This window comes from Streptomyces sp. NPDC111744, assembly GCF_055634995.1.
In genome coordinates, this window is the sequence record NZ_JBVKCG010000024.1 from 1 (window position 1) to 57,671 (window position 57,671).

Here is a 57,671-nt window from a genome sequence, read left to right on the forward strand (position 1 = left end):
GCGGGCACCGGCCGCGTGCTGGTGGGCGCGGGCGATGGCCGAGTTAACGGAGACGTCCCAGGTGATCAGTCCATCGGCGTCGGCCTGGGCCTGCAGCTGCTCGAAGACGCGGTGCCAGGTGCCGTCCCGCTGCCAGCGCCGGAACAGGCCGTAGACCGTCTCCCACGGACCGTACCGCTCGGGTACATCCCGCCACGGAGCACCGGCGCGGGTGCGCCAGCGTATGCCGTCTATCAACTGCCGCTTGGTGTGTACCGGTGGCCGTCCAGGCTTCTTGCCGACCGGGAGCAAGGGCTCCAGCTTCGCCCACTGTGCGTTCGTCAGATCGTGCCGTCCCACGAAGTGGATCTTGACACATCAAGATCCACTTCTGAAACACACCCTAGCGTGCCGGGTTCTCGTCCTGTCGCCCGCTCGCGGCGGCAGGTGAAGGAAGGCCCGCTCCCCGGTCGGTGCTCCCACCGGCGGAGCGGGCCTCCGTTCGTTTCGGTCATCGGCGAACCCGTACGACGATGCCGACCAGCTGCCGGAACAACCACAGGGTCCCTCCGGCAGCGACAGGCGTGGCACTCAGGCCGGAACCGTCAACTGCAGGTCCAACACCGGGATGTCCACGTGGCCGTCACCGTCGGTGTACCAGCGCCAGTGAGCGTCCTGAGTCTCGCCACAGACCAGTCCCGTCCAGCCCACGCTGCACAGAGCGGCCAGTTCGGCGGCCTCCTGCGGGCCGGGCGTGCCCGACACCACGACCAGCCCCCTGACCGGTCGTCGTGACGCGGCCACGCGCACCGTGCCGTGCGCCGGGAACGGCCTCGCCACCGAAGACGTGGTGGCCTGCGGCATCTGCGTGAGGTTCGGCGGTACGGCGAGCGGCGGGGCGTCGGCCGCGCCCCGCAGCACGGTCACCGGCGTGTTCGGCCGGGTGCGGGCGATCTCCGCCAGCAGGTTTTGCACGACGTCGCGGGCCACCGCCCTGTCGCCGCTGACACTCAGGACGCCGTCCAGGCGGCTGAGGTCCACGAACACGGGCCGGTCCTCCGCGTCCGTACCCGCCCGGACCAGACAGGCGGTGGTGAGGACCGACCGTGAGGTCACGCCGGCGTCGCCGCCCTGGCCCTGGAGACCGGACGCGGTGGCGGGACGGCGCCAGCGCGTGCCGTCGATGCTCGCCCAGGGGGCGTCAGCGGAATCGGAAGCGGACAGCCACACCGTCACGTCGGCGTCGTCGATGCTGAGCGCGTGCACCGGCCTCTCCGGCTCCCGGTCCGTCGCCGCGAACTCGCCGAGGGCGCCGTAGGCCCGCTGCACCGAGTCGCCGTCCGCGTCGAAGCGGCGGCTCGTCGCGTGCCGCTGCGCCAGCCGGCGGCGCCGACGAGCGGGCGCGCCCAGCGCGCGGAAACCCCGCCCCACAGCGCCGGCCGCGGCACGCACCTTGCGACGGCCCACGATGCCCGCGGTGATCAGGGCGAGCAGGATCGCGCCGAGCAGTGCGGCCGTCGCGGCCAGGGGGATGGTGAGCATCGTGGACTGCGCGTCGCCTGTTGCCGCGGCCGGAGGAGCGGAGGCGCCGTTTCCGCCTCCGGTGTCCCTGGCCAGTTGAACGCCTGGGCCGGACGCGTCCTGCGGCAGGCGCAGGATCCAGCCCGGATGCAGCTGGTCGCCGGGGCTGTTGAGAGCGGCCCCGTCCTGCTGCGTCTGACCGCGGTTGAGTTCGAAGATCTCGCCGGCCCGTGCCGCGTCGCCCAGCGTCGCCGTGGCGATCGACTGCAGGGTGGCGAGCTGCCCGCCCGTCTGCGCGGGGTCCTGGACCACGAACACCTTGATCAGATCGTCGCCGGGCGGAGCCGCCTCGGCAGAGCGGGCGGTGCCGAGCGCGACAAGGCACGCCGCCAGCAGAGCTGTCAGGGCGTACAACAGCGTCCGCGGGATGCGGTGCGCCGCGGCAGTTCTCGGCCGGTGCTCGGGCACTCGGCCCGCGCCGTTGCTCATCGTGTCCACCCATGTCGTCCGGTGTTGCTTGCACCGACTACACGGGGCCGCCGGGCAAAAACGTTCGACGTGGACGCAAAGTTCATTGAACCCTCCATGAGCCCGGTGCCGTGTACCTCGGGATCGCACGTCATACGCACGCACAGGACCGGGGGGATCGCCATGGCACGTCGGCACTCGAGTCCCGAGGACTTTCAGCTCTTGGGCATGGACTCGGACCCGACGCCCGGCGACCCCGAGCTCATCCAGGGAATCGTGCGGCGCTACCGGGACATCGGTGACGCCGCCGAGAGGGCGCTGAACGTCGTCCAGAAGGACGGGGCGATATCCAAGGGCACCGGTGCGGCGATGGACCAGCTCAATAAGCAGATCGGTGACGATCTGCCGGACAAGCTGACCAAGACGAAGACGTCGTACCACGACGCGGCCCAGGCCTACAGCGAGTACATACCGCGGCTGCAGGAGGCGCAGAGCGCCTTCGACCAGGCCGTGGACCGGGCGCGGGCCGCCGCACCGCAGGCGAACCAGCCCTCGAAGCAGCTGAGCGCGACCTCGACCGACGAGGAGCGGACGCAAGCGCGTGCGACCCAGGACGCCATCGACGCGGGTCAGGCCGAGTTGGGTGCGGCCAGGAGTCTGGCCGAGCAGGCGAGGACGCTGCGGGAGAGTGCGCAACGGCGGTGCGCCGAGGTGCTGGACCGGGCGGCGGAGGAGGCGATCCCGGAGCGGAACGTCTTCCAGAAGATCGCCGACTTCTTCAAGGACTTCCCGTTCGTGCAGATCCTGCTGGCCGCGCTGACCGCGGTGGTGGCGGTGTTCTTCCCGGTGGTCGGCGCCCTGCTGGGCGGATTGTTGTTCGTCTTCAACCAAGTCGTGGCCAGCCAAACGGGCGGGATCAAGGCCGGCGACTTCATCACCGGCCTGCTGGGCATCATCCCCGGCGGCTCGCTGCTCAAGTTCGGCGGCCGGGCCGTCGAGGCGATCAGTCCCGCTCTCGCGGCCGCGGTGAAGAATTCCGGCCTGATCAAGCAGGCCACGGGCAACATCGCGAAGATCGGCGAGTCTCTCACCAACGCCAAGGTCGTCGGAGGCTTCCTCAGCCATCCCGTGGGCAAGGCCGCCACGGACGTCGTCGGCAGTTTCCTCAGCAACTCCGCCCAGGAAGTAGCCTCCAAGATCGCCAACCACGACAAGATCACGGCCGCAGGCGTGTTCGCCGGCGCCGCGGCCGGCGCCCTGGCCGGGGCGGCGTTCAAGGGCGGGGTCGGCGCCATCGGCAAGGCGCGGGGCAACGCGCCGGTGGAGGAAGGCCAGGGCGGACGGTTCGGGGACATCACCGAGCCGGCGATCGGCGATTCCCTCGGCAAGAAGGCATCGGACCAGCTGGGAAGCTTCGTCGAAGAAGGCGCGACGCTCGGGACGAAGATCGGAGTCGGCGTCGCCCAAGGCGACGACCCCCGCGACGTCGCCGCCGGCGAGATCGCCAACTCGGCACCGAAGCTCGGCGTCGGCGCGGTCGGCAAAGCCGGCCTCGGTCACGCCGTCGACAGCCTCACCGACAAGATCCCCTTCAAGGGCCGCCTCCGCCCCGACGCCGCGCCCCCGGCGGACGTGTCGCCACCGCCGTCCCCGGTGGCCGCGCGGCCACCGACACCCGTCGACCCGCGTCCGGCGCCCCCGGTCGACTCGGGCCTGCCGGCTCCGGCTCCGGCACCTGCGCCGGCTCCGGCGTCGGCACCGGCACCCGCGACAGGGCCGGCAACAGCCCCGGCTCCGGCCCCGGCGTCGGCACCGGTACCGGCGACAGGGCCGCCGCCGGCACCTGCACCAGCGACCGACGGCACAGGCGGCTAGAGCCCTCGTACACCCAGTTCTCCATCCCTGAACGGATGGACGGCATCAACCACCAGCAAGGAGTACTTCCGTGCCCAACTACAGCGTCAACTCCGACACCACGTCGTCGACCTCGCAGGCCCTGCTCAACGACTTCTCCCAGCTTCAGGACAAGCTCAACGAGGTCCGCGGCAAGATCTCCACCCTGCTCGCCGACGGCTACAGCACGCCTGCCGCACAGCAGAAGTTCTCGCCGTTCTTCGACGAGTTCGCCAAGGGCTTCGAGCAGGTCAACCAGGGGCTGCAGGGCATCGGTCAGTACGTGAAGACCGTCGGCGAGGCCTTCGACCAGACCGACAACCAGCTCGGCTCCGCCCTGTCCTGACCCACCGGCCCGGCTCGCCGAACGGCGATCGGTGCCGTACCCACCGCTACTTGAGAAGGACGATGAGCAGTGCGATTGACCGTCAGCGTTCGTGATCCGCGTGCCGAGGGGGTGTCCACCACGGTCGCCGTACAGACCGAACCGACCGCCACCGCGGACAGGTTCGCGGCCGAGTTGGCACGCGCCGTCGGGTACGCGGGGGACGACGGCACCGCGGCGCCGGAGCCGGCCCTGTACGTCGGCTCGAAGCTCGTCGACCCCCGGAGCACGCTCCAGGCGGCGGGTGTACGAGACGGCATGGACCTGGGGCTCGGCGCTCCCGCGCCAGGGGAGCCCGAGCCCGAGGGCAGCACCGAGATCCGCGTCGTCTCCGGCCCGGGTGCGGGCACCACCTACCGCCTGGTCCCCGGCGACTACGACATCGGCGCCGCCCCCGGCTGCCGCGTCCGCCTGGCCGAAGGCACGCCGGCCCGCGCAGCACAGGTGCGGGTGCACGTCGACGGCAGCGCCGAACTCCGTGCGGCGGAAGCGGCGTTGCTCGACGGTAAGCCCGCGAGCGAGCCGTCCCCGTGGCGCGAGGGAAGCCAGCTCGCGGTCGGGACCATCCTGCTGGAGCTGACGTCGAGGCGTACGGCCCGCGCCCCGCTGGTCGCGGCGGAGGACGGACTCGGCCTGGAGTTCAACCGGCCGCCGCGATTCCTGCCGCCCGCGGCAGGGGCGAAGTTCCGGCTGCCGACCCCGCCCATCAAGCCCGACAAGCGACCCATCCCACTCCTGCCGATCCTGCTGTTGCCTGCCGGCAGCGCCGCGATCGCCATCCTCGTCACCCACCGGTGGTCCTTCGTCTTCATCGCCCTGCTCTCCCCGATCGCCGCCCTGGTCACCCAGTTCGGCGGCCGCAAGCAGGCCATGCTCAAGTACCTGGAGACGAAGGGGGAGTACGACCGGGCGGTGGCCGGGGTGCGCGCGGACATCGACACCGCCGTCCTGGAGGAGCAGCACAACCTCCGTCTGTCCCTGCCCGATCCCGCGGCGCTGCTGCAGATGGCGGTCAGGCCGTCGGAACGGCTGTGGGAACGCCGGTGGCGGGACCCTGACTTCCTGACCGTGCGTGCCGGCACCACCGATCTCCCGTCGTCGGTCAGTGTCGACGACCCTGAGCAGAACGAGCACCGGCGCAACACCGTGCCGTGGCTGAACCAGGTCCCCGTCGCCCTTCCGCTGCGCCGGGTGGGCGTAGCGGGCATCGCCGGGCGCGGCGCGGCCCGCCTGGCGGGATGGCTGACCGCTCAGGCCGCCGCCCTGCACAGTCCCGCGGACCTGCGCATCGTCGTCCTCGCCGGGCCGTCCGGCGAAGGCGACTGGTCCTGGACCCGCTGGCTGCCGCACGCCCAGGCGCAGGGCGAGGACGCCTTCGCCCTGATCGGCAGCACCGCGGAGTCGCTGGCCCGCCGTATCGGTGAACTCGGTCAGATCGTCGCCACCCGCGGCGCCGCCGGGCCGGAGATCACGCGGGGCGGCTCCAACGGTTACCCCGACATCCTCGTCGTCCTGGAGGAGGCGCGCCGGGCCCGCTCGCTGCCGGGCGTGATCGCGCTGCTGCGCGACGGCCCGGCCGTGGGTGTGCACACCATCTGCATCGACCGGGAGGAGCGGCTGCTGCCCGAGGAGTGCGGTGCAGTCGTCGTCACCGACGCCGACGCCACCACGGCCAAGGTCCGCACCGGCTCCGCCGCCGCCCTGGAGAACGTGCGCAGCGACTTCCCGGAGGCGGACTGGTACGAGCACTTCGCGCGTGCGCTTGCCCCGTTGCGGGGCGTGGGCGACAACGACGAGAGCGCGCTGCCCGGCTCCGTACGCCTACTGGACCTGCTGCACATCGAACCACCCACCGCGCAGGCGGTTGCGGCGGGCTGGTCCTTGGGCGGCCGCTCGACGCGGGCCGTGCTCGGCGTCGGCTACGACGGTGAGTTCGCCGTCGACCTGGTACGCGACGGTCCGCACGCGCTGATCGCCGGAACCACCGGGTCGGGCAAGTCCGAGCTGCTGCAGACCCTCGTCGCCACGCTCGCGGTGGTCAACCGGCCCGACGAGATGACGTTCGTGCTCGTCGACTACAAGGGCGGCAGCGCCTTCGCCGAGTGCGCCGATCTGCCGCACACCGTCGGCCTGGTCACCGACCTTGACACCCGCCTCGTGGAGCGGGCGCTGGTCTCCCTCGGTGCCGAACTTCGCCGTCGCGAGACACAGTTGGCCCAGGCGGGCGCCAAGGACATCGAGGACTACCTCGACAAGCGCCGGCGCGGCGGCAACGTCCTTGCCCCGCTGCCTCGACTGCTGCTCGTCATCGACGAGTTCGCCTCGATGGTGCGCGAACTGCCGGACTTCATCTCCGGGTTGGTCAACATCGCCCAACGTGGCCGGTCCCTCGGCATCCATCTGGTGCTGGCCACTCAGCGGCCGGGCGGGGCGGTCACCCCGGACATCCGGGCCAACACCAACCTGCGGATCGCCCTGCGTACCACCGACACCAGCGAGAGCCGCGACATCATCGACGCTCCCGACTCCGGTGAAATCTCCCCGGCGAACCCGGGCCGTGCCTACGCCCGGCTGGGTCCGTCGGCGCTGCTGCCCTTCCAGTCCGGACGCGTCGGCGGCCGGCGTCCCGGTGGTCTGCCCGCCACCGGGACGCCGGTGGCCGTGGACGCCGTACCCGTGCCGTGGCAGGACCTCGGCGGTCCGCTGCCGAGGACGCGCTCGCGCGGCGGTTCCGCGGCTGCCCAGATCGAGGCGGTCACCGACCTCGCGGTGCTCGCGGGCGCGGTCGCCGAGGCGGCCACCCTCACCGGTGTGCCACGTCAGCCCAGCCCGTGGCTGCCGGCGCTGCCCAGCGTGCTGCCGTGGACGATGCCGCCCGCGCCCAAGCCCGCCGCCGAACGCGAGGCGGCCCTGGCCCCCGTCGCGTACGGCATGGTCGACCTGCCCGCCCAGCAGAGCCGCGCACCGCTCACGTTCGACCTCGACCGGGCGGGCCATCTGCACATCATCGGCTCGCCCCGCAGCGGCCGCTCCCAGACCCTGCGCACCTTGGCCGCGGCGCTCGGCCAGGCCCACGGAGCGGACGACGTGCATCTGTACGGCGTCGACTGCGGCAACGGCGCCCTCAACGTGCTGACCTCGCTGCCGCACTGCGGCGCGGTCGTCGACCGCGGCCAGATCGAGCGCCTGGGCCGCCTCCTGGACCGCCTTGGCGCGGAACTCACCGTCCGCCAGAGCATCCTCGGCGCCCGCGGCACGGCGGACCTGACCGAACTGCGTCGCGGCCAGCCCGAGCACGAGCGGCTTCCCCACATCGTGCTGATGGTCGACCGTTTCGAGGTCTTCGAGCGCGAGTTCACCTCGTATGACAACGGCAGCTACCTGGAGCGCCTGCTGCGGCTGCTGCGTGACGGTGCGGGCGTGGGCATCCACGTCGTCCTGGCGGGGGATCGAGTGCTCGGCAGCAGCCGCTTTTCCGGCACCACCGAGGACAAGATCGTCCTCAGGCTCAACGACCGGCAGGACTACTCCAGCGTCGGCATTCCCTCCAAGTCCGCGCCGACGGACCCGGAGCCCGGCCGTGGCATCCGCACCCAGGATCTGAGCGAGGCGCAGATCGCCGTGCTCGGCGAGGACCTATCGGGCTCCGCCCAGGCCGAGATCCTCGCGGCCCTCGGCCGGGAGCTGGCCGAGCGCGAACGCGCGGTGCCGGCCGCCCGCCGTCCGATCAGGCTCGACGTGCTGCCCGACCGGATCTCGTACGCCGACGCCTTCACCCTGCACACGCAGGCCGGACCGATGCGGCCTCTGGTCGCCGTCGGCGGAGACACCCTCACCTCGCTCGGCCCCGACCTCACCGACGTCCCCACCTTCGTGATCGCCGGACCACCGCGCACCGGCCGCAGCACCACACTGCTCGCCGCGTCCGAGTCGCTGCTGGCTGCCGGCACCGGACTCATCGTGCTGGCCCCGCGGCGTTCGCCCCTACGCACCCTCCAGGGACGGCCCGGCGTGGTGGCACTGCTCACCGACGCCGACGTGCCGGTGGGCGATTTCCGGCAGGCGCTGAACAACGTCTCGCAGGAGTACGGCGTCATCGTCGTGGACGACGCCGAACTGTTCATGGGAGCCGAGATCGACCCCGATCTCGCGCTGCTCGCTCGTGGCGGCGCCGGCACCGGTTGGGGTGTGCTCGTGGCGGGCAACGCCGAGTCGCTGTCGCTGAGTCTGGCTGGCTGGATGGGACAGGTAAAGCGCAACCGCAGCGGCATGCTGCTCTCTCCGCAGGGGCTGAGCGACGGGGAGGTCATCGGCGTGAAGCTGACCCGGGGACTGGTCGGCCAGGCCCCGCAGCCGGGTCGCGGACTGATCCACCTCGGCGACGGGACCCTGCGGAGCGTTCAGGTGCCGTACCTGGAGGCGGGCCCCTGAGAGCCGGAGGGGCTTCCTCATGTCCCCCCCGTGAGGGAGCTCCTCCTTGCGTCCCCCCTACCTCCTCGGGGGGACGGGGCTGCGGCCCCTGCTGCGGGGCCGTCGATCGAAGGCGGCGGCCCCGCGGTGGCGTCCGGACGCGGGCTCGGCGGGGCGTAGTACCGCCGCGGTCGGCTTCCCCGTGGAGCTGGGCCCGCAGAGCCTGGGCTGTCCGGTCTGCCTGGGCAGCTGTCACTCGCTCCTGCGCGGGGTCGCTGGAACAGCTCGAAGGTGCCCGGTCCACGATGTTCCGGTCGCATATCCGTCGTGCGCGCAACGATGTGGAGACGCACGTGAGCGAAGCCTTCGGACTCGGCGAACCGGATGACGTAGCTCTTGGCGCAGCCGGTCACACTCCGCAGCGCCTGGGAGAGCGACGGCTGCCGCATTCCCGGGGCAGGTGCCTCGGCGTCACCGGGGATCGTGAACCGCGGTCACGTGGCGCCACGTCAACAGCACCAGCCCGGCGGGGCACCGCGGTGCCGAGTGCGCGCGTCACCCGTGATGGGGTCGCGGTCCCCGTCCGAAGGCCGGCACGACGGGCGACTCTCATGCACCGGAACCCACTGGTACGGGGACTTGGTCCCCGTCGGCGGTGAGGAAGCGGAACGTGCTGGTGATCGCGTCGAAGAGGTCGTACACCTCGTTCTTCAGCGGCAGGTTGGGGCTGGCGAGGGTGACCACGAGGAAGTCCTGCGTGGTGCCGGGCACCGGCATCATCGTGTGCATCGTCAGCAGCTTGACGTCGATGTCCCCGGTCAGCCGGGTCACCTCGGTGCCGGTGACCCGTGCCGCGGTGCCGACGTGGGGCACCTTCGCTGAGGTGATGACACGGTCCTTGGGCACCGCACCGGTGGCCGAGGAGACACCCAGCTGTGCGGACAGGACGGGCAGGGTGAGTTCCTGGCCTGCGGGCGTGGTGACGGCGAAGACCATGCCGTACGCCATGAACAGGCCCTCGGGATACATGGTCGCCGTGCCCGACGCCAGCAGCGCCCCGTAGCGGCGGGCCGCCCGGCTGACCTCCCGGCCCTGCCGGAACATGTCGTTGATCTCGGCCTTCGCCCGAGGATCGTCGGTCGAGGCCAGCGCCTGCGCGCGGACCCGGGCCATCTCCTCGCCGGTCAGATCGATCTGCTGCCACTGGTCGGGGATGTCCAGCAGAAAGCGCTGTGCCGTGCTCATCGTCCGTCCTTCGCTGTGTCCGTCGGGAGTCTCACTTGCCGGTCCCGTTGTCGAGATGCGAGGCCGCATCCCGGTCGGTCTTGTCGAAGGCGTCCAGGATCTGGCCGATGGCGTCCCGGATGCCCTCCACCTGCTTCTGCAGCTGGTGCTTGCCGTCCTCCCACCGGTCCTCGAAGTTCTGGGCGGAACCTCGGGACAGCTCAGGGCCGAACGCCGCGTCGAAGTCGAACGTGTGGTGTCCGATGTCGATGAAGTCGTGCACGAAACCCAGCATGTTCTGGGCCTCCCTGAGTTCGCTCACGGGGACGTTCACATCCGACGCCACTGCGCTCCCGTTCCTTCGTGTGAGGGCTGGTCTATACGAGAAGCACGACGCAGGTGCGGTGGAACGTTCACCGCGGACCACTCTCGCGGCGATCGGGGTACCGCGTTGAACCCTTTCTGGGGCCTGTCTCGTGTTGACGGTATGACCTCGTTCTTCAGCGGCCTGCTGTCCCACAACACCGCAGCACGCCGTGCTTCCGTCGCCACCGTTGTCGCCGTATGTGGGGTGGTGAGCCTGACCGCGTGCGGCAAGGTGATCCAGATCGGTGACAGCTCGGATCCGTCCACTTCCGCCCCGGCTCCGGTCACGTCGTCCGCGGTTCCTTCGACCGCGGCGCCGGCTCAGGGTGGTGCGGGCAATTCGGCGCTCCAGGTGGTCGACTCCACCGCCCAGGACGCCGGCCTCAACGGCACCGGCGGCACGGTGGTCGGCGCGGCGGTCCAGGAGACGCCGCCCAAGTGGGTGCAGCTGTCCGCAGTGACCTCGCCTGACCTGTCCGCACCACACCTGATCAACATCAACCAGGCGGCGCTCTACCGCTTCGACGGCGACAGCGCCGGCTCGGGCGAGTCGAACTGCAATGATGCCTGCGCCACGAAGTGGCCCCCGGTGATCATCAAGGACGGTGGCAACGTCTATCTGGCGGGTGTGAACCCGAAGGAGGTCGCGGCCATCCGCCGGGCGGACGGCAAGATCCAGGTCACGGTGGGCGGCTGGCCCGTCTACCGCTTCTCCGGCGACTCCGGGGCCGGTGACCTGAACGGCCAGGGCGTTGACGGCAAGTGGTTCGCGGTCGGCCCTGCGGGGCAGAAGGCGGTGCGCTGACACCGACGCCCCAGGAGGACTGCGGTTCCCGTCCGTCGCACCGCTGCGGGTTGCGGTGCGGCGGTGAGCCATGTCCGCTCCACGCCGTCCGAGCGAGTCCCCCGCACACCTTGTGTTCCGTCAACGGCCCCTGCGACGCTCGACCATGCGTTCGGTAGGCACGATCGGCGCCTGCCGTACATCATTACGGCGGCGGATTCCTAGCCCCGGAAAAATTCCAACGCATCGCTCTCCAGGCGCCGTTGAAACGCAGGCCTATCATGACGGTGTCGTCGCCGTAACCGTTCGGTCCGGAGGCTGCCTGTGCGTCACCATTTGCTGCCCAAACGATCCTGATCAGCCTTGTGGCTTCATTTTTCCGCACCCGCAGCTGATATAAAGCCGGTGCTATCTGTGGCTGCGTCAAAGCCACCGGGCCTCGTATTCGGCTTCATGCCGCTCCCCGGCAAGCAGCAAATGGAACATGAACAGAAGAAGGCATCTCAAGTGAGGAAGCGCAGCAGGTGGATGGTCTTGTCTGCCCTTATGGGACTGACATCCTCCATGTTGACCGGTTGTGGCTCAGGGATTGGTTCTGCTGACGGATCCCGCATGGTCGCCGGTATGTCAGACGACATTCTGGCGACCGACCCGGCCGCGGGTTACGACCCAGGTTCCTGGGTGCTTTTCAACAACGTATTCCAATCGCTGCTCAGCTTCCCCGACGGGGGAACGGAGCCGGAGCCAGATGCGGCCGATGAGTGTTCCTTCACGGACAGCCGCAGCCAGGTCTATCGCTGCACGCTCAAGGACGGCCTACATTTCAGTAACGGTGATTCGCTCACCGCGCAGGACGTGAAATTCTCGTTCGACCGCCTCCGTAGGATCGACGATCCGGCGGGTCCGGCTGTGATGTTCCAGTCGCTCCAGAGGGTGGAGGTGCCGGACGACAAGACCGTGGTGTTCCGGCTCAACACGCCCGACGCCACTTTCCCCAGCAAGATTGCTTCAGGCGCCGGATCCATCGTCGACCGGCACGAGTACCCGTCGGACGCGCTGCGGCAGGACCACTCGGTGAGCGGTTCGGGTCCATACACCCTGGACTCGTTCGACAAGGACCAGGCGACTTTCTCGGTCAACGACGAGTACAAGGGAACCGCGAGCCTGAAGAACTCCGGCATCACCCTGAAGTTCTTCCACGGCAAGCGCACCGCCCTGAAGGACGCTTTGGTCGACGGCGATGTCGACATCGCCTACCGCGGCCTCAGCGCGCAGGACATCGCCGATCTCTCGCGGGCCAAACGGAATGACATCGACGTCGTCGAGGGCGACAGCGCCGAGCTCCAGGACCTCGTCTTCAACATGGACGACCCCGTGGTGGGCCAACTCGGCGTCCGTCAGGCGATGGCCTACCTGATCGACCGGAACGCACTGGTCGACCGCGTGTACAAGGGCATGGCCATTCCGCTGTACTCGATCATCCCGGCCGGCATCGCCGGCCACAACACCGCCTTCTTCGACCTGTACGGGGATGCCCCCTCCCGTTCGAAGGCGGCCGCCGCGCTGCGGGCTGACGGCATCACCGAAAAGGTGAAGCTGACGCTCTGGTCGACTCCGACCCGTTACGGTCCGGCGACGGACGACGAGCTCAAGATGATCGCGGCCCAGCTGAATGCCAGTGGCCTCTTCGACGCCCAGATGAAGTCCGTTTCGTTCGGTCAGTACGAGAAGGACATCGCTGCCGGGAAGTACGGCGTCTACGTCAAGGGATGGCTTCCGGACTATCCGGACCCCGACAACTTCACGACGCCGTTCTTCGGAACGGGCAACGTGCTGGACAACCACTTCGAGAACCCGACCATTACTCAGAAACTCATTCCGCGTACGGCGTCCGAGGCCCGTCGCTCCGCCACGTCAGCCGATTTCAAGGAGATCCAGGACATCGTGGCCGCCCGAGTGCCGATGCTGCCGCTGTGGCAGGCGAAGCAGTACGCGGTCATCCGCAGCGACGTCAGCGGCTATGTGTACTGTCTGGACGCTTCGACGGTCTTCAGGTTCTGGGAGCTCTTCAAAACCTGATCGGACACGGGCGGACGTGATATGGACGGCGAGCCGGCGGACGGCACCTTGGTGCCGACGGTGACGCGAGCCGGTGAGCGTGTGCACCTGGTGCGTTCGGAGAGCAGCCCGCCGGGTCGGCTCAGGCGTCTCGGCGCCCGGCTCGGGCTCGGGCCCGCCTGTGGGCACGACGGTGACTGTCAAGCCCTGGGTTTCGTGGAGAGTCGGTTAGCTGGTTTTCTGCAGTGATGCTGGGGGTTCGGCCGTCAGGTGGTGGGCGGCTTCGTGTTCGGTGGGGGTGACGTGCCCGAGCTCGCCGTGGAGGCGTCGCCGGTTGAACCAGTCGATGTACTCGGCGACGGAGATCTCGACATCGTTGATGCCGGTCCAGGGGCCCTTGTTGCGGATCAGCTCGGTCTTGAAGAGGCTGTTGAACGCTTCGGCCAGGGCGTTGTCGTAGGAGTCGCCCTTGGAACCGACGGAGGCGACGGCCTCGGCCTCGTCGAGTCGTTCGGTGTAACGGATGGCTCGGTATTGGACGCCCCTGTCGGAGTGGTGGATCAGGCCGGTCAGGTCGGCGCCGACGCGGCGGCGTCTCCAGACGGCCATGTCCAGGGCATCCAGGGCGAGGTCGGTGTAGAGGCTGGTGGCGACCTGCCAGCCGACGACCATGCGGGAGAAGACGTCGATGACGAACGCGGCATACACCCAGCCGGAGAAGGTACGGATGTAGGTGATGTCGGCCACCCACAGCTGGTTCGGGGCGGTGGCGGTGAACTGCCGCTCGACCAGGTCGTGTGGCTGGTCGGTCTCGGGGGCGGGGCGGGTGGTGCGTGGGCTCTTGGCGCGGATCACCCCGCGCAGGCCGGCCACGCGCATGAGGCGTTCGACCGTGCACCGGGCGACCGTAAACCCTTCCCGCAGGAGTGCGGCGTGGATCTTCCTGGCGCCGTAGACGCCGTAGTTGTCCGTGTGTATCCGGTGGATCTCCTCAGTGAGTTCCTCGTCGCGCCGGCTGCGGGCCGACGGCGGCCGGGAGCCGGCGGCGTAGTAGGTGCTCGGCGCGATCTCGGCGTCGGTCCCGTCGAGGGCGTCGCAGATCGGCTGGACGCCGAACGTCTCCTTGTACTGGTCGATGTAGGCGACCTTCATCGCAGTGGACGGTCCAGCTCCGCGGCGAAGAAAGCCGATGCGGACTTCAATATCGCGTCGGCCCGCCGCAGTTCCTTCACCTCCCGCTCCAGCTCGGCGATGCGAGCGGCGTCCTGGCTGGTGGTGCCGGGACGGGAGCCATCGTCGGTCTCGGCCTGCTTGACCCAGGTCCGTAGGGCTTCGGGATGGACGTCGAGCTGGTCGGCGATGCGGCGGATCGCGCCGGTCCGGCCGACGGCGTCCTTGCGGGCCTCCACCGCCAGACGCGTCGCGCGCTCGCGTAGCTCGTCGGAGTACTTACGGGGAGCAGCCATGATCGGCATCCTTCCGGGTCTTCGATGTCTCCATCAAACCCGGGGCGATTCAGACACCGGCTCGGGCTGTGTCTTGTAGATGACACGCGGCCGTTGCGCACGTGGCACGCACGTCAAGGTGTCTGTCCGCGGCGTCGGGTCAGTGCCCGGACCTGCCTGCCGGGGAGCGTGCTTCGCAGGTGGCCCGCGCGGCACGCCAGACAGCCTCGAAGGCCTGGGCGGTGAGGGGCTGCGAGGCACCTGCGTCCGCCGGCTCGGCGAGGACCTCCGCGAGGGTGCCGAACGTCGCCTCGTACACGTCGAGAGCCCTTCCCGTCACGCGGTCCGCCATTCCGCCGAGGAGGCGGCCGTCACGGGCGTCTCCAGGGGTCCACGGAGTTCGAAGGGGCGCTCGAGTCCGGCTCCGGTGTCGGTCTCGAAATACAGCCATGCGTCAGCCGCAGGCCGGTGCCTTCGGAACCAGTGCGTCATGGAGGCATTGTTACTTGAAGAAACGTGCCTGCTGTTGCGCCGCCCGGAATGGACAGCGGGCGACCATTGATCATTTGCCGGTCGACCCAGGTCGTACGCTGTCGGGATCTGCCCATACGTACTTTCGGGTAACCGCGGCGTTTGGTCGATCGCGCAACGAAGACGCCTCAAAGGGCAACTCTCATTATGGAGAGTCGCCTTGTGCGTGGCAGCGGCCAAAAGCGGCTGTATGGTCCCTCGGAACGAGCAAGGATTGTCGCGTGGAACGACGGTGGGCATGTACGGGAATGCGTCTGATGCGGTAGTGCAACTGCGCGCCGACGCACAAGGGTTCACACACGGATATCGCGTCGCGACAGATGCCGATGGGACCTCGGGGGGCATCGGATTCTGGTGGGCGCACCGCACTGCGGGTCGTGGAAACAGACCAGTGGCTCCCTACGTGCCGTGGTAGATCCTTCGGCCACTTCCGGCGGAGACATCCGTGCTCGCCACTGTGGCGGTGCGAGCGTGCCTGCGGGTGCGCGATCCCTTCTGCGGTCCGAGGGCGGCAAGGGCGCCTCCCCGCGCATCGTTTCCCTGGCCGTCGGAGCACTCTCGGCTGCCATGGGGGCCACCACCCGAAACTGACATGACGGAGCCGATCCCACAAGGCGGCGGAACGGACACCCTGAGCGAACAGCCGCAACGGCATCCGGCGCGGAAGCCGTTGCACGACCACTGACATGTGCGCCCAACACCGGCCCTCGGACTCCATCCGGCCGGCGGTTCCACGGTGAGGCACTTCTCCCGGAACCACCCCCCACATCATCGCGATCGTGCGTCGAGACCACGTCGCGCCGATCCTGGAGGACCTGCGTTGACTCACAAGACTCCTGCCCCGATATCGATCGTCATCCGGGCCGCCGATCCGGTGTCCTTGCAGGGGGCCGAAGTACTCCTGCGTAGGTCGGACGGGACGGTGCTGCTGCCCGCCGAACAGGTGGGGGGCGCCGATGTCGTCCTGATTCTGGCGAACGAGGTGACGGAGGAGACCATGTCCTGGATGGAGGAGGCGTCGACCCTCTCGTCCAATCCGGAGATGCGTATCGTGCTGGTCGCCGACCGGATCAGCAGACCGCGGCTGGCCCGGGCGGTGCGGCACGGCCTTGTCAGTGTGCTGCCCCGGGCGCAGACGGGCTTCCCGGAGATCGTGCAGGCCGTGCTCAGCAGCCGGGCGGGCAGTGCCCAGATGCCGGGGGAACTGCTGAGATCGCTGGTCGAGGAACTGCGCACGCTGCTGCGCGATCCGACGGGGTCGATTCTTCCCGGCGGGTTCGAGGGTCGTGAAGTCGAAGTTCTGCGGCTGCTTGCGGAGGGCCTGGACACCACGGAGATCGCCGCCAAGCTCAACTATTCCGAACGCACTATCAAGAACATCATCTTCGCGGTGACCCGGCGTCTGAATCTGCGGAACCGGACCCATGCGGTGGCTTACGCGATGCGCATAGGTGCCTTGTGATGTGCCGTTCCGCGGTGGCTGGTCTCGTCGGCAATTGCCGCTCCCGCGGGTTCCTTTTGTCTCCTCGTCGTCGGTGACGAGGAGGAAACCTTTCTCCTCATCGTGGGGGGCGGTCGAAGCGCACGCCGATGTGGCTGTCGTGATCGACGGCTTTGCTCCGTGCGTGACCGGTGCACAACGACCCAGCCGGCGGCTGAGACATGACCGCTCTCCACCGCCGGCCGCGGCCCTCGTGTCACCCGGCGACGTTCACCACCGGACCTGCCTCGATGGCCGGTGGCTCGTCACTGGCGGGTGCAACGACTGGCAGGGCGGGAGCAGGCTCGACAGCGCGGGTGGTGTCCGGCGGCAGATACCACGTCATCTCCCGCGTGACGAGCTGAGCTGGGGCGTCGTGCACGTCCCGGGCCGGCGTGATGTAGAGGTTGAACGCCACTGTGAGGACCACCAGAGCCAGTGCGGCGGCCAGCGGGACGATGAGGGCGGGTCCGCTCAGACCTCCGCCCTGACCGGCTGCCGCACCGGGGGTCACGGTCACCGCCGCGAGGTCGGTGTACTGGGCGGAGCAGAGTACGGCCCCGGTCAGTAGGGAGGCGCCCGCGGCTGATGCCCTGTGGCTGGCGGTCACCGTCAGCCACAGCGTGGCTGTCGTACCGACCGCGGCCAGAAGAGCGGAAGCCAGTGCGGCACCGACAGACGAGTGGACCTCGGCGTGAGCGTCCAGGTCGGCCATGCCCAGCGCGTGGGCGCCGACGAGGCCACCCGCCATGACGGCACCGGCGGTGAATAGTTCCTGCAGAGTGCGCCGTACGTTCGCCAGGCGCAGGCCGAGGGCCGTCGAGCCGACGCAGATCAGGCCTGAGACCACCGTCAGCGGTCCGTCGTGGCCGATCGGCGTGCCCGCGGCATCGAAACCGAGCCAGGTGATCAGGTGCATCCCCCAGAGGCCGGCGCCGAGCGCGACAGAGCCACAGGCCAGCCACATCCATTCCGGCTTCGTCCGGCGCGCCCGGAAGCGGGCCATGCAGGCCCATCCTTGAAATGAGCCCACGCACACGGTCACGTACGCGAGAACGGGAAAAATGGCGTCTGAATAGAGGTGTTGGTGGCCCACGGCCAGACTCCCACTCCGAACGAACAATGCATCAGATCGATGACGCATGACCATCCCCTCGCGCTATGGCGCAGAGGGGTCCACAGGCCCGGGTGGTCGTTGTCTGTATCGGCCAGGCCGCAGATTCGATCCGGAGCTTTCGCAATCTGCCCAGGCCACACCTATTCTGACCGGAAGGACCCTGCTCGGAGAATGGCGACAGGGTCAACAACGCTGCCCTTTGGGGAAATTCGGGAAGCTTGTCTCGGGAACTTGTTCTGTTGCCCGTGACGGAGCCGGTCGTCCCGGAGTGCGACGGCTGCGGGACGCGCGCACGCCTCAGCCACCTTCTTTGCCGCGCATGCCTCCTGCGGTTCCGGTGTTCGGAGCCGGAGAGCCCCGAGTACGCCGTGCCGGTGGTCCTCCTGTGGCGATCGTGGGCCTGATGGTGCTGAGTGATACGGGAGTATAATATGTGCATAGATGACGGATATTTCGCCCGCTCGACCGGAAAGTGATGGCGGCGTCTCCGAATGACAGAAGTGCCTCCTCCTCAGCCGTCCGTCCCCACCGGTCTTTCGGCTGCGGCTCTCCTGGACGGTGCGGGCAACGTCATCGGCTGGTCAGAGGCGGCGGAGTCGCTGCTCGGCTACCGGGCGAGAGACATCCTGGGCCGCCCCGCCGATGCGCTGCTCACTCCCGGCGGTATCTTGCTCCGCCCCGAGAGCGGGGAATGGAGCGGGATCGCGCAGATCCGCCACAGCTCCGGCCGCGATCTGGAACTGGGTGTCCGCATGTGCGCGATGCCGGACCCCTCCGGTCGCGCGCAATGGCTGATGACCGCCTCCTACCCCGGTGACGTTGCGCTCCACGGTGTGAACCGCTCTCTCCTGGACGGAGTGCTCTCGCACTCGCCCATCGGCATGGCCGTGATGGACACGAGCCTGAGATACGTGTGGGTGAACGAGGCCCTTGTGCGCACCTCCGGCGCGCCGGACCGGATCGGACGCACCCTCACAGCGGTCTTCCCCGCCGAGGAGGCGGCCGTCGGCGAGGCGATGGTGCGGCGGGTACTGGAGACCGGTGAGCCGCTGGTGGACTTCGAGTACCGCGGGCCCATCCTCTCGGATCCGACCGGCGAACACGTGTACTCCGCCTCCTTCTTCCGCCTGGAGGACCAACTGGGCGAAGCCACCGGGCTGTGCTACCTGGTGATCGACGTCACCGAGCGCTGGCGGAGCCGCCAGAGGGAGCTCATGCTGAGCCGGGCCCGCGCCTGCGGCAAACAACTGGATCTCATGCAGACCGCCCAGGAACTGGCGGAGATCTGCGTACCCGACTTCGCGGACCTGGTGACCATCGACCTCCTGGACACCGTGGTCCGGGGGACGGAAACTCCAGCCATCTCCGCAGGGGACCCCCTCTTCCTGCAGCACGCCGGGCACAAGGCCGGCAGCGAAGTCTGCGCGACCCCTCTCGGTGAGACCGGCAGCCCCGTGGTGTACCGGTCTTCTCCCCGCGTCGCGCAAAGCCTCGCCACCGGCGAGGGAATCCTGGAATCCCCTCTGGACACCTTGTCGAGCGCATGGGCGCAAGGCGCCCCTGGACGCACGAAGATGATCGACGACCACGGCTTCCACTCCTCGATCACGGTCCCGCTCTGCTCGGGCGGTACGAGGCTGGGCCTCGCCACGTTCATGAGGGCCGCGAACGGCGAACCCTTCAGTGGCGAGGACCTCAAGTTCGCCGAAAAGTTCGCCTTCCACGGGAGTTCCTCACTGGCCGCCGCGTACCGCTTCACGCAGGAGCGGCGGATCTCCCTGTCGCTGCAGCGGAGCCTGCTGCCCGGCCGGCTCGGCCCGGACGAGACCGTCGAGGTCGCCTGGCGCTACATCCCCGCCTCCCAGGAAGCAGGTGTCGGCGGGGACTGGGTCGACGTGATCCCGCTGTCCGGGGCGCGGGTCGCCCTGGTCGTCGGCGATGTAGTGGGACACGGCGTCAACGCGGCCGCGGACATGGGCCGGCTGCGCGCCGCCGTCCACACACTCGCCGCCATGGACCTGCCTCCGGACGAACTCCTCGCGCATCTGGATGACTTCGTCACGAGCCTGTGCCAGGAACAGCCGGCCTGCAAGGCCTCCGCCGAAGGCGGCCTGAGTCTCCTGGGCACCCACGGCGCGACCTGCCTGTACGCCGTCTACGACCCCGTCGCCCGGACCTGCACGATCGCCCGTGCGGGCCACCCCGCACCGGTGATCGTGCAGCCGGACGGCACCATCTCCGCGCCCGCTCTTCCGGTGGGTGCTGCGCTGGGAGTGGGCGACACCCCCTTCGAGGCCGCCGAGATCCCCTGCCTCGACGGCAGCCTGCTGGCCTTCTTCACCGACGGTCTCGTCGAGGACCGTGACAAGGACATGGACGAGGGCCTGGCCCGGCTGCAGTCGGTCCTGCGCGACGTGGAGGCCTCGCTGGAGGAGCTGTGCGACGCAGCGGTCGATGCCCTACTCTCCCGCCCCCGCGAGGACGACGTCGCCCTTCTGCTCGTCCGGCCGACATCGTTTCCGCCTTCCGACGTCGCCACCTGGGACATCCCGGACGATCCCGCGGCGGTGCGCCACGCCCGCTCTCTCGCCAATCGCCAGATCGAGGAGTGGAACCTGGGCGAGCTGCAGTTCACCACGGAGCTCATCGTCAGCGAACTCGTCACCAACGCCATCCGCTACGGCACCCCACCGATCCGGCTGCGCATGATCCGGCACAGCGCGCTCATCTGCGAAGTGATCGACGGCAGCAGCACCTCGCCGCGTCTGCGCCATGCCAGGACCACCGACGAGGGCGGACGCGGCCTCTTCCTGGTCGCCCAGGCATCTCAGCGGTGGGGCTACCGGTACACCGGCTCGGGGAAATCGATCTGGTCGGAACAGGATCTTCCCTAGACGGGCGCGGCATCGATTCGCCGGACACCCGCCTCGGCTCGGGCCACCGGGGTCGGCTCAGGCGATCGCGGCCAGTGTGTCCGCCAGCCGCCGCCGCGCCGCGCGCGCCGCAGGCAGCGCCGCGAGAGCGGCCGCGCCCAGCACGGTGGCGGTCCCGAGAAGCACCAGCAGCGCGGGGGGCGGGCTCTGGGCGATGCCCGCCCCGATACCGCTCGACGTGCCCTGCTGGTCGATCAGCCAGAGCGCGAGCGGCACGCCGATGGCAGCCGCGGCGAGGAAAGCGGCCAGCGCCGTGCAGCCCGTGGCCGTCATGGTGACAGCGGTGATCTGGCGCGGGGACAGGCCGATGGCCTTCAGAGCCAGCAGGTCGCGATCGCTCTCGCGGACCGTGCCGCCGATCGCCGTGAGCAGCTCGACCAGTCCGATCAGGGCCAGGACGAGGATGAGGCCGGCCACGACCCCGCGCAGCGGCGAGAGCTCGTCGGCCGGGTTGGTTGCCGCGTGCACGTCCAGCTGGTTGTGCCCGGCGGCGGTCAGACGCTGGGCGACGGTGTGCGGGTTCGCGCCGGGGCGCAGGCGGAGCTGGTAGAGGGTCGGGGTGATGCGGGGGTCGTTCTCGCTGAGGGTGTCGAGCGAGGTGGAGATGACGCGGCCGGCGTTCTCGGGTTCGATGCTGCGGCCCACGATGTGCAGGATCTGCGGCTGGTCGCCGACGGTCATGCGGACCCAGTCGCCGACCTGCACATTCAGCAGGTCGAGGAGGCCCTGCCCGGCCACGGCCTCGTCACTGGCGTGGGGGGTGCGGCCTTCGGCGAGGGTGTAGGGGTAGGGGGACCGGCGGGTGCCGAGGCCGCGCAGGGCGATGGTGGCCGTCTGTCCCGGGACCAGCGCGGCCACTTCGACGCCCGGGTAGACGGCGGCGACCTGCGGATCACGGTGCAGCAGGCTGCGTACGTCCGTGTCGCTGATTCCATGATGGGTGTGGACGGTCAGGGCGGTCGGGACGCCGATTTTCTGCGGCTCGCTGTGGAAGCGATCGAGGGTGGTCCAAGCGCTCATGGCCACGACGATCAGCAGCAGGGGCAGCGCGAGGCGCGCCACGGTGGTCAGGGAACGCCCGGGTCGGGCGACGGCCGCGTGCCAGCCGAGCACCAGGCCGGCCGGCACGCCGGCGTCGATGGCGCGCCGCATCACCGCGGACAGCGGTCCTCTGGACCGGGCAGGGGGGACCAGGAGCCACAGGGCACGGCGTGTGCCGGTCACAAGGTTTCGGCGCAGGGGCGACCGGGCTGCCCGCGGGCGTCCTGCCGGCGTTGCCGGTGCGGGCCGGGAGCCCGGTACCGGCGGCACACGTCCTGCCCGCCACGCCGCCAGTCCCGTCGTCGCCGCGATGAACAGCACGGCTCCTGATGGTATGGCGAACTGCGCCACCGTATGGCCGGGCAGGATGCGCCACATGCGGGCGGCGTCACCCAGGCGCCCCGGGACGTAGCCGCCCAAGGTCTCGGTCACAGCCGTCGCGGTCAGCGCGCCGAACAGGGCGTACGCGATGTGCTGGCAGAGGAATACGCGGACGACCTGGCTGGGCGTGAATCCGATCGCCTTGAGGACGGATATGTCCCGCAGGTGGCCGCGGATGCGGGTGGCGATCGCTCCGTGCACGGCGAATCCCGCGGCGATCAGTGCGCCCAGGCCGAACAGGCCGAGTACCTGGCCGAGGAGCCGGTTGTCGCCCTGTGCCTCGGCGCGTGCCTGCTGCCAGGTGGAGACCTCGCCGATGGCACCGGCGCCCAGGATGGTGACGGCGCGTTGGACGGCGTAGTCGGTGTCCGCGAGGTCGATCAGGCGCAGCCCGATGACCTGGCCAGTGGGGTGCGGTATGGCGGCGGGGAGGGCCCAGACGAGGCCGGGCTCCTCGCCGGGGCGGTAGCGGCCCTCGGGGCTGTCGGCGACCCCGACGATCGTGAGTCTTCCGTCGCTGCCGGGCAGGGTGAGTGTGTCGCCGGGGCCGGCGAGCAGCGCCCGGGCCAGGCTGCTCTCCAGGACCACGCCGTGAGGGGTGCCTGGGTCGAGCCAGTGTCCCGCAGTCAGGAGGGGGCGGCCCACGCGGGGGAGTTCGGGGGTGGCCCGCAGTTCCACGGCCGCGCGGGTGCCGCGGGTGGCGAGGGTCGTCGCGGTGGTGGCGTAGGGGCCGGCGACCGCTTGGACCCCGTCCACGCCGGTGAGCTTGCCGAGGTCGGTGGAGGAGCCGGTGTGGAGCCAGACGTGTGCCCCGCGTGCCTGGGTGAAGGTGCGCTGCCAGGGGTTGGTGGCGTAGCCGAACAGCGCGGTGGCCAGCAGCAGCGACATGACGATGCCGGCGGTGGCGAGCACCAGGAAGAGTGCCTCCCCGCGGTGGGTGCGCAGATCGGAGTGTGCCCAGCGCAACGTGGCGCGCATGAGATCCATCCCTTTCGGGTGTTGTCGTACGTCCGCAGGCGGGCGGGTCAGTCCTTGAGCTTGAGCACTCCGGACGCCCCCGGTCGACGCGATGGCGTGCTGTCGAGCTCGGCGTCGTCGGCGATGCGCCCGTCGAAGAAGCTGATCACCCGGTCCGCGGCGCTGGCGAGCCGGGCGTCGTGGGTGACCAGGACGATGGTCTGCCCTCGCTGGTGGAAGCGTGACAGCAGCCGCATCACCTCGCGGGTGCCTTTGCTGTCGAGGCTGCCGGCGGGTTCGTCGGCCAGCAGCAGCGGGGGGTGGTTGACGAGGGCCCGGGCCAGTGCGACGCGTTGCTGCTCGCCGCCGGACAGCTCGCCCGGCAGGCTGCGTTCCTTGCCCGCGATGCCCAAATCGGCCAGGAGTTCCTCCCGCTCGGCCCGTGCGCGTCTTGGGGAGGTGCCGGCGAGGAGGGCGGGGAGTTCCACGTTGTCGGCGACCGACAGGTTGGAGACGAGGTTGAAGAACTGGAAGACGATGCCGATGCGCTTGCGGCGTTCGACCGCCCAGCGCGCCTCCCGCCAGGTGTCGGTGCACTCGCCGTCCAGCCAGAGGGATCCGCTGTCGGGCTGCTGCAGTCCGCCGAGCAGGTGCAGGAGGGTGGACTTCCCGGCTCCGGACGGGCCGGTGACGGCGACGAACTCGCCGTGGCGGACGTTCAGGTCGACGCCGCGGACAGCGTGTGCCGGGCCGCTCTCGCCGTAGTGCGTCCGTATCAGTTTCTCTGCGCGCAGCACGGGAGCGGGGCTGTCGCTCACTCCAGCTCCTCCAGCTCTTCCTGGCACCGTTCCAGCCAGTCGAGGTCGGCCTGGAGGTGCAGCATCGCGCCCTCGATCAGGAGGTGGGCGACGCGGTTGTCGCGGTCTTCGACGGCGGCCAGCTTGGACAGGTTGCGCATGGTGTTGAGGTACTGGCGCCGTTGTTTGTTGATGAGGGCGATCCGGTCGGCGAGGCCGGTCCCCGGGGCCAGCGCCAACTTCATGAAGAAGTCGTCCCGCACCCTCGGCTCGTCCTCGGGCCGTTCGAACCAGGCGCGCAGCTCTTCCTGCCCGGACTCGGTGAGGCGGTAGACCTTCTTGTTGGGCCGGCTGGACTGTTCGATGTCCTCGCCCTCGATGAGTCCCTGCTTCTCGAGGCGTCCGAGGGTCACGTAGATCTGGCCGACGTTCGGCTGAGGGTACGCGGAGCCCAGCAGTTGCTCAAGGCCCTGCTTGAGCTCGTAGCCGTGGGCGGGCCCGCGGGCAAGGAGGGCAAGGAGGGGCTGACGCACTACCGCGGTCCTCCTGTCCTCATAATGTGTCCCTGGCCTCTAGTATCGCCCATACCTAACGGGTATACATGGCCTTCGGCCGTGGCGATGATCCCAGGTGGGTACGTGTGCAGGGAGGAACCTATGCGGTGGATCAGAGCCGCGGGTAGGTGCCTCCTGGTCCTCGGCGTGGTGCTGACCGGGTGCGTCTCCGCGAACGAGGGTGAGACCGACGGTGGCGGGGGCAGCCGCGGGCCGCTGACGCTGGCCACCGCGGGGGACCTCACCGGGTATCTGGGCACGGTGCTCGACGGGTGGAACCGTACGCATCCCGGTGAGCGGGTCACGCTCGTCGAGCTGCCGGACTCCACCGACGAGACGTATGCGCAGATGGTCACCGACCTGCGCGGCGGCGACCGGAGCCGGTTCGACGTCCTGAACATCGACGTCAACTGGACCTCGGAGTTCGCGGCCGCGGGATGGATACGCCCGCTGGCCGAGGACCGTTTCCCGCTCAAGTCCTTCCTGAAGCCGGTCGTGGAGACGGCGAAGTACGACGGGCGGCTGTACGCGGTGCCCTACGTCACCAACGCCGGGCTGCTGCTGTACCGCAAGGACGTCCTCGCCAAGGAGGGTGTGCCGCCGCCGACGACCTGGGCGGAGCTGGAGCACGACGCGAAGACCATCGCGCCGAAGTACGGACTGGACGGCTACGCCGGCCAGTTCCTCCCCTACGAGGGCCTGACCGTGAACGCCGCCGAGGCGGTGTACTCGGCGGGCGGCACCATCCTGGGCGACGAGGGCGACGAGGGCGACCGTGTCACCGTGAATTCCTCGGCGGCCCGCGAGGGCATCGACTTCCTCGCGCGCGGCGTACGCGAGGGGTGGATACCCAAGGCGGCTCTCTCCTACAAGGAGGAGGAGTCCAAGCAGGCCTTCCAGGACGGCCGGCTGCTCTTCCTGCGCAACTGGTCCTACGTGTACTCCGTCGCGTCGGCGCCGGGTTCTCCGGTGGCCGGCAAGGTCGGCGCCGTACGGCTGCCCGGTCCCGAGGGGCCGGGGACCAGTGTGCTCGGCGGCTCCGATCTCGCGGTCAACACTCATGCCCGGCACCCGGATTCGGCTGCCCGGCTGATCGCGTACCTGACCAGTGAGCGGGTCCAGCGCCAGGTGCTCACGCTCGGCGCTCTGCCGCCGGTTCGGGCCGCTCTCTACACGGACCCGGACCTGGTCGAGCGGTTCCCCTATCTGCCCACCCTGCGCTCGAGCGTGCTCAGTGCCGCTCCGCGCCCCAAGAGCCCGCGCTATGACCAGGTCAGTCTGGTGGTGCAGGCGGTGGTGCACGACGCGATGACCGGGCACGAGTCGTCCGACGCGGCCGTTCGGCGGCTGGCCGAGGAACTCGCAGCCATTCCCGGGCGCTGACCCTTCTCTAGTTACATGTTAGATAACGCCAAGGTCTCGGCTCGACCTTGGGTGGACTGAATTATGCGCATTTAAAGGGCGGTTGCCCAGTGTACTGCGCTCATTTCATTGACACGCTCCAGACATGTCTACTTAACATGCATGCATAACCACTGGGCGCAAAGAGACAGGCACTGGGTTGAACATGCACCGCTGGTGGCGCGACGCTGTCATCTATCAGGTGTACGTCCGCAGCTTCCTCGACAGCACCGGAGACGGCATCGGCGACCTTGCCGGAGTCCGGGCCGGCCTGCCGTACCTGAAGAAGCTCGGCGTCGACGGGATCTGGCTGAGCCCCTTCTACCCCTCGCCGCAGCACGACCACGGCTACGACGTGGCCGACTACTGCGACGTCGACCCGACCTTCGGTGACCTCGCCGAGTTCGACCAGCTGATGGCCGCCGCCGGACGGCTCGGTATCCGGGTCCTCCTCGACATCGTCCCCAACCACTGCTCCTCCGAGCACCCGTGGTTCAAGGAGGCACTGGCCGCACAGCCCGGCAGCCCGGCCCGCGACCGCTTCCACTTCGCCGACGGCCGCGGTCCCGACGGATCCGAACCGCCCAACAACTGGCACGCCATGTTCGGCGGCCCGGCCTGGACCCGGGTCACCGAGGCGGACGGCCGCCCTGGCCAGTGGTACCTGCACATGTTCACGCCGGACCAGCCCGACTGGAACTGGCGCAACCCCGAGATCGGCGCCGAGTTCGACCGCGTGCTCCGCTTCTGGCTCGACCGGGGCGTCGACGGCTTCCGTATCGACGTCGCCGCCGGCCTCTTCAAGCACCCCGAGCTGCCCGACTCCCCGGACCCCGAAGCCGACGCCCGCACCCGCGACTCGGTCAACCCCCTCGCCTGGAACCAGCCCGAGGTGCACGACGTGTGGCGCCACTGGCGAGCGGTCTGCGAGGAGTACACCGCCCGCGACGGCTGCGAACGCCTCCTGGTCGGCGAGGTCTCCGTCCCCACCGCCCGCGAACACGCCCGCTACGTCCGCGGCGACGAGCTTCACCAGGCGTTCTTCTTCGACCTGCTCAGCGCGCCGTGGAGCGACGACGCCTTCCACAAGGTCATCTCCGACGCCATGCAGGACATCGCCGGCACCGGCTCCACGGTCACCTGGGTCCTCAACAACCATGACCAGGTCCGCACCGTCACCCGCTACGGCGAACCCACACCGGAAGGCAGCGGCCTCGGCCCCGCCCGGGCCCGGGCCGCCGCCCTGCTCATGCTCGCGCTGCCCGGATCCGCGTACATCTACCAGGGCGAGGAGCTCGGCCTGCCCGAGGTCATCGACCTGCCCGACGACGTGCTCACCGACCCGATCTTCCGGCGCACCGGCAGCCGGGACCGGGTCCGCGACGGCTGCCGGGTCCCACTGCCCTGGTCCGGTCAGGCGTCCCCCTTCGGCTTCACCTCCGGAACCGAGAGCGCCCGGCCCTGGCTGCCACAGCCCGACTACTTCGCCGAGTACGCCACCGACCGCGCCCTCGCCGACACCCGCTCCTTCTGGCACCTCTACCGCGACGGCCTGCAACTGCGCGCCACCTTGCCGCAGTTGGGCGAGGGTTCACTGCGCTGGCTGGACACCCAGCCCGGCGTCCTCGCCTTCGTCCGCGGCGACGGCCTCGTCTGCGCCGTCAACTTCGGCACCGCACCCGTGCCCGCGCCGGTCCCCCGCACCCCTCTTCTCGCCAGTGGCCCCTGCCCGACCGGGGTCCTCCCCGGATCGACCGCCGCCTGGTGGATCAACGACCTCTGATCATCCGGAAGTTACCAGCACTCGAAGGGACATCAACGATGATGCGACGACGTACGACCCTGCTCACGAGCTGCACCGCCCTCACCCTCGCGCTCGGCGCAACCGCCTGCGGCAACAGCGACCCCGTCTCCGCGGGCGGCGGTGACAAGGCGCTCAGCGGCCAGACCGTCACCGTGGCCGGTGTCTGGTCCGGCACCGAGCAGCAGAACTTTCAGAAGGTCCTCGACGCGTTCAGCGCCAAGACCGGCGCCAAGACGCAGTTCGTGTCCACCGGCGACAACGTCTCCACCGTCGTCGGCAGCAAGATCGAGGGCGGCAACGCGCCCGACGTCGTCATGGTCCCGCAGGTCGGCGTGCTCCAGCAGTTCGCGAAGCAGGGCTGGCTCACCCCCCTGTCGGCCACCACCCAGAAGTCCGTCGATGCCGGCTACGCCCCCGTGTGGAAGAAGTATGGCAGCGTCGACGGCACCCTCTACGGCCTCTACTTCAAGGCCGCCCACAAGTCGACGGTCTGGTACAGCCCCGATGCCTTCCAGCAGGCGGGCGTCAAGCCCCCGACCTCGTACGACGACATGCTCAAGGTCGGTCACACGATCTCCGACTCCGGCCTGTCCGCCTTCTCGGTCGCCGGACAGGACGGCTGGACCCTCACCGACTGGTTCGAGAACATCTACCTCTCCCAGGCCGGCCCCGAGAAGTACGACGCCCTCGCCACCCACAAGCTCAAGTGGACCGACGCCTCCGTGGTCAAGGCCCTCGACACCCTTGGCAAGCTCTTCAAGGACAAGGAGCTCGTCGCCGGCGGCCAGAAGGAGGCCCTCAACACCGACTTCCCGAGCTCGGTGGAGAAGGTCTTCGGCCCCAAGCCCGACGCCGGCATGGTCTACGAGGGCGACTTCGTCGCCGGCGTCGCCCACGACCAGTTCAAGAAGACCATCGGCAAGGACGCCGACTTCTTCCCCTTCCCCGCGGTCGACGGCGGCACCGCCCCGGTCGTCAGCGGCGGCGACGCCGCCGTCGTCCTCAAGGACGGCAAGAACGCCAAGGCCGGCATGAAGCTCCTCGAGTACCTGGCCACCCCCGAGGCGTCGGCCGTCTGGGCCAAGGCGGGCGGCTACCTGTCCCCGAACAAGAACCTCTCCCTCGACTCCTACAGCGACGTCGTCACCCGCGCCACCGCCAAGTCCCTCGTCGACGCCGGTGACTCCGTCCGCTTCGACATGTCCGACCAGGCCCCCGCGGCCTTCGGCGGCACCAAGGGCGCCGGCGAGTGGAAGCTCCTCCAGGACTTCCTGCGCGACCCGTCCGACCCCAAGGGCACCGCGGCCAAGCTGGAGACCGCCGCGGCCAAGGCCTACAAGGGCTGACGGACCATGACATCCACCCTGGTCAAGGAGACGGTGAGCCCACCGTCCGCCGGGCCCGCCGAACGTGCCCGCCGCTCGCGGCGGCGGGCACGCCTCGGCGCCGTGCTGTTCGTCTTCCCGGCGCTGCTCCTGCTCGGCGCCCTCGTCGTCTACCCCGTGCTGTTCTCCGTCGGCCGCAGCTTCTTCGACGCCTCCGGCACCCGCTTCGTCGGCGCCGACAACTACACCGAGATGTTCCGCGACCCGGCGACCCTCAAGGCGGTACGGAACACGGCCATCTGGGTCGTGGTCGCGCCGACCCTGCTGACCGGTCTCGGTCTCGTTCTGGCCGTCCTGGTGGAGAAGGTTCGCTGGGCGACCGCGTTCAAGCTGCTGCTGTTCATGCCCATGGCCGTCTCGTTCCTGGCCGCCGGCATCATCTTCCGGCTCGCCTACGACGAGGACCCCTCCAAGGGCGTGCTCAACGCCGCCGTCGTCAGCGTCCACGACGCGTTCAAGCACACCTCCGCCTATCCGACCGCGAGGGCCCGCGACGGCCACGGGCTGACCGTGAGCCCCGACGGGTCCTACCGCACGAGCGACCGCGTGTCGCCTGGCACGTCCGTGGACTTCGGGATGGTCGGCATCGCCCCCGCCGATGTCCCCGGTGAGGCACGACCCGCCTACCCGGCCGCCCATCGGACGGCCGGGGCCGACGAGGTCGGCGGAGTCGTCTACCTGGACTTCACCCCCGGCTGGGGAGGGGAGCAGGGCAAGGTCGACCGCAGGGAGAGCGGACTGCCCGGAATGCGGGTCGAGGCGGTCGACGCCGACGGCAGGACGGCTGCGAGCACCACCACGGCCGCGGACGGCTCCTTCCACTTCACCGGCCTCAAGTCCGCCGGCTACACGGTCGAGCTGCCCGCCTCCAACTTCGCCCAGCCCTACCAGGGCGTGTCCTGGCTCGGCCCGGCCCTCGTCACGCCGGCCATCATCGGCGCGTACCTGTGGATCTGGACCGGTTTCGCCATGGTCCTGATCGGAGCCGGTCTCGCGGCCCTGCCGCGGGACGCGCTGGAGGCGGCACGGATGGACGGCGCCAACGAATGGCAGATCTTCCGGCGGATCACGGTGCCGCTGCTGGCCCCCGTGCTGACCGTGGTCTTCGTGACCCTCGTCATCAACGTGATGAAGGTCTTCGACCTCGTCTACATCATCGCGCCGGGTCCGGTGCAGGAGGACGCGACCGTCCTCGCCACACAGATGTGGCTGGTGTCGTTCGGCGGTGGCAACAACCAGGGTCTGGGAAGCGCGCTGGGCGTGCTCCTGCTGCTGCTGGTCATCCCGGCCATGGCCTTCAACGTCCGCCGCTTCCGAAGGAGTCAGCGATGAACGCGATCCGGCGCGGGCTGGGCAACAGCCTGGTGCAGGCCTTCCTCGTGGTGACCGGCCTGGTCTGGCTCACCCCGCTCGCGGGTCTTCTGGTGTCGTCGCTGCGCTCCGCCCAGGACACCGCGAAGGGCGGCTGGTGGACGGCGCTCTCCAGCCCCGGCCAGCTGTCCTTCGACAACTACACGGCGCTGCTGAAGAACTCCGGCATGACGCAGTCGCTGTGGAACACGGTGCTCATCTCGGTGCCGGCGACGTTCCTGGTCGTGGTCATCGCGGCACTCGCCGGCTACGCCTTCGCCTGGCTCGACTTCCCGGGCCGGGACGGCATCTTCCTCGTGGTCGTCGCGCTCTTGGTGGTCCCGGTCCAGATCGGCCTCCTGCCGGTCGCGAAACTCTTCGGCGAACTGGGCCTGTTCGGCACCATCCCCGGAGTCGTGCTGTTCCACGTCGCCTACGGCCTGCCCTTCGCGGTGTTCCTCCTGCGCAACTACTTCGCCGAGATGCCGAAGGAGATGCTCGAGGCGGCCCGCATGGACGGGGGCACCGAGTGGCGCATCTTCGTCCAGCTGGTCCTGCCGGTGGGCCGCCCGGCCATCGCTAGCCTCGCCATCTTCCAGTTCCTGTGGGTGTGGAACGACATGCTGGTGGCGCTGCTCTTCGCGGACAGCTCCTCACAGCCGCTGACCGTGCAACTCCAGTCGCAGATCCGCCAGTTCGGCAGCAACATCGACGTCCTGGCGCCCGGCGCGTTCGTGTCCCTGGTGGTCCCGCTGGTGGTGTTCTTCGCCTTCCAGCGGCACTTCGTGCAGGGGGTCATGGCGGGCTCCGTGAAGTGAGGCACCCCGGTGCACCCGGTGCGGGTGGGCAGCTTGTGAAGCTGCCCACCCGCATTTCCGTCTGCCCGTCGGACCTGGCTCACCCGGATCCCTACTGGCTGTTTGGCCGAGTTATTTCCGTTGGCGTGGTCTGTCCCGAGGCGCCGTTCACGACGGCCTCCTTGGCGGTCAAGTACATCGAGTAGTAGGACCAGGCCACGGGTGTCCCCGAGAACAGCCAGTGCAGAACCGAAGGTGAGCCCGGCTGCTCGCTTCGATAGCCGAATCGTTCACCGACCGGCAGATAATGGAACAACGAATGCCTTACGCCTCCGAGAACGCCGCCGAGAACTTGAAGGCCGAACTGTTGCGCAGTCACCTGCTGATCGGCATTGTGTATGTGATTTATCGCGGCATTGGTCTGAAGATTCCCGACAAGGATATTGAAACCTTCCTTCGCCCCCGCATGAACCGACTCGCCCAGAGTCTTCGGCTCGAACGGCTTGTGCGTTTCGGGCAGCTTCGCAGGATCAGGAACTCTGAAAACATCCGTCCTGATACTGGGGGGCGGAGACAGTATTTCCGCCATGCGCAAGGCGTCCGCGTTCACGTCCGGAAGTGCGGTGACATCGACCTGCGTCTCATGCACCGGAGCAGGGCGCTCAGGCGTGTGCGGTGGGGATGGGGGTGCGGGATCAGGCGAGTGCGCGCCGGGGTGTGCTTCTGCAGCGGGGGTTTCGGGGCGGGGTGCTTCCGGGGTGCTCTCCGGTCGGAGGGTCCGGGCCGGGTCTGCTTCGGGCATGGCGGCATCGTGGGCCGGCGCGCCGGGATTTGCTTCTGCGGCGGGCGGTGTCTCCGCAGCGGGGCTTTCGGGGCGGGGTGCTTCCGGGGGGCTCTCCGGTCGGAGGGTCCGGGCCGGGTCTGCTTCGGGCATGGCGGCATCGTGGGCCGGCGCGCCGGGATTTGTTTCTGCCGCGGGGGATGCCTCGACCCGGGGTCGTTCGGTAAGGGGGGTCTCAGGGGTGTCTTCTGGCCGGGAGCCTCGGGCCGCGTCCGCTTCGGGTACGACGTCGCGGACCGGCGCGCCGGAGGACGGTGCCTTCGCAACGTGATTCTCGGGAAGGGACACTTCCGAGGTGCGACCCGGCCCGACGGGTCGGGTGATGTCGGGACCGCCGCGGTATGACAGCGAGGCTTCGTCGCCGGGCCGGACGATGTGGATCGACCTGGCGGAGTCGCCATCGCTGAACGTGGGGAACTCCTGCGGTGCGCCGGGGTCGGATGCGGAACGAGTTCTGCTCGCCCCTGAGCCGGGAGCCTCTCGCAGACTTGGTGCAGCCGCCTTGCGCACCGTGGCGTTGTCGGCGAGACCCGTTGTCGAGGTGACGGACCCGTTCCCCTCGGCCCCCACCGGTACACGCTGCTCACCGGCGACGGGCTCCGACTCCAGGCGTACATCGCGGAGCCCCGCTGCCGGGTCGGCACCGGCTGTCCGGGCGCCGGGCGCCGCATGTGTGTCCGCCGATTCCGCATCGCTGTGGACTGTCCGTGCCGCCGCGTGATCCGAATCTTGGGCAGAAGGGCTCTCGCTCCTGGCCTCACCGCGGGCACCGAGGAAAAGGTCGGCTGGGTCTGTGGAGACAGCACCCTCGGTTTCGGCAGCCGCGCTGTCCACGGCCAGCGAGCCCTCCGTGCCCACGTCCGACCCCGCGCTCCTGCCCGCTCGTGCCGACGTCTCCTCGGCAGCACCCTTGAATATTCTTCCGAATTTTACGGATTCCAGCGCGGACTCGATCAGGTTGTTGCCTATGTCCATTCCGAAGAACAATGCGGTCTGCCACGCATTGTCAGCCCACGCGACGTCTCGGCCGCTCAACGCCGGCGTTATCGCTTCGGCCAGATAGAAGTTGACATAAGCGCGCGCATAGTCGGGGAACTCGGTGATGACCTTTTCGGCTCCCCTGCCGATCATCGTGCCGATCTTCTCGCCGACCTTTCCAGCGGCGCTGCCCACCTCTTTGGCCCACTCCGCGAAGTCGCCAAGCATTGCTCGGAACCGTGCCAGAAGTTCGACGATCCGCTCGATCAGCGGTGCCACACGAGCCCAAATGAGGTTTGCAATACCCGCCAGAAGCCAGCTCAGAAGGAGGCCGATGGCCAGTATCTCAAGTATTTCAAGGGCGATGCCGATGATTTCCTTGACGATTTCCCAAGTGCGGTCCGCGTGATGGTCCACCTGATTCGCCGTGTCCTGCAGGCTGTTGGCCGTGTCCTCGGCCAGCTTGGAGTGCTCTTGCCACGCGGATGAGAAGGCTTCGTAGTCGGCTCCCGACCACGAGGAGGACCCCACATCCGTGGCGAGCTGGGCGTGCACAGCTCGGACATGGTCCGCCTGTTGCTGGAGCTCCTCGGCGTGCTCGCGAAGCCCGTCCGGATCACCTATCTCCCGGAGGACGTTGGTGAGCCACTCGGCAATGGCCCCGTTGATGTCCACGCTCACGGTCAGTTCCCAGGCGAAAAGCTACGTGCCGCGCTGGTGTTGGAGTCCTCCACCGATGCATACATTTTGGAACCGACCCTCAGCATGTCGCGAGTCTGTCCTGAAAGTGCGGCGAGCCGCTGGCATGATTTGGCCATCTGCTCTCTCGCGGCTGCGTATGCCTCGGTTGCTGAAGTGGCAGCCTGTCCGCGGCCGAAAGGTGAGCTTCCTGCAGAGAATCCGGCGTTGAAGCGATTTCCTGCCGCTTGCAGATCGACCGCTCCGGAGTGAAAAGACTTTGCCAGCCTGTCCAGGTTCTCGGTCTGCACAGTGAAATCATGACTCATGGCGGAACTCCTCCTAAGCGACAGGATGGGTTTTGCCAACCTGTGAGACGCCGAGAACTGCGCAGGACGACTGGTTCGCAGCTCCTGTGCGGTGTCTCCTCGGAATTCTTTAGGACTGGGGTCGGTGGCCTATCCCTCCTCGATGATAGTGCGAAGAATTACACTGTTCGTTTCGGCCTTGTTACTGATTTCTGACCGGGTAATTGCCGTGCGGGTCGCACAACACACAGGGCTCCCGTGCCGCTGGGGGAGATGTGCGAAGTCTCGACCCATCAGCACGGAAGCCCTGTTGCTTCCTTGGCCTGCCGCGCTCGACCTCCCGCGCGCGGTCACACGCCGCCGCCACGGGGTGGACGTCAACTCCCCGTCCGTGAGCGGGGGCGCCGCGGTGCCCCGTCTATCCGACGCTGTACCAGGAATCGCAGTGCAGGAACCAGGACCTGATGCCCGAATCCCCCCACGTCTGGTAGCAGGCCCGGACGTCAGTCGGTTTTGCGGGCAGATTGTAGGCGGCGGACGGAGTCCAAGGATTTACCATTCCCTCGGTCCCGTCCGAGTACCTGACGTAGGCGACGGGATGCCCGTCAGGGTTGTAGACCCACAACCAACTGGCGGCCCCGTTTCCTGGGGCGGTGTCCACCTGGACCTGAGTCCCACCGTATTCAATGGCCAGCTTCGCGGCAGAAGCCGGCTGCATGGCGGCTACCGCCGCCAAAGCGACGGTGGTCCCGACGACAGACACCCTACGGGCGAGCTTCCGGTATCTCACGAGATCTCCTCCTGGAACCGCAGGCATCGCCCTTGCCTGCTGGGCGTAAAGCAGGGGTGGATGAATTTTGAGGAAATCATTGGCTGGGTCCGCCGGGCGCGTCAACGCAGGAGCGGGATGTGCGGAAAATCAGGCAACGGGACTGCCCTGATTCTCCTGGCGGACCTCGGCGGCAGCCCAGCGAGGCCCCCTGTCCGACCGGAGCCTCTGTACGTCCCCCTCGCTCACCGCCGAGGCCCGTCGATCCGGGCGGGGGCCGACTGGGGGTTATGCGGTGGACCACTTCTGGTTGTCCGTCCCGGCGCAGGACCACAACTGGAGACGGGTACCGTCCGCCGTCCCGTTGTCCCGGACATCGGTGCACTTGTCCGCCAGGCCGCTGACCAGGTCGTTGCGGGAGTTCAGCGTGAACTCCTGCTGGGAACCGCCGCTGCAGCGCGCCAGTTCCAGGTCTGTCCCGTCGTCGGTCGAACCGCCCGCGGGCTGCACGCACATCCCGAGCCCGCGCAGGGAGCCGTCCGATGCGAACACCCAATGCTGGGAGGCGGCGTTCTGCGAACAGCTTGAGATCATGAGTCGCGCCCCCCGCACGGCCTCGCCCCCCACGACGTCGATGCAGCGCCCCGAAGAGTGGCTGACCAACTGCGCGCCGGACGGCTGAACTCGCGCACGCGCCTTTGTCCCGGTGGAGCTTGACGCCGTAGCGGTCGGACTTCCTACGGAGCTGCCGTGGGGCGAGCTTTTCGTGGCCCTCGTGACCGGACCGTCCTTGTCCGTCCCATCGGCAGAAGCGCCGGTGGTGAGCGTTGGCGGCACGTCGAGGCCTTCGACGCTCGCATCCTCACTCACGGTGTTGGACGACCTATTGGTGTGATCATCATGATGACCGCCGGCAAGTGCCAGGGTCGCGATGACGCCGCCCGCCGCCAGCAGCCCCACCACGCCGACGACTCCGAAGGCGTCACGCGATCCCGCCCGCCGGGTACCGCCGCCGGAATGTGCCTCTGCCGATCGCTGCCCGGTGGCATTCCCGTCGGACGTGTGGGGTGCCTCGTTGACCCCAGGCCGATCGAACGGGCGCGCAGGGGAACGGCTGACGCCCCCTCGCGACCCCAGCGAAGAGTACTGGGCGAGCCTGGGCACGGCGGCACCCGGGCGCCGGGTGGGCTCGACGGCTTCATGAGCACTCGCATCGCTGTCGTTTCGGGCCTGTACGTCGTCGCGCTTGACGGGCTCGGCGCTGCCAGGGACTCGCACCGGGAGATCACCGGTCGGCCGAGGCGGACCTGGTCGCTTCATGCTTTCCTTTCCAGCGGGATGCGCGCTTCCTCACACAAGCACCGGTGGCCACGCGGCTCGGGTTCACGCAAGGGACATGTGGTCTGGGACTCGGGCGAGTCGCCCGCGGTGGCTGCCGTTCCCTCTCAGGTCCTCGCCGTGAGGCGACGCACCAGCAGGTACGGCTGGACGGGCGGACCGGCGGCTGATGGCCGGTCGCGAAGGAAGACGAGGCGAGATGGTACCCGGTCCGTGACCGCACCCCCGAGCCCGAAGGGTGACCCCTGAGATCCGGCAGGGCGGCCTCGGCCCGCGGACGGCTGAGCGGGTTCGGACGTCGGGTCGCTTCGGTCGCTGGCGCTGGTGGGGTGACCGGTGAGGAATCGGTCGTCCGGCCTGGGTCCGGAGCGGCTTGAGTCTTTCGGATGCTTCGGGTGCGGAGGTGCGGAGAGGGGCATGGGAAGAGGCGGTGACTGGTTGCGTAGCTCCGTTGTCGCCGGATGAAGGCCCAGTTCAGAGGGCCTTTTGGAGCCCCGGAGCGACCGAAGCGACTCAAGGTTCGGGTAGGTGTGGTCAATCGGGGGCGATGGAGGCTTCCGACGGGTGGGTGCCTCTTTGGGCAACCTGGTCGAAGTTCGCTTGCCGAGCGCCGGCGACGGCTGAAATGCTCGTCGAGCCGATCCCCAGCATCGATCATCGCTGTGGACAGGCAGGCGAAGGAACTGGTTGATCTCGATCAGTTGTCTGTGGGACCCCGGGCCGGAACGCGTGTTCCATGGGCAGACCCGAGGTGATGCAGACCGCCGTGTGCTTCAGGCTCGGAAGCCGGTCGATCTATGGGGCCGGGCTTGCGAATCTGATGAGCTCCCACCTGTTGCGTCCCGACGGTGGTGGGGTGCAGGTGGCCGTCTCCCACTTCCGAGAGGTGGTCACCTCCAGACTCCGCGCCTGTACGACGGGTTCCAACTGGTCGCCGCCCGCGGTGAGGTGCCGGTCGCGACCGGTCCTCGTCCGGTCAACGGCGCGCCCGATGAGCCGCGTTGAGATGCCGAACCCTCCTTCTCTCGGCTGTCAGCGCTGTTGATGGTGGGCTCTGTCTCATGCGTCCCCCCGCGTCGAGGCAGAGCCCACCTCGACTCCGCCCGAGGCAAGACGGAGCATGTTCTCGCACTCCGAGGCCTGGTCATGCGGCTGTCGCGCGGTCCGGTGTTTCGACGGCCGCTCTCGCCCGGGCCCGGTTGCGTAGCTGGCGCAGGGCGTAGTGCTGCCGGGATTTGACCGTGCCGGCGGGGACGCCCAGGATTCGGGCGGTCTCGTGCACGGTCTTGTCCTGCAGGTAGGTGTGGACCAGGACTTCCCGGTGCTCGTGCGAGAGGTGTCGTAGCAGAGTGATGGCGTCGACGGAGGCCGCAGTCGTGTCGGCGTGGTCGTTCTGAGTCGCGCCCTGGTGTTCCGCGCCCACCGCCTCGTGGCGGAAAAGGGCGCTGCGGATGCGGTCGATGGCCAGGTTGCGGGCCACGGTGAGCAGCCAGCCGCGCATCGAACCCTCGTTGGCACACAACCGGTCGGCGTGGTGCCAGGCGCGTATCAGGGTCTCCTGCACGATGTCCTCCGCCGTATGGCGGTCACGCAGCATGCGCTCGAGGTAGGTGAGCAAGGGTTTGGCGTGGTCGGCCGCCAGCACCCTGAGGAGGTGCTCGCCGTGTGCTCCCTGTGGTCCGGTCGGAGCAGTTGCGCAAGTCATGTCGATCCCGTGGAGGCAAGGTTCTGCCCGTCTTGGTTGCTCGCACGAGCGATCACGGCCGGGAGACGGCCGGGAGGGTGCGGGATCGCCGAAGGACGGGGCAAGGCGGTGCGCCGGCCGAACCGGATGTGGCGGTTCACGGCCGACGGGCACGGCGTATGTCGTGCCTGCTTCGGCGAAGTTCCTGCCGAGGAACCAACGCGTGCGGGGATCGTAGGCAGGCACCGCAGCCGGAAACCTGACGGATTTCTGACGCGGGACATGCCGAACGGACGGTCGGCTCCGGAAGGCTGCCGTCCCGTCCTGTGTCTACCGCAGCCGTCGGCCGGACACGAGTGTGCGTGGCGTGCACTGCGTCACAGTGCCTCCGTGTGATACACGGAGCCGCCTCGCCAGAAGGTTCACTCGATCTCGAGAAGCCTGGCACGGACACCCTCGGCGGCGGGGTGGCCGATGTGTTCCAGGATCTCCAGGGCCTGCCCCAGCGACCGGCCCGCGCTGTCCGGCCGCCCGAGTGCGAGGTGGGTGTCGGCGATGTGGATGAGGGTGTCGGCCTCCAGGTAGGAGTCCCGGATCCGGCGGTACAGGTCCAGCGCGTGCCGGAAGCTGTCGAGGGCCCGGTCGTGGTTGCCCAGTTGGTGGTGGGCGACGCCCAGGCTGTCCCACGCCGCGGCCTCGCCGTTGGGGTCGCCGGTCTCCTGGTGGATCGCGAGCGCACGGCTGCACTCGTCGATCGCCTTGCCGTACTCTCCCATCAGCAGATACGTCCAGCCGACCTCGTTGTGCACATTCGCTTCGCCGTTGAGGTGCCCGGCCGAGTGGTACAGCTCCTGGGCCAGCCGGTAGTGGTCCAGCGCGTCGGCGTGCCGGCCGTGCCGATTGGCGACGAACGCCCCGTAGCGGTGGACGCGGGCCTGTCCGTGGGCGTCGCCGAGTTCCTCGAACAACTGCAGGGCCCGCTCGAGGTGTTCGCCCGCACCCTCCCACTGTTCGAGCCGGCTGAGGGCGAAGCCGAGAGCCCGGTGCCCGTGTGCCTGGCCCAGCAGATCGCCGCCACGCTGCGCCGCGGTGATGGCGGTGGTCTGTACGGTCCGCTGCTGCTGCCAGCGTCCGTTGCGGTCCAGGTACAGCTCGAGGACCGCGGCCAGTTGCCAGCTGAAGGTGCCGTCGCCGCGGCGGCCGTCCTGTTCGACGGCGGCCAGCAGCACCGGTCGTTCGCGTTCGAACCAGTCGGCCGCGGCCCGCTGGTCGGGGAACCGTTCGGGCAGGGTGTGGACCGCCGGGCGGCGCAGGGTGATCCGTTCCCGGTGTGGTGCGAGGACGGCCTCCGCGGTGTGGGCGCTGTGCAGGTAGTGGTCGAGCACCCGGGTGGCTGCCGTGGCCGCGTCGTCGGGGGTGTCGACTTCGTCGACGAGTTCCGCGGCGTAGGCGCGCAGCAGGCTGTGGGAGGAGAAGCGTCCAGGTTTGTTCTCGAACAGCAGGTGGGCTCGGACGAGTTCGGTGAGATGGGGCCGTACCTGCCGTGGGCGGGTGGCGGTCAGGCTGGCCGCGGCGGCCACGGAGCAGTCGGGGCCGGGGTGCAGGGCCAGCAGACGGAAGAGCCGGGCCGCCTCCGGGGTCAGGGCCTGGTACGACCAGGAGAAGACGCAGCGTGCGTCGGCGAGCGGCGGCTCCCCGGTGAAGGCGTCGAGGCTGCCGTGGCTCGCCCGCAGCTCGTCGGCGATGGCGGCCAGGGGGTAGCCCGGGTTCAGCGCGGCCCGGGCGCTCACGATGGCCAGCGCCAGCGGAAGCCGCTCGCAGAGGCTGATGATCTCCGCGACCGCGTGCTCCTCGCGGTCGACCCGCTCCGTGCCGAGCCGGCGGGCGAGCAGCGCGCGGGCCTCGTTCTCGTCGAGCGGGCCCAGGGTGACCGGGTGGGCGCCCTCGACGGCCATGAGCCCCTGGAGCTGGTGGCGGCTGGTGACGACGGCCAGGCAGCCGGGCGGGGCGGGCAACAGCGGGCGCACCTGCTCGGAGTCGCGGGCGTTGTCCAGCACGACCAGGACGCGCCGCCCGGCCAGGAGGCCGCGGTACGTCGCGGCCTGCGCGTCCAGTGCCGGGGGGATATCACCCACGGGCACGCCGAAGGCGTCGAGCAGGGCGCGCAACGCTTCGGCTCCCCTCATCGCCACCCCGCTCAGGTGGAAGCCGCGCAGGTCGACATAGACCTGCCCGTCCGGGAAGCGGGGGGCGAGGCGGTTGGCCCAGTGCACGGCGAGGGTGGTCTTGCCGACGCCGGCCATACCGCTGAGGACGACGGCCTGGGCGGGTTCATCGGGACCGGGCACCAGGCTGTCCAGATGCTCCAGCTCGGCGCCCCGGCCGGTGAAGGCGCCCAGGCTCCGGGGCAGTTGCGCGGGGTACACCCGATCCGCGGAGGTTACCGGGGAGGGTTCCGGGCCGCCGGTCGCGGGCGGCGCCGCCCTGGGCGCATGCGACTGCTCCAGGGCGCGGCGCTGTGCCTCCCGCAGCTCGGGACCGGGTTCCAGGCCGATCTCGTCGGCGATACGCGCCCGGACGACCTGGTAGGTCTCCAGCGCCTCGGCCTGGCGGCCAGCGGAGGTGAGGACCTCGATGAGACGGGCCTGCAGCGCCTCGTCAAAAGGGTGATGGGACGCCGCCTGGCGCAGCGTGACCAGGACGCGTTCGGTCAGCGCGGCGCCCGCCGTGGGCACGTACGCGGCGGCATCCTTCACGGCGACGACGTGCTCGTCGTCGATGGCGGTGAAGACCGGCAGGGTGCGCACTTCAGGGGTGATGCCGGATGCCGCGGGGCCGCGCCACAGGTCCAGGGCCTCGACGAGCAGTTCCACGGCCTTCACCCGGTCGCCCTGCTGCGCCGAGCTGTGCGCGTCCTCGCGCAGTGTGCGGAACCGCAGCAGGTCCAGTTCGTCCCCGGCTGTGAGGAGGCCGTAGCCGCCGGAGGCGCGCACCAGACGCCTCGAAGCTGTTCCCGAGCTCAGACCGGGTTCGAGCAGCTTGCGCAGTGCTGCGACATGGCGGTGGATCACGTTGACCGCGGTGGCCGGGGGGTCCTCGTGCCACAGGGCGTCCACGATCCCGTGCAGGGGCACAGGTTGACCGGCGTGGGCCAGTAGCAGGGCCAGCAGGGCCCGCTGCTTGGGAGGGCCCAGTCTGACGTCGCTGGTTCCCTGCCAGACCCGGACGGGTCCAAGGATCTGAAAACGCATGGCCGGCCGATTCTATTTGCCGAAGGGCGCCGGGCACGTATGCGGCGCATCTCGGTGTGCGGAGTGTGAGGCGGAGGGCAGGTGGACACCGGGGCCGGACGACGGCACCAGGGTGGGGCTCGCTTCGATTTCCGTACCCGTAGACGGTGGATTCCGTAATCTCCGGGACGAAAGAATGCGCCATCGGATGATTCTTCTGGTCCCCCCGCCGGGGCCATGTGCCCCGGAGGCTGTGATGTCGACCCGATCGCGTATCTCACCGGACGCCGTTGAAACGACGGCGGCACCCGACTGGACCGTCCAGATCGCCGAAGTGCTCGACGATGCGAGGGACTCGTGCGAGGGGCCGGCGCGTCCGGCCGCGGAAGTGCCGTTCGTCGCCGTGCATCTGTGGCATGCCGGTGCGGTGGCGGACCTGATCGACGAGGCGGTCGCCCGCCGGGGCGGGGACCCGGCCCCGCACGCGGCGCTGAGGGCAACGCACGAACGCGCGGCGGCGGGCGAGGCGTTCGGTGAGGACGCCTGGTCGGCGGTGCTGGAACCCGCGCTGCGGGAGGTGTACCGGCTGGCCTACCCCCGTGCGCAGGCGCACACCCGGGCTGCCGCGGCGGCCTCTTCCTTCGCGCTCTCGCGCGGCTGGGCCGAGAAGGACGCCGAGGACTACGGCGAGACCTATGCGCGGATGAACACCGAGGTGAGCCAGCGGGTGCACGCGGAGGCCAACACCATCGCCAACACGGTCGCCCACGCTCTCGCGTTCGCCACCGGAGAGGCGGAGGACTACGCGCGCGCCTGGCCGTTCGCCCTGGTGCAGGCGTGGATCGCCGCGTACGCGGGAGGGGACGGGACCGGCGGCCCGGCCGGCCGGGAGGCCCGGACGCGGCTGCGGGACGGTCTCGCCGACGCGGTACGGCGCGCAGCCGCCTGAGCGTGCACGGGTGATACGGCCCGGCCACCGCGCGGGCGGAAGACGACTGGGGTGTGGCGCCCGGACCGCACGGCCCGGGCGCCACACCCCGCTTCGCCCTTCCGTCAGCCCTTGACGGGACCGCCGTTGATGGCGACGCGCCGGCCGTAGCGGGCGTAGGGGTAGTAGTCGTAGACCGCGTGGTGCTGCACGCAGCGGTTGTCCCAGAAGACCAGGGTGCCCGGGGTCCAGCGGACGCGCAGGTGCAGGATCGGCCGGCCGGCGACGGTGTCGAAGAGCATGTCGAGCAGGGCCCGGCTCTCCTGTTCGGACAGCTGCGGGATGCGGCTGGTGTAGGCCTTGTTGACGTACAGCAGCTTGCGGTCGGTCTCGGGGTGCCGGGCGACGAGCGGGTGCTCGCTCTTGGGGATGACGTAGTCCGCGGGCGGCGTGTAGCCCGCCAGGGCCTGTGCGCCGTCGTGTATCGCGGTCAGGGGGTCCAGCAGGGAGCGCATGGCCGGCGAGAGCATCTCGTAGGCCAGGTGCATGTTGGCGAACAGGGTGTCGCCACCGGAGCCCGGCTCGGGGATCTCCGTGATGTACAGCATCGATCCCAGTGAGGGTTCGGCGTCGGCGGTGCCGTCGGCGTGCCAGCCGTTGCCCGCCACGTTCGCCGCGGCGAACGCCGTGCGGATCTCCAGGACGTACGGGTCGCCCTCCGGCGGCGGCGGGTTGACCGCACGCAGCTCACCGAAGGCCGAGGCGAAACGCTTGTGATCGTCGACGGTGATGGTCTGGTCGCGGAGGACGAGGACGTGGTGATCGCGGAACGCGGTGCGGATCTCGTCCAGTTGCCCGTCCGGTATCTCCTGCGACAGGTCCACGCCGGAGACCTCCGCGCCCAGTACCGGGGTGAGCCGTTCGACCGACAGGGTGCGGTAGTCGTGCACGGGACGCGTGGTCACCGCTTCCAGTGCTGCGCGCTCGTATGACTCCATGACGTCCTTCCAGAACAGGGGGTGGAGGTTTACAGGCCTCGGTCGAGCAGTTCGGCGAGGATGATGCGGCCGAAGGCGACGTTGCCGTGGATCTCGTCGTCGGCCTCGCACAGCGCGGGGCGTTGCAGCCCGTCCGGTCCGGTGGTCCGGTCTCGCAGGTCCACGACCTCGACGCCGAGATCCGTGACGGCCAGCCGGATGCGCTCCTGCGCGGCCATGAACACCGCGGCGTCGGACTGGCCGGGCACCCGCTGCGGAGGCATCACCGCCAGGACCCGCAGGCCGAGGTCCACGGCGTGCTCGTAGAACGCGAGGGCGTCCCGTACGGCGGCGCGCACGATGGTGTCGAAGAGGGAGCCGCCGAGGAACGCGGGCGGCACCGCGCCCGTTCGGTCGCGGTAGAGGTCCCAGTTCTCCCGCAGCGCCACGAAGTGCGCGCAGAAGCCGAACGTCGCCACCAGCGGGATGCCCAGCGCCGCGAGGCAGGCGATGCCGAGTTCCCCGAGGAATCGCCGGTAGTGTTCCTCGGCCTCGTCGGAGCGGAAGACGACGTCGCCGCCGGTGCCGTGCGAGGTGGTGAAGAAGCTGTCGGTGAAATCCCGTCCGGCGCCGATGGGGCCGCCCTGGAACGGGATGCCGGCCTGCTGGGCCGCCCGCCCGATCGGTCTCGCGTGGGAGTCGCCGAGCAGCAGGAACCTAGCGGGGGCTGTAGTAGTCAAGAACGGCGTCCTCACATGCGGCATCCGCCGGACGGGATGCGGGGGCGGATTGCGGCTGCGGGGTGCGGTGGTCCAGGCCGGCCACGAAGTGGCGCATCACGAACTCGACGCCCTCGTGGGTGACGGTGCGGTGGTTGGGGCCGAAGAACCGGCCGCCGAACACGGGTCCTGTGATGAGCTCGTAGGACGGGAAGTAGTCGGTGTCCGGGTCCTCCAGTGCGAGTTGCCCGGCGACCGCGCGCAGCAGGGACTTGGTGTAGCCGTTGGCGGGCAGGGCGTGGCTGTCGGTGGCTGTGGCGGTCAGCGGCTGCGGTGAGACCGTCAGCAGGATGCGCAGGCCGGGGTTGACCACGCGCGCCATCGCGATCGCCTCGCTCAGGTCCCGGTGCGCCTCGGCGAAGGTGAAGTTGTGCAGGGTGTGACGCCGGGCGTCGAAAGTGCCGCGCACGGTGCCGGGACAGGCGGGGAGGACGGTGCCGTCGGCGGTGTCGAGCCAGGCCTCCGTGAGCCCCATGGTGAAGACCAGGCAGCTCGCCTTGCGGACGGCGCTGCCGATGGCGTCCAGGGTGACCTCGCGTGCCCGCAACATCTCGGCCGGGGTGGCGAAGCCGTCGGGTTCGATCGCGGGGCGGTACGGGTCGACGTAGCGGTCCCCGTCCGGCCAGGCCTCCCGCGGCGGGCGCGTGTGGCCCAGGGCCCACGACAGCCACTGGCGCAGGACGGCCGGCGTGTAGATGTTGCCGGTGCGGAAGGAGAACCCTCCGTAGCCGCGCGCCTGGCGCTGTTCGCGGGTCAGGCCGGGCGGGGCGGCTTCGGCGTCCAGCCAGTTCATGCCCGACTCCAGCAGGGCGCGGCCGATCTGCGCGGCGAAACAGGAGCCCGCGGTGATGACCGGGTCGTCCTGGCCGAGGGCGAACTTGGGCCTCCAGACGTCGTCGATGTCCAGTGGATCCGGTTCGGCGACCGCGGGACGCCAGAACGAGCGGACGGGCAGGGACTGGTAGGGATTCACTGGTCGGGCTCCGATGCGTGCGCGTGGTGAGGCCGGGGACCGGCGGTGGTGTCCGTGAGGGCTGCTGCGACGGTCTCGGCCACGCTGTGGACGTGGGGCGGCGCGACGATGCCGTAGTGGTCGGTGGGCAGGGACCTCCGCAGGGCCGACGGCGGCAGGCAGTCGCTCCACTGCCGCTCCGTCTCCCGCGGGTCGCCGGGCGAGGGCACCCCCGCCGTGGCCTGTTTGGCCAGCCACACAAGGGTGGGGGTGCAGGCGAGTGGACGTACCTGGTGTTCGCCCAGGCTGCGCAGGTTCGCCCGGCAGCAGCGGGCCAGCCGCTCGGCGTACGCCTGCGCGTGCTCCGCCGCCGACGTGGTGGCGGCGGAGCCGAGTTCGGCCGCGAAGACCGTCTCGAGGTGGCTCTCGTCGTACGCGGTGACGAGGCTGCTCGCCCGCGGTGGGGGCGGGTCGAGCAGGTAGAGCCCGTGCACCGGCCGCCCGTCCGCCTCGGCGAGAGCGGCCATCTCCATGGCCACTCGGGCACCGAACGACCAGCCCGCCAGGTGCAGTTGGCGATCCGGGCCACCAAAGCGCCCACGCAGTGCCGTGTCGTAGTGACGGGCGCGTTCGGCCAGTGACCAGGCGGGCATCTCCGGGTCGCGGAGTGCCGGGTCGGCGATGAGGCACACCGTCGGCGCGGGTCCGAGCGCTGCCACCAGGGGCCGGTAGGCCTGGATGTCTCCGCCCACGGGGTGCACCAGGCACAAGACGGCCGAGCCGGTTCCCTTCTGCCAGATGTCGAGGACGACCGGGGAGGCCGCGTTCCCGGCCGCACCGGTGGTGGGCTCGGCGGAGGTGAGGGCCTCCTCGATGTGTTTGAGGATCTCGGTGAGGCTGACCCGGTGGCTGAAGGAGGTCAGGTCGAGGGCGACTCCGTAGCCGTCCTCGATGTCGGCGACGAGGCTGAGCAGGGAGAGCGAGTCGGCGCCGAGGTCGTAGAGCGAGTCGTCGGGATCGAGTGTGTCCACGCCCAGTAGTTCCTGGATCAGGCGGGCCATGGCGGCTGCCCGTTCACCGGCGCCGCCCTTGCCCGGCGCCGCCTCACCGTCCGTGGTCGGCGCCGTCGCGGCGGAGACCGGGGCCAGCCGGCCCCGGTCATCGGCCGCGGAGGCGTAGAAGGCGCGGGACGCCTCGATGTCGGTGGTGGAGACGAGCAGGTGCGGCAGTTGCAGGGCCAGGGCCTGGGCGAAGACGGTCTTGCCCTCCTCGACGGTCAGGCCGACGTCCAGGTGGGCCTGATGGCGGCTGTCCGTGGCCAGGACCCGGGTCGCCATGCCGGTCTCCCGCCAGACGTCCCAGTCGATGGCGATGCGCGAGGTCGTGTCGTTCTCGTCGGCGCGGTGGTGGGCGAAGGCGTCGAGAAGGCTCGCGCCGGCCGCGTAGTCGCTCTGGCCGACGCCGCCGAGCAGGGCGGACATCGAGGAGCAGTAGACCGCGAACTGTGGGCGGAACGTATCGATCAGCCGTTCCACGACCAGCGCGCCGTTGTCCCGTACGGCGGCGGCGTCACGCATCTCGGCTGCGTCGCGCCGTACGAGCAGGCCGCCGAATCCGCGGCCGGCCGCGTGGACCACGCCGTCCAGCCGTGGCGTACGCGCGGCGACGGCGGCCGCCACCTCGTGGACGGGAGTGGTCGCCAGATCGGCGGCGATGAGGTCGACCCGATCGGCGAAGCGGGACAGTTCCTGGGGTAGTCGCGGGGTTCGCGAGAGCAGCAGGACCCGGCCGCCGGTGTGCTTCAGCAGCCAGGCGGCGATGGCGCGGCCTATGCCGCCCGTGCCGCCGAGGACCAGGTGGACCGTGTCGTCCCCGGTCGGTGCGACGACGTCTGCGGACGTCGGTGCCGGTACGGGTGTGATGCCCGGCCGCCACCAGAAGCCCTCGCGCAGTGCGAGCTGCCGGGGCAGGGCCGGGTCGCCGGTGACAGCGGCCCGGCGTGCTTCGGCGACGGCCGAGGCCACCAGGTCGGCCCAGCGGGTGAGGTCGCCGTCGGGAAGGTCCAGCCAGTGTCCGGCCGGCCCGTTCTCCTGGTGGGCGACCTCGACCGGCCCGGCGATCAGGGCCAGTTCGGGCCGCTCGACCGTCCCGGTGACCGGCCGGGCGCCGTACGACAGCCACCACACGCGCGGGGAACCGGTCCGGCCCGACAGCGCCTGGGCCAGGGCCGCCGTGGTGTCCAGGCAGGCGTGGCGGGCGTGTTCAAGAGTGCCGGGGCCGACCGGCCCCGTCACGGCCAGGGGCAGCGCGTGCACCCATTCCGTGTCGGCCAGGTCCAGGTCGCCGTCGTGGCCGGCGTCCTCGGACAGGGCGCCGAGCAGCAGGCGCAGGGACTCGGGGTCGGCGGGATCGGCTTCGAAGACGCCGGGCCCGCCGCGGGCGAAGGCACCGGCCGGGCGTACCCGTACCACCCGTGCTGCCACGGCCTCGAAAGGCGTGAAGGCATCCCGCGGTACGTCGTCCGGCGCCACGACGACCACCAGGGGGGCGCGAGGGGTGGACAGGGTGGTCGCCGTGGCCCGCCGCAGCCGGACCCAGTGCGGCTGGTGCAGCCAGTCGGCCTGGGGCAGCCGCCGGGGTTGCGTGGCCAGGGCCTTGGGGGTGCGGTCGAAGTCGTACTCCGCGAGGGCGAAGGACGGGGGCGGGAAGTCCCAGGGTGCCGGGGCGGGGCCCTGCTGCCAGTCGACGGGTCTTCCGGCGGTCCAGTCCTCGGCGAGGTCGTGGGCCGTGCGGCCGACGGCGGGCACCGGGACGGAGTCCGGGTCCGCTGTGCCGTGCGGGATCTCGCCCGCGGCCACCGCGCGCAGCCAGTGCTCGGCGGCGGCGGCGTCGGCGACGGGTGCCGCGGTCCGCAGGCGCCGGGCCGCACGTCCGGTCTGCAGATGGCGCAGCACGGAGTCGTAGAGGTCGGGCCGCAGTCGGAGGTAGTCGGCGATCCGTGCGGCGTCGGCGGCAAGGGCGTCCGTGCTGGAGGCGGACAGCACCAGGCACTTCGGTACGACGCCGCTTGCGGAGGTGCCGGTCCCGGTGTCCTGTTCCAGGATGACGTGGGCGTTGGTGCCGCCGATTCCGAAGCTGCTCACCGCGGCCACCCGTTCGCGTTCCTCGGGCCAGGGCGTGGCCTCGGCCGGGACGTGGAAGGGGGTGGGGTCGGGGCCGATCTCCGGGTTGAAGGCGCGGAAGTTGATCGTGGGCGGGACGGTGCCGTGGTGCACGGCGAGGACGGCGCGCACGAGGCCCACCGCACCGGCGGCCGCGCCCATGTGGCCGAGCTGGCTCTTGACCGAGCCGAGCGCGCAGCGGCCGGACTCGTTCACGTCGAACGCCTGGCGCAGCGCGGCCACTTCGATCGGATCGCCCAGCCGGGTTCCGGTTCCGTGGGCCTCCACGTAGCCGAGGTCGGCACCGGTGCGTCCGGCGCGGGCCAGGGCGGTCCGGATCACCTCGCGCTGCCCGGCCAGGGACGGCGCGGTGTAACTCATCTTCGCCGCGCCGTCGTTGTTGATCGCGGAGCCTGTGATGAGTGCGTAGACGGTGTCGCCGTCGCGGCGGGCGTGGCGCAGTGGTTTGAGTACCACGACGCCGACGCCGCTCGCGCCGACCGTGCCGGTGGCGTCGTCGCTGAAGGGGCGGCAGTCGCCGTCCGCGGAGAAGATGTGCTGCGGGCGGTAGCGGTAGCCGCCGGTCAGCCCGGGGTCGACGAGCACTCCGCCGGCGAGCATCACCTCGGCCTCGCCCTGTCGGAGCAGGCCGGCCGCGAGGTGCACGGCGACCAGTGAACTGGAGCACGCCGTCTGGGCGCTGAAGGCGGGACCGGTCAGCCCGAGGTGGTAGGCCACCTTGGTGGCCAGGAAGTCCTTCTCGTGGTGCAGGGCGAGCTGGAAGCCGTCGGGCAGCCGGCCGGGGTCCGCCTCGCGCAGCAGGGACTGGAAGTAGGTGTTCTCCCCGGCACCGGCCACCAGGCCCACGCGCGCGGCCGACGTGTCCGCGACTCCGGCGTGTGCCAGTGCCTGCACACAGGCCATCAGCAGATGACGCTGCTGGGGGTCCATGAGGCGCGCTTCCTGGGGGCTGATGCCGAAGTGGCCAGGGTCGAAGTCGAGCAGCCCGTCGAGCGTGCTGTGCGCGCCGATGACGCCCTCCGGGGCGTCGACACGGCGGATACCGGTGCCGCCGGAGACCACCAGGTCCCAGAAGGCCGCCAGGTCCGGGGCGCCGGGCACCCGCACCGCCATGCCGACGACCGCGATCGGTTCGCCGGGCTCCACGGCCCCATCGTCCTTCGCGGCCGATGCGGCGGGTGCGGCGGGTGCGGCGGGTGTCCGGGGGCCGGGGTGGTGGTCGGCGGCGAGGTGGCGGGCGAGGGAGCGGACGGTGACGTGCTCGAACAGCTCCGCGACGCCGAAGCGCAGGCCGAGTTCGGTGGTGCAGCGCAGGTGGAAGCGCATGAGCGTGAGGCTGGAGGCGCCGGCCTCGAAGAAGGTCTGGTCGGGTTCGATCGTCGCCCCGGTGACTTCCTGGAAGGCGGCGGTGAGCTGTTCCTCCTCGGCCGACAGCCCGGTGCGGGCGCGGACCGAAGGGCGTATCTTCTCGCCCGGTGCCCGAAGGGCCGCCTGCCGGTCCAGTTTGCCGCTGGGGGTGCGCGGCAGCGTCCGCAGTCTCCGGAAGCGGTCCACACGGACGTAGGAGGGCAGCAGTGCCGCGAGGTGGCCGGTCAGGTCGTCGGCGGACGGGCTGCCGCCGCGGAATTCCAGGCAGGCCGTCAGCCGGTCGCCGTCACGCGCGACGACGGCGTTGGCCACCGCCGGATGGCGCAGCAGGGCCGCTTCGACGGAGCCGAGTTCCAGCCGGTGCCCGCTCACCTTGATCTGCTGGTCGTCGCGGCCCGCGTAGTGCAGCAGGCCCTCGCTGTCGAACCACGCCCGGTCGCCACTGCGGTAGAACAGGCCCGCACCGGGCACCTCGACGAAGCGGGCGTCGTCGGAAGCGGGTCCGTCGAGGTAGCAGCGGCTGGTCATGGTGCCGCCGATCAGCAGCTCGCCGGTGCACCGGGCCGGAACCGGGTCGCCCTGGGCGTCCACCACGCGCAGGTCGGCGCCGGCCACCGGGCGTCCGATGGCGGGCCGCTCGGGCCACTGCCCCGGGTCGCCTTCCAGGCACAGGGCACTGACCACATGTGTCTCGGTCGGCCCGTAGTGGTTGAACAGCCGGGCGCCGGGCAGTCCGGCGAACCAGCGACGGATGGTGCCGGTGCACACCAGCTGCTCGCCCGCGGTGACCACCTCGCGCAGCTGGGAGGGGTACCTGCCCAGACGGACCGCGTACTCGGCGAGCAGTTGCAGGGCCACGTAGGGCATGAAGATCCGCTCGGTGCCCGCGGACTCCAGGCGTTCCAGAAGCGCGGGGACGTCCTGGCGCCACTCGGGGCGTACGAGCTGGAGGCTGCCGCCGGTGCACAGCGTCCCGAAGATCTCCTGGAAGGAGACGTCGAACGCCAGCATCGAGAACTGCTGGGTGGCCGCCGGGGCGGTCAGGCCACCGGGGCCGGACTGCCACCGGATCAGGTCGCACAGCGTGCGGTCGGAGATCTGGACGCCCTTGGGGACGCCGGTGGAGCCGGAGGTGAACAGGGTGTACAGCGGGCGGGCGCCGTCGTGCGTGCGGCCGTCGTACGGCGCGCCCGCGCCGTCACCTTTCCACGGTGCCGGGTCCGCCAGGGCGACGAGGTGGCACACCACGCCGTCCGGGAGCAGCGTCTCCAGCGCCGCCGTGCCGTCGGGCGTGGCCAGGACGCACAGCGGGTCGACCCTCTCCAGGACGCGGCGCAGCGCTTCGACCGGGTAGGAGGGGTCGAGGGGGACGGCGGTGACGTTGAGCCGCGCCAGCGCCAGCAGCGCCACGATGTGCTCGGCGGACGGGTCAAGGTACAGGGCGGCCCGGCAGGGGCTGCCGTCGGCCGGGATCGGGTAGCGGTCGGCCAGTTCAGCGGCGAGGCCCGCGGCACGGGCGTCGAGCGCCGCGTAGCTCAGGGTGCTCCCGTCGGCCGTGATCACGGCGGGGGCGTCCGGGGTGCGGGCGACCTGCTGTGCGAAGCCGTCGGCGATCGTGGTGAAGCCCGGTTCCGGGGCGGGTCCGCGCCCGTGCTCCGGCAGGGACCGCCGGTACGGCGCGACCAGTTCCCGCGTGGTGGAGCGGCCACCGGACGCGAGCGCGTCCACGCCCCGCCGCAGCAGCTCGGCCATCGCCTCGACGGCCTCGCCGGTGAACCGGTCCTCGGCGTACTCCCACAGCAGGTCGAGTCCGTCGGTATGCTCGACCACGGAGACCGTCAGCGGGCACTTGGCCTCCGGCGCGGCCCACCACAGGGGGCGCTGGACGCAGCCGGGCAGCCGCAGAGCCCCGAAGTCGGTGCTCTCCAGGACGAACAGGAGATCGAACGGGGTGTCGTCGCCGACGGCCTCCCAGCCGGTCAGGACGTCCGCGAGCGCCACGTCCTGGCGCCGCAGCACCTGCCCGGTCTCGGCGCCGGTGCGGGCCAGCTGGGAGCGCAGATCCTCGCCGGGTGCGACCGTCACCGGCAGCAGCACCGTGTTCGCCATCATGCCCACGCTGTCCGCGAACTCGGCTACCGGGCGGCCCGCGACCGGGGCGGCGATGCGCGGGCGGACCAGACCGGTCACGCCGTACAGGCTCCAGGAGAACACGCACAGCAGCACCTGGAAGCGGGTCAGCCCGAACTCGGCGCACAGCTGATCCACCTGGGCCCGGCGCACCACATCGAGGGAGGTGCGCAGCAGCCGGGCCCGCGGCGCCGGACTTGCGCCCTGGGCGGGCAGCGGTTCCTGGGGCTCTGCCAAGTCCTCGTAGTGCGCGAGGAGTTCGGTGCGCTGCGTGCGGTAGGCGGCGGTGGCGAACCAGTCGGCCTGCCAGGCCGCGAAGTCGAGCGGAGTGGGCGACGCAGCGGCGCTCCGGACGGTGCCGGTATCGCCGCAGGCGGTGGACAGGTCCCGCAGCAGGACGCTGAGCGACCAGCCGTCGACGGCGATGTGGTGCAGGTGCAGCAGCAGTGTTCCGCCGCCGTCACGGGGCAGCCAGCAGGCGCGCAGCATGCGCGGGACGGCGAGGTCGAACGGCTCCGCGAAGAAGCCGTCGCCGAAGGCGTGCGCCTCCTCCTCGGTCCACTTCCCCGGTGTGTCCGGCTCGTGCCAGGGGTCGTAGGCCTCACCGACCGTCTGGCGGAGTCCCCCCGGTTCCAGGGCGAAGCTCGTCCGCAGGGCCGCGTGACGTGCCACCACCGTGCGCAGCGCCTGCCGCAGGGCAGCGGTGTCGACCGGGCCGTCCACGCGGAAGGCCTGGTTGACGGAGTACGCCCGGGAGCCCGGTGCGCGGCGTTGTAGCAGCCACAGCCGTTCCTGCTCGCTCGTGGCGGGCGCGGACAGGGCGCCGGTGAGGACCGGTGGGGGATAGACGCTCGCCCGGCCAGGGCGAGCCGCGGCGACGGTCCGGGCGATCGCGGCCAGATCTGAGTGCAGGACGGCCGCCTGCGTCAGATCGCAGTCCCAGCGCTGCCGGACGGCGAAGCAGAACCGCAGCGCTTTGAGCGAGTCGCCGCCGCTGGCGATCCACCGGTCGCCTAGCCCGAGGCCGGTCGTGGCCAGGACCTCCTCGGCGAGGTCCAGGACCGCGCGTTCCGTCCCGGTCACGGCCGCCGCGCCGGAGACGGCGGGCCGCCAGGGCCGGTCGGCCTGCCGCAGCAGCGCGGCCTGGTCGACCTTGCCGTTGGCGTTCAGCGGCAGCTCCGCCACGAGATGGATCCGGTGCGGACGCATATAGGCGGGCAGGGAGGCCCCGAGATGGCTGTCGAACTCCTCGTAGGACAGCTCCTGTTGCAGGACGACGAACGCCAGCAGCTCGTTCGGCCCGTCCTGGCCGGCGCGGCGGGTGCACACGTATGCACGGCGGACCGCCGGGTGGGCGAGAACGTGCCGTTCCACCTCGCCGGGCTCGATCCGGAAGCCACGGACCTTGACCTGGCGGTCGGTGCGGCCGACGTACTCCAACCGGTCCTCGTCGTCGGCCCGTACGAGGTCACCGGTGCGGTAGTACCGCTCCTCGCCGCCGTCGAGCCAGGCCAGCCGCACGAAACGCCGCTCGGTCTCCTCGGGAAGGTTGCGGTACCCCACCGCGAGGCCGTCACCGCTCAGCAGGAGTTCGGCGACCTCACCGGGCGCGGCGACCCGCTCCTGGCCCGGCACGACCAGAACGGCACCGGTCCCCGGCAGCGGCCGGCCGATCGGCACCACGTCACCGCCGAAGTCCCGCGGGATCGGATGGCACAGGGCGAAGGTGGTCGACTCCGTCGGCCCGTAGATGTTGAACAGACGCGTGCCGCTGTCCGCGTTGACCTCGTACCAGCGGCGCATCACCCGCGGGTCGAGCTGCTCACCGCCCACCAGCACCTCGCCGGCCACCGCGAAGCAGTCCGGCACGGCCGTGACCATCGCGTTGAACAGCGCGGTGGTGATGAAGACGGTGTCGACCCGCTCGCGCCGCAGCGCCGTGGCCAGCCGTTCGGGGGTCTGTACGTCCGCGTCGCGCAGGACCACGCAGCAGCCACCGGTGAGCAGGGGTGCCCAGACCTCGAAGCTCAGCGCGTCGAACGCCGGGTTCGCCATGCAGGAGTAGCGCAGGCCCGGTTCGATGCGGATGTAGCCGGGTCGTGCCAGCCGCATGACTCCGGCGTCGCGGACCTCGACGCCCTTGGGCCGTCCGGTCGTTCCGGAGGTGTAGAAGAGGAAGGACACTTCCGGCGCGGCGGCCGGGGCGGGTACCGGGGACGTGGCATCCGGCCCGGCGGCCCCGGGACCGGGCGCCGCGGGCAGCAGGCTGCCGACGGCGAGCGCCTTGACGCGGGGCGGTCCTTCCGCGGCCGTCCGGGCGCCGGTGTGCACCAGGGCGGCCGCTGCGGAGTCCTCCAGGATGAACCGCCGGCGGTCGGCGGGGCTCTGGGTGTCCAGGGGTACCACCTGGGCGCCCAGCCGCAGGACGCCCAGCATCACGCAGACCAGCTGCCACGAGCGCGGCAGCGCCACCGCGACCGCCTGCCCGGCGCGTACGCCCTCGCGGCGCAGGGCCTCGGCCACGGCGGCGGCCGTCGTGTCCAGGGTCGTGTAGTCCAGCCGTACGTCCGCGTCGGCGACGGCCTCGGCCTGCGGGGTGCGCAGGGCCTGGCGGTGTATTTCCAGAGCGAGCCCGGTCGGTGCGAGCGGGGTCTTCGCCGTGCCGGCCGGGGATGAGACGGTGCGCGGTTCCATCACGCCTCCCGCGTGCCGGAGGAGTGAGGACGCTCGGTGCCGGCCGTGCCGGGGCCGGACGCCAGCAGGTCCAGTTCGGCGGCCAGGACGGCGGCGACGCGCGGGAGTTCGGCGCTCTCCAGCATGTCCCAGTGACCGCAGGCCACCGGCTCGACCACGAAGCCGCCGCCGACGCGGTGCTCCCAGAACGCGCGCAGGCGGGCGGCGGCCTCCTGCGCGTTCTCGTCCTCCACGGCGGTGGCCTGCATCAGCACGACTCGGGCCGGCGACTCGGGTACGACGTAGTCGCGGGCCGTCTCGCGGTGATGGTTGTAGACGTTGAGGTAGCGGGCCACCTGGTCGTCGTCGATGCCGGGATACATGCCGTTGAAGCGCACCAGTTTCTCGCGGAACTCGTCCATGCCGACGGGCGCGAGCGCGGCGTGCCGCTGGGTGTCGTCGGTGCCGTGGGTGTCGAGCAGGACCACGCTGACCTTCCGGTGTCCGGCCGCCAGCAGGAGGCGGCCCATCTCGTAGGCGATGAGCCCTCCGTACGACAGTCCGCACAGGACGAGCTCCTCGTCCGGCCGGGCGTCGACGAGCCGCAGATATTCCAGAGCCATCGCCTCGACGCCGGGCAGGGTGGGCTCGCCGGGGTTGATGCCGGGCGCCTGCAGCCCCACCACGCCGACGTCGTCGGGCAGGGCCGTGGACAGCGGCAGGTAGCAGAACGCGGTGCCCCCCGCCGGATGCACGCACACCACGCGTCGGCGGCCGGCGGCGGCGCGGAACTCCACCAGGCTGCTGTGCTCGGCCGACCACGGGGTGTCGGGCCGGTCGCTGCGGACCCGTGCGGCGAGCGCCTCGATGGTGGGGTGCAGCATGACGTCCCGCACCGGGAGCGTGACGCCGAGTTCTTCCTGGACCGCGGACGCCATCTTGATCGCGGAGATCGAGGTGCCGCCCAGTTCGAAGAAGTTGTCGCTGACGCCGATGTCGTCCGGGTGGACCAGCAGACGCCGCCAGATCCGGTGGAGCGCCATCTCGACGTGGTCGCGGGGGGCGGCGGTGTTTACTCGGGCGGTACGGGCGCCCGCGGTCGCGTGCAGGACGGCCTCGCGGTCCACCTTGCCGCTGCGGTTGAGGGGCAGGTGCGGGAACTCGGCCACCACGACGGGGATCATGTAGTCCGGCAGCCGGTCCTTGAGGGCCGTGCGCCACTCGTACGGTGTGCGCGTGGCCTCGGCGTCGCATCCCACCCCGGCGACGAGGTGCGGGCCGCCGGGTGTGTCGCGGTCGGCCAGGACCACCGCCTCGCGCACTCCGGGTACGGCCAGCAGGGCTGCCTCGACCTCGCCGGGTTCGATGCGGAAGCCGCGCAGCTTGAGCTGGTCGTCCCGGCGGCCGGCGTACTCGGCGTTGCCGTCCGGCAGCCAGCGCGCCAGGTCGCCGGTGCGGTAGACGCGCTCACCGGGCACGAACGGGTCGGGCAGGAAGCGTTCGTCGGTGAGGTCGGGCCGGTTGAGGTAGCCGCGGGCCAGACTCGCCCCGCCGAGGTAGACCTCACCGGGAACCCCTACCGGTACCGGGCGCATGCGGTCGTCGAGCAGGTACAGGCGGGTGCCGCGCAGCGGCCGCCCGATGGGGCACGACCGCTCGTACGGCTGCGGGTCGGTGTAGGCGGTGGCGTACAGCGTCGCCTCGGTCGGGCCGTAGCCGAAGCAGACGCGCAGGCCTGGCAGCAGCTCGCGCATGCGGTGCAGGGCGCCTTCCGGCAGGGACTCCACTCCGGTCAGCAGGTGACGCAGGCTCAGTCCGGCGAGGCGGGTGGCCGGGTCCTCGTCGATCCACAGGACGTAGGACGGGGGCAGGAACGCCTGGGTGACCTTGTGCTCGCGCAGCCAGTCCATGAGTTGTGCCGGGTCGCCGCGGAGTGCGTCGGGGACGATGTGGAGTTCGGCTCCGGTGATCAGCGGCATGAGCAGCTCGTGCACGGAGGCGTCGAAGCCGATGCTGGACCAGGCCGATGCCGCTTCACCGGGGGCATCGCCCATGAGCTCGCGCCAGTGGTCGAAGAGGTTGACGACGCTGGCGTGCGTCACCGCCACACCCTTGGGGCGGCCGGTCGATCCCGAGGTGTGGATGACATAGGCGAGCCGGTCCGGGTCCTCGCCGATCTGCGGTGCGTCGTCGCGGGTTCCCTCGGCCTCGATGTCCGTCAGGGTCCGCCACAGGTCCCGCTCGCCGGGAGGGCCCACACGGTCGGTGAGCACCAGTGCCGGCCCGGCGTCGCTCACCATGGCGATGAGCCGTTCGGCGGGCTGCCCGGGGTCGAGGGGCAGGTAGGCGGCTCCGGCCTTGAGGATGCCGAGGACGCCGACGACGAGTTCGGCCGTGCGCCCGCTGTGCACGCCCACGACGTCGTCGGGCCGGACTCCGCGGGCGATCAGCGCGTGGGCGAGCCGGTTGGCCCGGCGGTCCAGGGCCGCGTAGTCGAGTCGGGTGTCGCCGGCCACCACGGCCTGCTGGTGGGGCCGTTCGCGCACCTGGGCCGCGAACCGCTCTAGCAGGCCGGCCGGCCTGGGCGCGCCCGGCAGGCCCGCGGCGGGTCCGGTGCTGAAGGTGGCGAGGAGTTCCCGCTGCTCGTTTTCGTCGAGGAGTGTCAGATCGGCGATCTGGGCCTCGGCGTTCTCGGTCATCATGCGCAGTACGCGCAGGAATTGGCGCACGAAGCGTTCGACGGTGGCGCGGTCGAAGAGCGCCACGGCGTAGTCGATCTCCCCGGTGAGGTGCCGGCCCTCGTCGGCCAGGGCCAGGACCAAGTCGAACTTGGCCGGGACGTGCGCGGCGTCCTCGCGCAACTCGACGTCCAGGCCGGGCAGTTCGAGCTCGCCGCGCATGGAGGGGACCCAGGCGAACATGGTCTGGAAGAGGGCCGTGTAAGCGGGGCTGCGCGGCGGGTTGACCAGTTCCACGACGCGTTCGAAGGGCAGGTCGACGTGTTCGAGGGCGCCGCGGATGCGCTGGTTGACCTGCTCCAGCGCCTCGGTGACGCTGGGGCGGCCGGAGAGGTCCGCGCGCAGGGCCAGGGTGTTGACGAAGAAGCCGATGAGGCCTTCGACGTCCCCTTGGCGGCGGTTCGACGTGGGCGCGCCGACGACGATGTCGTCCTGCCCGGAGAGCAGCGACAGCAGCATCGACCAGCCGGTCAGCACGGTCGCGTAGAGGGAGACCCCGGTGCGTGCGGCGAGTTCGCGCAGGGCCTGGGTGAGCTCGGCGCCGACGGTCACGGGCACCCGGTCGCCGTGGAAGACCTGCGCGGGCGGGCGAGGCCGGTCGGTGGGCAGGGAGATGACGGCCGGGACGCCCGCAAGTGTCTCGGTCCAGTAGTCGGCGTGCGCGGCGGGTTCGTTCCCCGACATCCACTCCCACTGCCAGCGGGTGTAGTCGCTGTACTGCCAGGTCAGTTCGGGCAGCGCCGGGTCCTGGCCCTGCTGGAGCGCGGTGTACGCCAGGCCCAGTTCGCGCAGCAGCGTCGAGCGGGACCAGCCGTCGAAGACGATGTGATGGGCCATCAGCAGCAGTACGTGGCGGTTCGGCCCGAGCGCCAGGAGACGGCCGCGCACCATGGGTTCCTCGCCGAGGCGGAACGGCGTGCTCTCCACCTCCCACCGTGCCCTTTCGAACCGCTGGGCGGCGTCGGGCAGTCCGGTCAGATCCTCGAAGGTCACCGGAAACCCGGCCTCCGGCGGATCCACGACCTGGAGCGCCGACCCGCCGGAGGGCACCAGCCGG

32 protein-coding genes and 1 pseudogene (1 of these 33 running past the window's edge) are annotated in these 57,671 nt (G+C 70.3%); 13 read left to right on the forward strand and 20 right to left on the reverse strand.

Annotation, left to right across the window (positions count from 1 at the left end):
* Together ACZ7OO_RS35975 and ACZ7OO_RS35980 are read right to left on the reverse strand one after the other, a co-directional pair.
* Window positions 1–339, reverse strand: a 339-nt coding sequence (locus ACZ7OO_RS35975; RefSeq protein ID WP_471511496.1) for an IS5 family transposase, incomplete at its 3' end; no start/stop codon positions are given.
* 231 nt (window positions 340–570) lie between these two features.
* Window positions 571–1,989, reverse strand: coding sequence for a hypothetical protein (locus ACZ7OO_RS35980; RefSeq protein ID WP_471511497.1), 1,419 nt, complete (start codon window positions 1,987–1,989; stop codon window positions 571–573).
* 207 nt (window positions 1,990–2,196) lie between these two features.
* On the opposite strand from ACZ7OO_RS35980, the gene ACZ7OO_RS35985 reads away from it, so the two are divergent.
* From ACZ7OO_RS35985 to ACZ7OO_RS35995, 3 genes are all read left to right on the forward strand, one after another.
* The gene (locus tag ACZ7OO_RS35985) at window positions 2,197–3,843 is read left to right on the forward strand and encodes a hypothetical protein (RefSeq protein ID WP_471511498.1); all 1,647 of its coding nucleotides are present in this window, start codon (window positions 2,197–2,199) and stop codon (window positions 3,841–3,843) included.
* Between the two features lie 70 nt (window positions 3,844–3,913).
* On the forward strand, window positions 3,914–4,207 hold the full coding sequence (locus ACZ7OO_RS35990) for a WXG100 family type VII secretion target (protein WP_381242187.1): 294 nt from the start codon (window positions 3,914–3,916) through the stop codon (window positions 4,205–4,207).
* 75 nt (window positions 4,208–4,282) lie between these two features.
* Window positions 4,283–8,677 (forward strand): FtsK/SpoIIIE domain-containing protein, encoded by a 4,395-nt coding sequence (locus tag ACZ7OO_RS35995; RefSeq protein ID WP_471511628.1) that lies wholly within the window; start codon window positions 4,283–4,285, stop codon window positions 8,675–8,677.
* Window positions 8,678–9,265: 588 nt separating this feature from the next.
* Here the strand turns inward: ACZ7OO_RS35995 and ACZ7OO_RS36000 are convergent.
* Complete coding sequence (locus ACZ7OO_RS36000; RefSeq protein ID WP_471511499.1) at window positions 9,266–9,901, reverse strand: hypothetical protein; 636 nt, start codon at window positions 9,899–9,901, stop codon at window positions 9,266–9,268.
* A 31-nt stretch (window positions 9,902–9,932) separates the two neighbouring features.
* On the reverse strand, window positions 9,933–10,202 hold the full coding sequence (locus ACZ7OO_RS36005; RefSeq protein ID WP_471511500.1) for a hypothetical protein: 270 nt from the start codon (window positions 10,200–10,202) through the stop codon (window positions 9,933–9,935).
* A gap of 165 nt (window positions 10,203–10,367) precedes the next feature.
* Here ACZ7OO_RS36005 and ACZ7OO_RS36010 point away from each other — a divergent pair, with 165 nt between their 5' ends.
* Both ACZ7OO_RS36010 and ACZ7OO_RS36015 read left to right on the forward strand, forming a co-directional pair.
* Window positions 10,368–11,051, forward strand: coding sequence for a hypothetical protein (locus ACZ7OO_RS36010; protein WP_471511502.1), 684 nt, complete (start codon window positions 10,368–10,370; stop codon window positions 11,049–11,051).
* Between the two features lie 486 nt (window positions 11,052–11,537).
* Window positions 11,538–13,109 carry an ABC transporter substrate-binding protein gene (locus ACZ7OO_RS36015; RefSeq protein WP_471511630.1) on the forward strand — a complete coding sequence of 524 codons (1,572 nt, stop codon included), beginning with the start codon at window positions 11,538–11,540 and terminating at the stop codon, window positions 13,107–13,109.
* 207 nt (window positions 13,110–13,316) lie between these two features.
* On the opposite strand, the pseudogene ACZ7OO_RS36020 reads toward ACZ7OO_RS36015, so the two are convergent.
* Both ACZ7OO_RS36020 and ACZ7OO_RS36025 read right to left on the reverse strand, forming a co-directional pair.
* Window positions 13,317–14,554: pseudogene (locus ACZ7OO_RS36020) on the reverse strand (IS3 family transposase).
* 139 nt (window positions 14,555–14,693) lie between these two features.
* A complete protein-coding gene (locus ACZ7OO_RS36025; RefSeq protein ID WP_471511504.1) occupies window positions 14,694–14,873 on the reverse strand; it encodes a hypothetical protein in 180 nt (59 codons plus the stop codon).
* A 1,113-nt stretch (window positions 14,874–15,986) separates the two neighbouring features.
* Here ACZ7OO_RS36025 and ACZ7OO_RS36030 point away from each other — a divergent pair.
* Window positions 15,987–16,526 (forward strand): response regulator transcription factor, encoded by a 540-nt coding sequence (locus ACZ7OO_RS36030; RefSeq protein ID WP_471511506.1) that lies wholly within the window; start codon window positions 15,987–15,989, stop codon window positions 16,524–16,526.
* 235 nt (window positions 16,527–16,761) lie between these two features.
* Here the strand turns inward: ACZ7OO_RS36030 and ACZ7OO_RS36035 are convergent, their stop codons facing one another.
* Complete coding sequence (locus ACZ7OO_RS36035; RefSeq protein ID WP_471511508.1) at window positions 16,762–17,550, reverse strand: MHYT domain-containing protein; 789 nt, start codon at window positions 17,548–17,550, stop codon at window positions 16,762–16,764.
* Window positions 17,551–18,152: 602 nt separating this feature from the next.
* Here ACZ7OO_RS36035 and ACZ7OO_RS36040 point away from each other — a divergent pair.
* Window positions 18,153–20,555 (forward strand): SpoIIE family protein phosphatase, encoded by a 2,403-nt coding sequence (locus ACZ7OO_RS36040; RefSeq protein WP_471511510.1) that lies wholly within the window; start codon window positions 18,153–18,155, stop codon window positions 20,553–20,555.
* Window positions 20,556–20,612: 57 nt separating this feature from the next.
* On the opposite strand, the gene ACZ7OO_RS36045 is transcribed toward ACZ7OO_RS36040, so the two are convergent.
* The 3 genes from ACZ7OO_RS36045 to ACZ7OO_RS36055 are packed head-to-tail and all read right to left on the reverse strand — an operon-like array spanning window position 20,613 to window position 24,303.
* A complete protein-coding gene (locus ACZ7OO_RS36045; RefSeq protein ID WP_471511512.1) occupies window positions 20,613–22,994 on the reverse strand; it encodes an FtsX-like permease family protein in 2,382 nt (793 codons plus the stop codon).
* 47 nt (window positions 22,995–23,041) lie between these two features.
* A complete protein-coding gene (locus ACZ7OO_RS36050) occupies window positions 23,042–23,791 on the reverse strand; it encodes an ABC transporter ATP-binding protein (protein ID WP_471511514.1) in 750 nt (249 codons plus the stop codon).
* Window positions 23,788–24,303: a PadR family transcriptional regulator gene (locus ACZ7OO_RS36055; RefSeq protein WP_471511516.1), complete on the reverse strand. Its 516-nt coding sequence runs from the start codon at window positions 24,301–24,303 to the stop codon at window positions 23,788–23,790. Before ACZ7OO_RS36055 ends, ACZ7OO_RS36050 begins: the two co-directional genes overlap by 4 nt.
* 123 nt (window positions 24,304–24,426) lie before the next feature.
* Here ACZ7OO_RS36055 and ACZ7OO_RS36060 point away from each other — a divergent pair, with 123 nt between their 5' ends.
* The 5 genes from ACZ7OO_RS36060 to ACZ7OO_RS36080 all read left to right on the forward strand — a co-directional run bounded on the left by ACZ7OO_RS36060 (window position 24,427) and on the right by ACZ7OO_RS36080 (window position 31,082).
* On the forward strand, window positions 24,427–25,707 hold the full coding sequence (locus ACZ7OO_RS36060; protein WP_471511518.1) for an ABC transporter substrate-binding protein: 1,281 nt from the start codon (window positions 24,427–24,429) through the stop codon (window positions 25,705–25,707).
* Between the two features lie 184 nt (window positions 25,708–25,891).
* Window positions 25,892–27,508: a glycoside hydrolase family 13 protein gene (locus ACZ7OO_RS36065; RefSeq protein ID WP_471511632.1), complete on the forward strand. Its 1,617-nt coding sequence runs from the start codon at window positions 25,892–25,894 to the stop codon at window positions 27,506–27,508.
* Window positions 27,509–27,546: 38 nt separating this feature from the next.
* Window positions 27,547–28,875, forward strand: coding sequence for an ABC transporter substrate-binding protein (locus ACZ7OO_RS36070; protein ID WP_471511520.1), 1,329 nt, complete (start codon window positions 27,547–27,549; stop codon window positions 28,873–28,875).
* Between the two features lie 6 nt (window positions 28,876–28,881).
* Window positions 28,882–30,246: a carbohydrate ABC transporter permease gene (locus tag ACZ7OO_RS36075; RefSeq protein ID WP_471511522.1), complete on the forward strand. Its 1,365-nt coding sequence runs from the start codon at window positions 28,882–28,884 to the stop codon at window positions 30,244–30,246.
* Window positions 30,243–31,082 (forward strand): carbohydrate ABC transporter permease, encoded by an 840-nt coding sequence (locus tag ACZ7OO_RS36080; protein WP_471511524.1) that lies wholly within the window; start codon window positions 30,243–30,245, stop codon window positions 31,080–31,082. Before ACZ7OO_RS36075 ends, ACZ7OO_RS36080 begins: the two co-directional genes overlap by 4 nt.
* Window positions 31,083–31,173: 91 nt before the next feature.
* Here ACZ7OO_RS36080 and ACZ7OO_RS36085 read toward each other — a convergent pair whose 3' ends face one another.
* The 5 genes from ACZ7OO_RS36085 to ACZ7OO_RS36105 all read right to left on the reverse strand — a co-directional run bounded on the left by ACZ7OO_RS36085 (window position 31,174) and on the right by ACZ7OO_RS36105 (window position 40,908).
* A complete protein-coding gene (locus tag ACZ7OO_RS36085) occupies window positions 31,174–33,561 on the reverse strand; it encodes a WXG100 family type VII secretion target (RefSeq protein WP_471511526.1) in 2,388 nt (795 codons plus the stop codon).
* A 2-nt stretch (window positions 33,562–33,563) separates the two neighbouring features.
* On the reverse strand, window positions 33,564–33,887 hold the full coding sequence (locus ACZ7OO_RS36090) for a hypothetical protein (RefSeq protein ID WP_471511528.1): 324 nt from the start codon (window positions 33,885–33,887) through the stop codon (window positions 33,564–33,566).
* Window positions 33,888–34,923: 1,036 nt separating this feature from the next.
* Window positions 34,924–35,262, reverse strand: a complete 339-nt coding sequence (locus ACZ7OO_RS36095; RefSeq protein ID WP_471511634.1) for a ricin-type beta-trefoil lectin domain protein — start codon at window positions 35,260–35,262, stop codon at window positions 34,924–34,926.
* Between the two features lie 1,855 nt (window positions 35,263–37,117).
* Entirely contained in the window at window positions 37,118–37,678 is a 561-nt protein-coding gene (locus ACZ7OO_RS36100; RefSeq protein WP_471511530.1) for a sigma-70 family RNA polymerase sigma factor, read from the reverse strand.
* A gap of 401 nt (window positions 37,679–38,079) precedes the next feature.
* Window positions 38,080–40,908 carry an AfsR/SARP family transcriptional regulator gene (locus ACZ7OO_RS36105; RefSeq protein WP_471511532.1) on the reverse strand — a complete coding sequence of 943 codons (2,829 nt, stop codon included), beginning with the start codon at window positions 40,906–40,908 and terminating at the stop codon, window positions 38,080–38,082.
* 235 nt (window positions 40,909–41,143) lie between these two features.
* Here ACZ7OO_RS36105 and ACZ7OO_RS36110 point away from each other — a divergent pair, with 235 nt between their 5' ends.
* Window positions 41,144–41,836: a SpcZ gene (locus ACZ7OO_RS36110; RefSeq protein WP_471511534.1), complete on the forward strand. Its 693-nt coding sequence runs from the start codon at window positions 41,144–41,146 to the stop codon at window positions 41,834–41,836.
* Between the two features lie 104 nt (window positions 41,837–41,940).
* On the opposite strand, the gene ACZ7OO_RS36115 is transcribed toward ACZ7OO_RS36110, so the two are convergent.
* The 5 genes in view from ACZ7OO_RS36115 to ACZ7OO_RS36135 are tightly spaced (at most 29 nt apart) and all read right to left on the reverse strand, a layout consistent with a single transcriptional unit that may run on beyond the window.
* On the reverse strand, window positions 41,941–42,813 hold the full coding sequence (locus ACZ7OO_RS36115) for a TauD/TfdA dioxygenase family protein (protein WP_471511536.1): 873 nt from the start codon (window positions 42,811–42,813) through the stop codon (window positions 41,941–41,943).
* A 29-nt stretch (window positions 42,814–42,842) separates the two neighbouring features.
* The gene (locus tag ACZ7OO_RS36120) at window positions 42,843–43,547 is read right to left on the reverse strand and encodes a hypothetical protein (protein WP_471511538.1); all 705 of its coding nucleotides are present in this window, start codon (window positions 43,545–43,547) and stop codon (window positions 42,843–42,845) included.
* Window positions 43,510–44,544, reverse strand: coding sequence for a GSCFA domain-containing protein (locus ACZ7OO_RS36125; protein ID WP_471511540.1), 1,035 nt, complete (start codon window positions 44,542–44,544; stop codon window positions 43,510–43,512). The genes ACZ7OO_RS36120 and ACZ7OO_RS36125 overlap by 38 nt, the downstream gene beginning before the upstream one ends.
* Window positions 44,541–53,897 (reverse strand): amino acid adenylation domain-containing protein, encoded by a 9,357-nt coding sequence (locus ACZ7OO_RS36130; protein ID WP_471511542.1) that lies wholly within the window; start codon window positions 53,895–53,897, stop codon window positions 44,541–44,543. Before ACZ7OO_RS36130 ends, ACZ7OO_RS36125 begins: the two co-directional genes overlap by 4 nt.
* On the reverse strand, window positions 53,897–57,671 hold the 3' portion of the coding sequence (locus ACZ7OO_RS36135) for a non-ribosomal peptide synthetase (RefSeq protein WP_471511544.1). The gene runs 224 nt beyond the window's last position; 3,775 of the gene's 3,999 nt are visible here — the last part of the coding sequence; its start codon lies beyond the right edge, outside the window; it ends in the stop codon at window positions 53,897–53,899. Before ACZ7OO_RS36135 ends, ACZ7OO_RS36130 begins: the two co-directional genes overlap by 1 nt.

What these genes read in the sequence shown, in the direction of transcription:
- ACZ7OO_RS36115 (WP_471511536.1), bottom strand. Translation starts at nt 42,813, where the DNA reads ATGGAGTCATACGAGCGCGCAGCACTGGAAGCGGTGACCACGCGTCCC.
- ACZ7OO_RS36010 (WP_471511502.1), top strand. Translation starts at nt 10,368, where the DNA reads ATGACCTCGTTCTTCAGCGGCCTGCTGTCCCACAACACCGCAGCACGC.
- ACZ7OO_RS35985 (WP_471511498.1), top strand. Translation starts at nt 2,197, where the DNA reads ATGGACTCGGACCCGACGCCCGGCGACCCCGAGCTCATCCAGGGAATC.
- ACZ7OO_RS36075 (WP_471511522.1), top strand. Translation starts at nt 28,882, where the DNA reads ATGACATCCACCCTGGTCAAGGAGACGGTGAGCCCACCGTCCGCCGGG.
- ACZ7OO_RS36100 (WP_471511530.1), bottom strand. Translation starts at nt 37,678, where the DNA reads ATGACTTGCGCAACTGCTCCGACCGGACCACAGGGAGCACACGGCGAG.
- ACZ7OO_RS36060 (WP_471511518.1), top strand. Translation starts at nt 24,427, where the DNA reads ATGCGGTGGATCAGAGCCGCGGGTAGGTGCCTCCTGGTCCTCGGCGTG.
- ACZ7OO_RS36040 (WP_471511510.1), top strand. Translation starts at nt 18,153, where the DNA reads ATGACAGAAGTGCCTCCTCCTCAGCCGTCCGTCCCCACCGGTCTTTCG.
- ACZ7OO_RS36105 (WP_471511532.1), bottom strand. Translation starts at nt 40,908, where the DNA reads ATGCGTTTTCAGATCCTTGGACCCGTCCGGGTCTGGCAGGGAACCAGC.
- ACZ7OO_RS36000 (WP_471511499.1), bottom strand. Translation starts at nt 9,901, where the DNA reads ATGAGCACGGCACAGCGCTTTCTGCTGGACATCCCCGACCAGTGGCAG.
- ACZ7OO_RS36035 (WP_471511508.1), bottom strand. Translation starts at nt 17,550, where the DNA reads ATGGCCCGCTTCCGGGCGCGCCGGACGAAGCCGGAATGGATGTGGCTG.
- ACZ7OO_RS36070 (WP_471511520.1), top strand. Translation starts at nt 27,547, where the DNA reads ATGATGCGACGACGTACGACCCTGCTCACGAGCTGCACCGCCCTCACC.
- ACZ7OO_RS36130 (WP_471511542.1), bottom strand. Translation starts at nt 53,897, where the DNA reads ATGGAACCGCGCACCGTCTCATCCCCGGCCGGCACGGCGAAGACCCCG.
- ACZ7OO_RS35980 (WP_471511497.1), bottom strand. Translation starts at nt 1,989, where the DNA reads ATGAGCAACGGCGCGGGCCGAGTGCCCGAGCACCGGCCGAGAACTGCC.
- ACZ7OO_RS36110 (WP_471511534.1), top strand. Translation starts at nt 41,144, where the DNA reads ATGTCGACCCGATCGCGTATCTCACCGGACGCCGTTGAAACGACGGCG.
- ACZ7OO_RS36045 (WP_471511512.1), bottom strand. Translation starts at nt 22,994, where the DNA reads ATGCGCGCCACGTTGCGCTGGGCACACTCCGATCTGCGCACCCACCGC.
- ACZ7OO_RS36080 (WP_471511524.1), top strand. Translation starts at nt 30,243, where the DNA reads ATGAACGCGATCCGGCGCGGGCTGGGCAACAGCCTGGTGCAGGCCTTC.
- ACZ7OO_RS36090 (WP_471511528.1), bottom strand. Translation starts at nt 33,887, where the DNA reads ATGAGTCATGATTTCACTGTGCAGACCGAGAACCTGGACAGGCTGGCA.
- ACZ7OO_RS36065 (WP_471511632.1), top strand. Translation starts at nt 25,892, where the DNA reads ATGCACCGCTGGTGGCGCGACGCTGTCATCTATCAGGTGTACGTCCGC.